General features: G+C 63.4%; 52 protein-coding genes (1 of these 52 running past the window's edge). 8 read left to right on the top strand and 44 right to left on the bottom strand.

The annotated features are described in order from the left end of the window. The 17 genes from DS839_RS19475 to DS839_RS19395 form a co-directional block, all read right to left on the bottom strand. On the bottom strand, positions 1–641 hold the start of the coding sequence (locus tag DS839_RS19475) for a glycerol-3-phosphate dehydrogenase (protein ID WP_119272134.1). The gene continues 865 nt to the left of window position 1, outside the view; only the first 641 of its 1,506 coding nucleotides appear in the window; the start codon lies at positions 639–641; its stop codon lies off the left edge, out of view. A gap of 4 nt (positions 642–645) precedes the next feature. Next, entirely contained in the window at positions 646–1,686 is a 1,041-nt protein-coding gene (locus DS839_RS19470) for a 2-hydroxyacid dehydrogenase (RefSeq protein ID WP_119272133.1), read from the bottom strand. Further along, positions 1,679–3,244 (bottom strand): FGGY family carbohydrate kinase, encoded by a 1,566-nt coding sequence (locus tag DS839_RS19465; RefSeq protein WP_119272132.1) that lies wholly within the window; start codon positions 3,242–3,244, stop codon positions 1,679–1,681. The genes DS839_RS19470 and DS839_RS19465 overlap by 8 nt, the downstream gene beginning before the upstream one ends. Next, complete coding sequence (locus tag DS839_RS19460) at positions 3,241–4,365, bottom strand: ABC transporter ATP-binding protein (protein ID WP_162918698.1); 1,125 nt, start codon at positions 4,363–4,365, stop codon at positions 3,241–3,243. The genes DS839_RS19465 and DS839_RS19460 overlap by 4 nt, the downstream gene beginning before the upstream one ends. Continuing rightward, positions 4,362–5,447, bottom strand: a complete 1,086-nt coding sequence (locus tag DS839_RS19455; protein ID WP_119272130.1) for an ABC transporter ATP-binding protein — start codon at positions 5,445–5,447, stop codon at positions 4,362–4,364. The genes DS839_RS19460 and DS839_RS19455 overlap by 4 nt, the downstream gene beginning before the upstream one ends. A gap of 2 nt (positions 5,448–5,449) precedes the next feature. Then, positions 5,450–6,307, bottom strand: coding sequence for a carbohydrate ABC transporter permease (locus DS839_RS19450; RefSeq protein WP_119272381.1), 858 nt, complete (start codon positions 6,305–6,307; stop codon positions 5,450–5,452). 4 nt (positions 6,308–6,311) lie between these two features. After that, on the bottom strand, positions 6,312–7,238 hold the full coding sequence (locus DS839_RS19445) for a carbohydrate ABC transporter permease (protein ID WP_162918669.1): 927 nt from the start codon (positions 7,236–7,238) through the stop codon (positions 6,312–6,314). 96 nt (positions 7,239–7,334) lie between these two features. Beyond that, the gene (locus DS839_RS19440; protein ID WP_119272129.1) at positions 7,335–8,774 is read right to left on the bottom strand and encodes an ABC transporter substrate-binding protein; all 1,440 of its coding nucleotides are present in this window, start codon (positions 8,772–8,774) and stop codon (positions 7,335–7,337) included. A gap of 30 nt (positions 8,775–8,804) precedes the next feature. Then, positions 8,805–9,827 carry a sugar-binding transcriptional regulator gene (locus tag DS839_RS19435; protein WP_119272128.1) on the bottom strand — a complete coding sequence of 341 codons (1,023 nt, stop codon included), beginning with the start codon at positions 9,825–9,827 and terminating at the stop codon, positions 8,805–8,807. Positions 9,828–9,946: 119 nt separating this feature from the next. Then, complete coding sequence (locus tag DS839_RS19430; protein WP_119272127.1) at positions 9,947–10,360, bottom strand: type II toxin-antitoxin system VapC family toxin; 414 nt, start codon at positions 10,358–10,360, stop codon at positions 9,947–9,949. Continuing rightward, complete coding sequence (locus tag DS839_RS19425) at positions 10,357–10,608, bottom strand: type II toxin-antitoxin system VapB family antitoxin (protein ID WP_119272126.1); 252 nt, start codon at positions 10,606–10,608, stop codon at positions 10,357–10,359. The genes DS839_RS19430 and DS839_RS19425 overlap by 4 nt, the downstream gene beginning before the upstream one ends. A 73-nt stretch (positions 10,609–10,681) precedes the next feature. Next, positions 10,682–11,419: an SDR family NAD(P)-dependent oxidoreductase gene (locus DS839_RS19420; protein WP_119272125.1), complete on the bottom strand. Its 738-nt coding sequence runs from the start codon at positions 11,417–11,419 to the stop codon at positions 10,682–10,684. Between the two features lie 33 nt (positions 11,420–11,452). Beyond that, positions 11,453–12,529: an ABC transporter ATP-binding protein gene (locus DS839_RS19415; protein WP_119272124.1), complete on the bottom strand. Its 1,077-nt coding sequence runs from the start codon at positions 12,527–12,529 to the stop codon at positions 11,453–11,455. Between the two features lie 10 nt (positions 12,530–12,539). Then, a complete protein-coding gene (locus tag DS839_RS19410) occupies positions 12,540–13,367 on the bottom strand; it encodes a carbohydrate ABC transporter permease (RefSeq protein WP_119272123.1) in 828 nt (275 codons plus the stop codon). A gap of 11 nt (positions 13,368–13,378) precedes the next feature. Continuing rightward, positions 13,379–14,272, bottom strand: a complete 894-nt coding sequence (locus DS839_RS19405; protein WP_368911783.1) for a carbohydrate ABC transporter permease — start codon at positions 14,270–14,272, stop codon at positions 13,379–13,381. A gap of 130 nt (positions 14,273–14,402) precedes the next feature. Beyond that, a complete protein-coding gene (locus DS839_RS19400) occupies positions 14,403–15,662 on the bottom strand; it encodes an ABC transporter substrate-binding protein (protein ID WP_119272122.1) in 1,260 nt (419 codons plus the stop codon). Positions 15,663–15,705: 43 nt separating this feature from the next. Further along, positions 15,706–16,602, bottom strand: a complete 897-nt coding sequence (locus DS839_RS19395) for an N-acetylmuramic acid 6-phosphate etherase (RefSeq protein WP_119272121.1) — start codon at positions 16,600–16,602, stop codon at positions 15,706–15,708. Between the two features lie 126 nt (positions 16,603–16,728). Between DS839_RS19395 and DS839_RS19390 the strand changes: the two genes are divergently transcribed. Genes DS839_RS19390 through DS839_RS19370 form a run of 5 tightly spaced genes read left to right on the top strand, consistent with a single transcriptional unit; the run spans position 16,729 to position 21,365 of the window. Then, positions 16,729–17,616: a glucosamine kinase nucleotide-binding domain-containing protein gene (locus DS839_RS19390; RefSeq protein WP_119272120.1), complete on the top strand. Its 888-nt coding sequence runs from the start codon at positions 16,729–16,731 to the stop codon at positions 17,614–17,616. Continuing rightward, positions 17,613–18,377 (top strand): GntR family transcriptional regulator, encoded by a 765-nt coding sequence (locus tag DS839_RS19385; RefSeq protein ID WP_119272119.1) that lies wholly within the window; start codon positions 17,613–17,615, stop codon positions 18,375–18,377. Before DS839_RS19390 ends, DS839_RS19385 begins: the two co-directional genes overlap by 4 nt. Then, a complete protein-coding gene (locus tag DS839_RS19380) occupies positions 18,374–19,375 on the top strand; it encodes an SIS domain-containing protein (RefSeq protein WP_119272118.1) in 1,002 nt (333 codons plus the stop codon). Before DS839_RS19385 ends, DS839_RS19380 begins: the two co-directional genes overlap by 4 nt. Continuing rightward, the gene (gene nagA / locus DS839_RS19375; RefSeq protein WP_119272117.1) at positions 19,372–20,517 is read left to right on the top strand and encodes an N-acetylglucosamine-6-phosphate deacetylase; all 1,146 of its coding nucleotides are present in this window, start codon (positions 19,372–19,374) and stop codon (positions 20,515–20,517) included. Before DS839_RS19380 ends, nagA begins: the two co-directional genes overlap by 4 nt. Then, complete coding sequence (locus DS839_RS19370; protein WP_162918668.1) at positions 20,514–21,365, top strand: protein phosphatase 2C domain-containing protein; 852 nt, start codon at positions 20,514–20,516, stop codon at positions 21,363–21,365. The genes nagA and DS839_RS19370 overlap by 4 nt, the downstream gene beginning before the upstream one ends. On the opposite strand, the gene DS839_RS19365 is transcribed toward DS839_RS19370, so the two are convergent. Further along, the gene (locus DS839_RS19365) at positions 21,355–22,689 is read right to left on the bottom strand and encodes a UDP-glucose dehydrogenase family protein (protein ID WP_119272115.1); all 1,335 of its coding nucleotides are present in this window, start codon (positions 22,687–22,689) and stop codon (positions 21,355–21,357) included. The two genes, DS839_RS19370 and DS839_RS19365, sit on opposite strands and share 11 nt — an antisense overlap. A 70-nt stretch (positions 22,690–22,759) precedes the next feature. Further along, positions 22,760–23,905: a DUF3095 domain-containing protein gene (locus DS839_RS19360; protein WP_119272114.1), complete on the bottom strand. Its 1,146-nt coding sequence runs from the start codon at positions 23,903–23,905 to the stop codon at positions 22,760–22,762. Positions 23,906–24,009: 104 nt separating this feature from the next. Here DS839_RS19360 and DS839_RS19355 point away from each other — a divergent pair, with 104 nt between their 5' ends. After that, on the top strand, positions 24,010–25,089 hold the full coding sequence (locus DS839_RS19355) for a glycosyltransferase family 4 protein (RefSeq protein WP_119272378.1): 1,080 nt from the start codon (positions 24,010–24,012) through the stop codon (positions 25,087–25,089). Continuing rightward, positions 25,086–25,829, top strand: a complete 744-nt coding sequence (locus tag DS839_RS19350; protein WP_119272113.1) for a polysaccharide deacetylase family protein — start codon at positions 25,086–25,088, stop codon at positions 25,827–25,829. The genes DS839_RS19355 and DS839_RS19350 overlap by 4 nt, the downstream gene beginning before the upstream one ends. Positions 25,830–25,833: 4 nt before the next feature. Here DS839_RS19350 and DS839_RS19345 read toward each other — a convergent pair whose 3' ends face one another. From DS839_RS19345 to DS839_RS19240, 22 genes are all read right to left on the bottom strand, one after another. Further along, positions 25,834–26,664 carry an MBL fold metallo-hydrolase gene (locus DS839_RS19345; protein ID WP_119272112.1) on the bottom strand — a complete coding sequence of 277 codons (831 nt, stop codon included), beginning with the start codon at positions 26,662–26,664 and terminating at the stop codon, positions 25,834–25,836. Between the two features lie 41 nt (positions 26,665–26,705). Next, entirely contained in the window at positions 26,706–28,403 is a 1,698-nt protein-coding gene (locus tag DS839_RS19340) for an adenylate/guanylate cyclase domain-containing protein (RefSeq protein ID WP_119272111.1), read from the bottom strand. Between the two features lie 27 nt (positions 28,404–28,430). Next, positions 28,431–28,895 carry a cyclic nucleotide-binding domain-containing protein gene (locus DS839_RS19335; RefSeq protein WP_119272110.1) on the bottom strand — a complete coding sequence of 155 codons (465 nt, stop codon included), beginning with the start codon at positions 28,893–28,895 and terminating at the stop codon, positions 28,431–28,433. 32 nt (positions 28,896–28,927) lie between these two features. Continuing rightward, the gene (locus tag DS839_RS19330) at positions 28,928–31,657 is read right to left on the bottom strand and encodes an ABC transporter transmembrane domain-containing protein (protein ID WP_119272109.1); all 2,730 of its coding nucleotides are present in this window, start codon (positions 31,655–31,657) and stop codon (positions 28,928–28,930) included. Between the two features lie 117 nt (positions 31,658–31,774). Then, positions 31,775–32,926, bottom strand: coding sequence for a glycosyltransferase family protein (locus DS839_RS19325; RefSeq protein ID WP_119272108.1), 1,152 nt, complete (start codon positions 32,924–32,926; stop codon positions 31,775–31,777). Then, the gene (locus tag DS839_RS19320) at positions 32,923–34,161 is read right to left on the bottom strand and encodes a glycosyltransferase family 4 protein (protein ID WP_368911743.1); all 1,239 of its coding nucleotides are present in this window, start codon (positions 34,159–34,161) and stop codon (positions 32,923–32,925) included. The genes DS839_RS19325 and DS839_RS19320 overlap by 4 nt, the downstream gene beginning before the upstream one ends. Beyond that, positions 34,158–35,369 carry a glycosyltransferase family protein gene (locus tag DS839_RS19315; protein ID WP_368911741.1) on the bottom strand — a complete coding sequence of 404 codons (1,212 nt, stop codon included), beginning with the start codon at positions 35,367–35,369 and terminating at the stop codon, positions 34,158–34,160. The genes DS839_RS19320 and DS839_RS19315 overlap by 4 nt, the downstream gene beginning before the upstream one ends. A gap of 103 nt (positions 35,370–35,472) precedes the next feature. Further along, a complete protein-coding gene (locus DS839_RS19310; protein ID WP_119272106.1) occupies positions 35,473–36,654 on the bottom strand; it encodes an ABC transporter permease in 1,182 nt (393 codons plus the stop codon). Continuing rightward, positions 36,651–37,649, bottom strand: a complete 999-nt coding sequence (locus tag DS839_RS19305; RefSeq protein WP_119272105.1) for an ABC transporter permease — start codon at positions 37,647–37,649, stop codon at positions 36,651–36,653. The genes DS839_RS19310 and DS839_RS19305 overlap by 4 nt, the downstream gene beginning before the upstream one ends. 2 nt (positions 37,650–37,651) lie before the next feature. Continuing rightward, a complete protein-coding gene (locus DS839_RS19300; protein ID WP_119272104.1) occupies positions 37,652–39,553 on the bottom strand; it encodes an ABC transporter substrate-binding protein in 1,902 nt (633 codons plus the stop codon). After that, positions 39,550–41,436, bottom strand: coding sequence for an ABC transporter ATP-binding protein (locus tag DS839_RS19295; RefSeq protein ID WP_119272103.1), 1,887 nt, complete (start codon positions 41,434–41,436; stop codon positions 39,550–39,552). The genes DS839_RS19300 and DS839_RS19295 overlap by 4 nt, the downstream gene beginning before the upstream one ends. 84 nt (positions 41,437–41,520) lie before the next feature. Beyond that, positions 41,521–42,495, bottom strand: a complete 975-nt coding sequence (locus DS839_RS19290; protein ID WP_119272102.1) for a polysaccharide lyase family 20 protein — start codon at positions 42,493–42,495, stop codon at positions 41,521–41,523. Beyond that, a complete protein-coding gene (locus DS839_RS19285; RefSeq protein ID WP_119272376.1) occupies positions 42,495–43,823 on the bottom strand; it encodes an adenylate/guanylate cyclase domain-containing protein in 1,329 nt (442 codons plus the stop codon). The genes DS839_RS19290 and DS839_RS19285 overlap by 1 nt, the downstream gene beginning before the upstream one ends. A 115-nt stretch (positions 43,824–43,938) precedes the next feature. Further along, positions 43,939–44,751: an FkbM family methyltransferase gene (locus DS839_RS19280; RefSeq protein ID WP_119272101.1), complete on the bottom strand. Its 813-nt coding sequence runs from the start codon at positions 44,749–44,751 to the stop codon at positions 43,939–43,941. Between the two features lie 89 nt (positions 44,752–44,840). Further along, positions 44,841–46,472 carry an acyl-CoA synthetase gene (locus DS839_RS19275; protein WP_119272100.1) on the bottom strand — a complete coding sequence of 544 codons (1,632 nt, stop codon included), beginning with the start codon at positions 46,470–46,472 and terminating at the stop codon, positions 44,841–44,843. Between the two features lie 42 nt (positions 46,473–46,514). Next, complete coding sequence (locus DS839_RS19270; protein ID WP_162918667.1) at positions 46,515–46,823, bottom strand: hypothetical protein; 309 nt, start codon at positions 46,821–46,823, stop codon at positions 46,515–46,517. Positions 46,824–46,993: 170 nt separating this feature from the next. Continuing rightward, positions 46,994–47,359 carry a hypothetical protein gene (locus DS839_RS19265; RefSeq protein WP_119272098.1) on the bottom strand — a complete coding sequence of 122 codons (366 nt, stop codon included), beginning with the start codon at positions 47,357–47,359 and terminating at the stop codon, positions 46,994–46,996. Between the two features lie 27 nt (positions 47,360–47,386). Then, positions 47,387–48,535: an OpgC family protein gene (locus DS839_RS19260; protein WP_119272097.1), complete on the bottom strand. Its 1,149-nt coding sequence runs from the start codon at positions 48,533–48,535 to the stop codon at positions 47,387–47,389. A gap of 140 nt (positions 48,536–48,675) precedes the next feature. Continuing rightward, a complete protein-coding gene (locus DS839_RS19255; RefSeq protein WP_119272096.1) occupies positions 48,676–49,563 on the bottom strand; it encodes a tetratricopeptide repeat protein in 888 nt (295 codons plus the stop codon). Further along, positions 49,560–50,129: a beta/alpha barrel domain-containing protein gene (locus tag DS839_RS19250; protein ID WP_162918666.1), complete on the bottom strand. Its 570-nt coding sequence runs from the start codon at positions 50,127–50,129 to the stop codon at positions 49,560–49,562. The genes DS839_RS19255 and DS839_RS19250 overlap by 4 nt, the downstream gene beginning before the upstream one ends. A gap of 93 nt (positions 50,130–50,222) precedes the next feature. Then, positions 50,223–50,591, bottom strand: coding sequence for a RidA family protein (locus DS839_RS19245; protein WP_119272094.1), 369 nt, complete (start codon positions 50,589–50,591; stop codon positions 50,223–50,225). A 20-nt stretch (positions 50,592–50,611) separates the two neighbouring features. Further along, a complete protein-coding gene (locus DS839_RS19240) occupies positions 50,612–51,844 on the bottom strand; it encodes an ABC transporter substrate-binding protein (protein WP_119272093.1) in 1,233 nt (410 codons plus the stop codon). A gap of 149 nt (positions 51,845–51,993) precedes the next feature. Here DS839_RS19240 and DS839_RS19235 point away from each other — a divergent pair, with 149 nt between their 5' ends. Beyond that, entirely contained in the window at positions 51,994–52,761 is a 768-nt protein-coding gene (locus DS839_RS19235) for an SDR family NAD(P)-dependent oxidoreductase (RefSeq protein ID WP_119272092.1), read from the top strand. A 213-nt stretch (positions 52,762–52,974) separates the two neighbouring features. Here DS839_RS19235 and DS839_RS19230 read toward each other — a convergent pair whose 3' ends face one another. From DS839_RS19230 to DS839_RS19220, 3 genes are read right to left on the bottom strand one after another with little or no spacing between them, the layout of a single operon-like run. Beyond that, positions 52,975–54,081 carry an alanine racemase gene (locus tag DS839_RS19230; RefSeq protein WP_119272091.1) on the bottom strand — a complete coding sequence of 369 codons (1,107 nt, stop codon included), beginning with the start codon at positions 54,079–54,081 and terminating at the stop codon, positions 52,975–52,977. 34 nt (positions 54,082–54,115) lie between these two features. Beyond that, positions 54,116–55,408 carry an L-rhamnose catabolism isomerase gene (gene rhaI / locus DS839_RS19225; protein ID WP_119272090.1) on the bottom strand — a complete coding sequence of 431 codons (1,293 nt, stop codon included), beginning with the start codon at positions 55,406–55,408 and terminating at the stop codon, positions 54,116–54,118. Between the two features lie 2 nt (positions 55,409–55,410). Beyond that, positions 55,411–57,498, bottom strand: coding sequence for a bifunctional rhamnulose-1-phosphate aldolase/short-chain dehydrogenase (locus DS839_RS19220; RefSeq protein WP_119272089.1), 2,088 nt, complete (start codon positions 57,496–57,498; stop codon positions 55,411–55,413). Between the last annotated feature and the right edge of the window lie 173 nt (positions 57,499–57,671).

Raw genomic sequence — 57,671 nt, 5'->3', positions numbered from 1 at the left:
ACCCAGGGGCCGGCCGCATTGACCACGACACGCGCCTCGACGCGCCGCGATCCTTCGGCGCCCTTCAAATCGACCTGCCACAGCCCGTTCTCGCGCCGCGCCGACACGGCCGCCATGCGGGTCAGGACCTCCGCCCCCCGGTCGCGGGCGTCGATGGCATTGAGGACGACGAGCCTTGCGTCATCGACCCAGCAATCGGAATATTCGAAGCCGGTCTTGAACTCCGGCCTGATGATGCGGCCTTCCGGACCCCGCGCGAGATCGACGCGCCGCGAGCCCGGCAGCAGCTCGCGCTTTCCCAGATGGTCGTAAAGAAAGAGCCCGAGCCTGATGAGCCAGGCGGGCCGCTGCTCGGGCGAATGCGGCAGCACGAGCCGCATCGGCCAGATGATATGGGGTGCCGCCCTGAGCAGCACCTCGCGCTCGGTCAGGGCCTCACGCACCAGGCGGAATTCGTAATATTCGAGATAGCGCAGGCCGCCATGGATATATTTGCCCGAGCGCGAGCTCGTCCCTTGCGCGAGGTCGTCCTTCTCGGCGAGCACGACCGAGAGGCCGCGGCCAGCGGCATCGCGGGCGATGCCGGCGCCATTGATGCCGCCGCCAATGACCAGGAGATCGACCGGGCCCCGCTTCGCCATGGCCTCAGCACCGGTTGACGGGCGGCTCACCCGCGAGATAGCGCCTGACCTCTTCCGCCGCGAGCCCTGCCGCATAGGTGACGGTCTTGACCGACGCGCCGGCGATATGCGGGGTGAGCGTCACGTTCTCGAGCTTGAGCAGCGGCCAGTCGGGCGGCACGGGCTCGATGGCAAAGGTCTCGAGCATGGCGCTCCTGATGCGCTTGTGGAATAGCGCTTCATAGAGCGCGTCATAATCGACCAAGGGTCCGCGCGCCGTGTTGATGAGGATGGCGGAGGACTTCATCTGCCCGAGGGTTTCGGCATTGATGAGCTTTTCCGTCTCCTTGGTCACGCGCGGATGCAAGGTGACGACATCGGACTCAGCCAGCAGCTTTTCGAGCGAGACCTGCTCCACGCCATCGGCAAGATCGGCGGCTGAGAGCTGGATATAGGGATCGGCCACCAGGATGCGGCAGCCGAAGACCTTGAGAAGGCGCACCACGCGCGTGCCGATCTCGCCATAGCCGATGACGCCGACCGTCATTTCGGAAAGCTCCTCGCCGGTGCGGTCGGCGCGGTAGAGGTCGCCGCGCCATAGGCCCTGGCGCAGAGCGTCGTGCCCCCTGGTAATGAGCCGCGTCTCGGCGAGGATGGCGCCGATGGTGAATTCGGCGACCGCCGAGGCGTTGCGGCCCGGCGTGTTGACGACCGTGACGCCGCGCTTCTTCGCCGCTTCCATGTCGATATTGACCGGGCCGCCGCGCGACACGGCAACGAATTTGAGCTTGGGGCACTGGTCCATGATCGATGCCGACAAGGGCGCCAGATGCGTCACCAGGATCTCGGCGCCGTCGATCAGGGCGACCGTCCCCTCTTCCGTACCCATATATTCCTTGAGGCCCGCCATGCCGGTCTTGGCATAGCCGTGCTCCATCGGCTCATCGGGCCAGGCGAGATCATGGGCGCTGATGTCGAGCTCAAGCCTAGGGCATTTCTCCCGGATCGCCTTCTCGAACATGTCGGACCGCATGAAATGGTCGCCAATGATCACCAATTTACGCATGAGCACCTTGCCTTGAAGCCTGGAGCGCGCGCCAGACGCCGCGCATCTGCTCCCGGGTCTCCTGATAGACCGGGAATGTCGTGTCGAAGAGTTGCGTCAGTCCCGCATCGGGCTTCGTCTCGGGCCCGAGCACCGGATCGACCCATATGCGGGCGCAATCGTCCATGCTGGGAAAGACCTTCTGCTGGACGGCGGCGATCATCGCAGCACCTGCGGCCCCGGCCTCCTCGCGCAATACGCTGCGCACCGGCGCCTTGAGGGCGCTGGCGAAGAGCAGCCGCAGCGCTTTGGAACGTGCCCCGCCGCCGGTGAGCCGGATGTCGCTGGGCAACGGCCCCATTGCCGTGTAGCAGTCCCGCGCGGCGAAGCTCAGGCCTTCGAACACGGCGCGCATGAGATCGGCATAGCCCATGCCGGCCTCGAGCCCGGTGAATTGCGCCCGTGCCGCCGCATCGAGGAACGGGCCGCGCTCGCCCGCTTGCGAGATATAAGGATGGTAGATGAGCTGCCCGCCCGGCCGCGCCAGGATCGTATCGTCGAGCCCGTCGAGCAGATCCTTGCGCGAGCGCTCGATGCCCTGGGCTTTGAGCACATCGCGCCCGACATCGAGAAGCCAGTCGATATTGAGAGTGGACGCCATGTTGGACTGCATCTGCGCCAGCATATTGGGCGCCGGGAAGGCCATGGTGTAGCCGGTGCGCTCGGGGTTGAGCTTCACCTTGGCGGCCGAGGGCGCGAGCCGCATATGCATGCCGGTCGAGCCCGCGATCGAGCAGCCGACCCGGCCCTCGCGGTCGAACAGGCCGCCGCCGAGCCCGGTGCAGACGACATCGACGAAGCCCAGAATGACGGGCGTGCCGGCGGCGAGGCCCGTGGCTGTAGCGGCCGCGAGGCTCAGCCCATGCGACTGCTCGGTGCCGTCGACGATCTCAGGCAAGAGCCGCTTGGCTTCCGGAGCGTCGAGCGCATCGAGAATATCGGGCGCATATTTGCGGGTTCGGTAGTCGCCAAAGGTGAAATTGGCTTCCGAGGGATCTGAGACGCGCTCGCCCGTGAGCTTGAAATAGAGCCAGTCCTTGCAGTGATGCGATGAGTGCGCGCGGGCGAGCACCTCCGGCGCATGGCGATTGAGCCAGGCGAGCTGGACATTCTGCTGACAGGCATTCACACCCGTGCCGGTGCGCTCATAATGCGCCGCGTAGGATGGGGAACGGGTGAATTCCTCGGCGATCGATGCGGCGCGCGAATCGAGCCACAGCCAGGCGGGCGCTACGGGCTCACCCTCCTTGTCGATCAGCCACATGCCGTCGCCCTGGCCGGTGACGGCAATGGCGATCACGCGATTATTGAGATTGTCGATCTTGTCAGCGAGCTCGCGTAGAGTTTGGGCAGCGTCTCTCCAGGTGCGCGCCATGTCCTGCTCGACCCCGCCATTCTTGAGCGTCGCATAGCTGTTGGCAATGGCGGTCACCGCAAGCTGCTCGCCCGCGGCCGAAAAGGCGACGGATTTGATCACCGACGTCCCGGCATCGATGCCGATGAGGATATCGGCCGTCATGCGAGCGCGGCCCCATGGGCGATCGCGGCACCATCGCCGGAGGTGAAGACATGGAGTTCCTGTGGCGCGATGCTGAGGAACACCTCGCTGCCGGGCGGGGCAGCGATCTGCTCATGCGAGACCGAGACGACGGTGCGCCCGGCGATCTCGGCGGCGATATGGGTCTGGTCGCCGAGCCACTGGCAGGTCACCACGCGGGCTTTCAGGCCCTGTCCGCCAATATGCACCGCATGCGGCCGCACGCCGAGCATGAGCGAAGGCTCCCGCTTCAGGCGCTGGCGCAGCGGGTCGGAAAAATCGGCCGCCTTGTAGACGAGGCTCTGGCCCTCGCCGCCTTCGATCGTGAAGGCGATCCTGTCGCCGTCATCCTTCATCCGGACCGGGAAGACATTCATCGGCGGCTCGCCGATGAAGGTGCCGACGAAGAGATTGGCGGGCCGGACCTTGAGCTCGGCGGGCGTCGCATATTGCTGCAGCACGCCGCCTTCCATGACGGCGATGCGGTCGGCCAGCGCATTGGCCTCGGTCTGGTCATGCGTCACCAGGATGGTCGTGCAATTGTGCTCGCGCAGATAATGCTTGATGCGCCCGCGCAGGACGGCGCGCAATTGCGGTTCGAGCTGCCCCATCGGCTCATCGAGGAGATAGAGCCCGGCCTTGCGCACCAGCGCGCGGCCGAGGCTGGCCCTCTGCTGCTGGCCGCCCGAGACCGAGCTTGGATATTTGTTGAGCACATCGCCGATTTCGAGGAGCTCGGCCATGTCCTTCACCCGCTTGCCGACATCTGGGGCTGCGAGCCTCTGGGCCTTGAGCGCAAAGGAAATATTCTCGGCGATGGTGAGCGGCGGATAGAGCGAATAGGTCTCGAAGGCCATGGCGACCTGGCGCTGCGCCGGGGGCAGCGCATGGATGAGCTTGCCGTCGAGCGCGATCGAGCCTCGCGTCACCGTCTCGAAACCGGCGATCATGCGTAAAGTGGAGGTCTTGCCGCAGCCGGAGGAGCCGAGGAGTGCGGTGATCTCGCCCGGCTTCACCGAAAAGCTCAGATCCTTGACCGCATGCACGGCGCCCGAGCCATAGATCTTGTCGACATTCTGAAGCACGAGTTCGGAGGACATCAGGCACTTCCTCCGGTCAGCGCTTCGCCTGTTTCGTGATCGAACAAGTGGGCTCCGTTCAGACTGAAGGTGACCTCGACCCGGGTCTCGGCCTTGGGGATCGCCGTCGACGAGGACGGCAGCGACGCCAGGAGCTCTGCTCCCGCCGCGGTTTGGAGCAGGAGCACGGTGCGCTCATTGAGCGGCGTCACCGCCATGACCTGCGCCTTGAGTCCCGTCCCGTTGCCTTGCCTGACGGTGATCGCTTCCGGCCTGACACCGAAAATGACCTTCCGGCCCGCCCAGGCTTCATAGGAAGGGTCGACCGCCAAGCGCTCGCCGGCGAGAGCGATGCTGCCGTCATCGCCGATCGTCGTCTCGGCGAGATTGATCGTCGGGTCGCCGAACAGACGCGCGACGCTCAACGTTGCCGGCTTGCGATAGATGTCCTCCGGCGTTGCCACCTGGACGAATTTGCCATCGGCGAGGACAGCGATGCGGTCGGCCAGCGCCATGGCTTCCTTGTAGTCCTGGGTGACATAGAGCACGGTCGATTTCGCCTGGCGCAGGAGCCGCGGCAGCTCGAGACGCATCTCGAAGCGCAATTTGGCATCGACATTGCGCAAGGGATCATCGAGCAGCAAGAGCTTGGGCGATGAGGCGAGCGCCCGCGCCAAGGCGGTGCGCTGCTTCTGGCCGTTCGACAATTCCCTTGGCGCATGCCCCAGTACATGGTCGATCTTCAGGAGCTTGGCGACGCGCGCGACGCCGTCCTTGACCTGGGGCTCGCCTTGCGCGCGCGCCCGCAAGGGACTTGCGATGTTCTCGAAGGCGTTGAGATGTGGGAACAGCGCGAAATTCTGGAACGCCATGCCGACATCGCGATGCTCGGGCGCCACATCCGCCATGTCCTGGTTGTCGATGCGGATCTTGCCCGATGACGGCTCCTCGACACCGGCGATGAGGCGGAGCAGCACCGTCTTGCCGGTGCCGGAGGGGCCGAAGATGACGACGATCTCGCCCGCATCGGCACTGAGCGAGATGTCGTCCAGGACCTTGTTGGTCTTGAAGGATTTGGAGACGGCGGTGAGTTCGAGATGCGGCATGATCAACCCTTCACCGCGCCGAGCGACAGGCCTTCGACCAGATAACGCTGCGCATAGAGGGCGAGCGCCAGCGTCGGCGCGATCGACAGCACGATGGCGGCGGCGATTTGGCCATATTGGATGCCGGATGCGGTGACGAAAGCAAGCGCCCCCACCGTCACCGGCTGCTTGTCGGCGGAAGCGAGGATGAGCGCGAAGATGAAATTGTTCCAGGCGAAGATGAAAGCGAGAAGACCGGCGGCGGCGATGCCGGGCATGGCGAGCGGCACGGCGATCTTGCGGAAGGTCTGCCACCAGCTGTTGCCGGCGATGCGGTAGGCATGTTCGATATCGGGGCTGATATCCTCGAAATAGCCGCGCACGATCCACAGGATGAGCGGCAGGCAGATGAGCTGATAGACCCAGATCAGGCCTATATAGGTGTTGGTGAGGCCGAGCTGCTTGAAATAGAGAGTGAGCGGCAGGAGCACGAGCAAGGGCGGCGCGAAGCGGAAGGACAAGAGCGTGAAGGCGATATCCTCGCCGAGGCGGAAGCGGAAGCGCGCGAAGGCATAGGCCGCCGGCACGCCGAGGATGAGCGCCAGCGCCACCGAGAGCGTCGAGAGCAGCACGCTGTTCCACAGGTTCTTCATGAAAGCGATGTCGAGATTGCCGGCCGTGGTCTTGAGCGTGCCGGTGATCAAGGCCGAGTAGTTGGAGAGCGTCGGCTCGAACACGATGCTGGGCGGGATGCGCAGGATCGTCTCGTTGGTCTGGAACGACATCAGTACGATCCAGAAGATCGGGAACAGGAAGAAGATCATCACCAGGGCGATGAGGATGCCGCGGACGACCCGTTCGAATGTGGAGGTGTGATCCATGGCTTCACGCTCCGCCATGCGCGCGTTCGCGCAGTTTGAGCCACTGCTTGATGAAGATATTGGAGAGCAGAAAGGTGATCGCCCACAGGATGATGAGCAGCGCCGCCGAGCGCCCGACATTCGTGTACTGGAAGAATTCGAGATAGGACTGGACCTGGAACACCATCAGCGTGTCGCCGGGCCCGCCTTGCGTCATCGAATAGATGATGTCGAACTGCTGGATGGAATCGAGGAGCCGGAACAGCGAGGCGGTGATGATGTAAGGGAGCAGCATCGGCAAGGTGATGCGGAAGAAGACGAAGCTCCTGGGCACGCCGTCGAGGGCTGCCGCTTCGAACGGCGCCTTGGGCAGCGAGCGCAGGCCGGCGAGCAGCAGGATCATGATGAAGGGCGTATAGACCCAGACATCGACGAGCGTCACGGTGAGGAGCGCGGTCGAGGGATCGGACGCCCATTTGAAATTGCTGAAGCCCAAAAGGCTCACGAAATAGCTGAGGATGCCGAAATTCGGGTTGGTCATCAGCTTCCACATCAGCGCCGCCAGCGCCGGCGCCGTCATCAGGGGAAGCAGCAGCAGGATCGAGGCCAGATTGTTGAAGCGGGTCGGCTTCTGCAGGAGGAGCGCAATGCCGAGGCCGAGCAGCAATTCGACGCCGACGGTGACCCCCGCATAGACGAGCGAGATCTTGACCGTGTTCCAGAAAGCGGCGTCGCTGAGGAAATTGATATAATTGTCGAACCAGATGAAGCCCTTGAGCTGCGGCAGATTGAGCCTGAAGCGCATCAGCGAATAATAGACGGCGGTGATGAAGGGTATGAGGATCCCGATGCAGACCAGGAGCGCCGGCAGGCTCAACAGATAGGGCAGCGCGCGGCGCAGGAACCGGCTCGAGGTCTTGGGTCTGGTCATGTGGTCGGCTGCCGCGGTCATGATGCTGGACCGTTCTCCATCCAACTATAGATCATCGTGAAGGGTTGCACAGCCCGGCCGGGAGGACGTGGCCGGGCTGTGCGGTTGAAGCAGCGTCTAGCCGAGACCGGCATCCTTCAGCTGCTTGTCGACATTGGCGGCGAGCTGGTCGAGGCCTTCATCGACCGGCACCTGCTTGGCCACCATCTTCTGGAGTGTCTCGGCCCACTGGGTGGTGAGGTCGAAGAACAAGGGCTGCGCCGTGAAGTAGATCTTGGCCCCCGGCGCCGACGTGTCGTGCTGGTTGAGATAGCCCGGATAGGACTTGTCGATGCGGCTTCTGAACTCCTCGTCCTTCCACACCGAGGCGCGGACCGGATTGACGAAGTCCATCTTGCGCGCGCCGAACAGGTCGTGCTCGACCGAGGACGCCCATTGCAGGAAGTACCAGGCGGCGTCCTTCTGGCCTGAGAAGTTCGACAGCGCCAGCGACCAGATCCACACATTGGGCGTGGGCGCGGAGGCCTTCGGATTGGCGGCGAAGGGCGCATAGCCGATATTGCCCTTCTCCTTGTTGTCGCCGCCATTCATGAAGTAGCCGAGAATGTCGGCATCGAAGATCATGGCGGAAGCGCCGGCGCCGAGATCGGTGCCGACCTGATACCAGGTATAGGTCGACCAGTTCTTCGGCCCCGATTCCTGGATCATCTGCACCCATTGCTTGTGGAAGGCTTTCGATTCGGCGGTGTTCATCGCCGCGGTGAGCTTGCCGTCGGCGACGGTGAAGTCCCGCTGGCCGAAATTCGAATAGCCCGACAGGAAGCCCGGATGGATCGTCGCCCAGGAGCGCGAGCCGCGCACGCCGACGCCATAGGGTCCGCCCAAGTCCTTGGTGAGCTTCGCCGAGGTGGCAACGAGCTCGTCGAGATTCTTCGGCGGCTGGACGCCCGCCTTCTCGAACATCTTCACATTGTAGGAGAGGTTGTTGAGCTCATAGCCCCAAGGGATGCACCACTGCTTGGCATCGGCCGAGCCAAGCTCGCCGCCCGGCACGCCGTTCCAGGCGGTCGACGCACGCAAGCCCGGCAGCACGTCGTCCCAATTGTAGTTGGGGTTCGTCTTCGCCGGGTCCTTGATATATTCGTTGAGATCGGCGATCCAGCCGGCGGGACCATAGGTCCAGGTCATATAGGCGCCGGTCATGAAGGCATCATATTCGCTCGAGCTCGAGGAGAGCGCTGCCGTCACCTTGTCGAAATAGACGTCCTCCGGGAAGACGTCATAGGTGACGTCCATGCCGGTCATGTCCTTGAAGGTCTGCAGATTGGCGATCATCGCATCGGCGTAAGGATGCTTGTTGAGCAGGAGTTTCAGCTTCGTGCCCTTATGGGCCATCCAGTCGAAATCCGCCGCCATGGCGCGCGATTGCGCGGCTGTCAGCAGCATGCCGCCGGCGGCGGCTGAAATTCCGAGCTTGGCCGAAGTGCTGAGCAATTCGCGCCGCGAGAGCTTGCCGGCGACGAAAGCGTCGAACAGCCCTTTTTCTTTCTCGTACATTCCCATTTTCCTCCGTTGGTTGGATAGTCGTCAGGCAGTTGCGGTCTTGGCGCCGTTCTTGTTGCCGGGTTCTGCGCCCGCTTCCTCCCCCGTCAATTGCCGGGCGGTCGATTCGTCGGTGATGAGGCCGGTCAGGAGACCGCTTCTCAGCACCGCGCGAATGGCTTTCATCTTGTTGCGGCCGCCGGCGATGGCGACCATCTCGCGCCCGCGCAACGTCTCGATATCGGGAGCGAGTGCGCGGTCGGAGAGATCGTTCGGCACGCGCCTGCCATTGTCGTCGAAGAACGAGCCCAGCACTTCGCCGAGCGCGCCGGCACGCGCCACCTCTTCGATCTCCTTGGGCGCGATCATGCCGGCGGAGGTGATGAAGCCCTGATTGTCGACCTCGCCGATGCCGACCAGATGCAGGCTCGCCTCGCGCGCCAGCGCCACGACGTCGGCGATGCCGAATTGCGACAGCAGCACGGCTTTGTCCTGGACGCTGTTGGCGAAGAACGGCACCGGGAGAAGATAGGCTTCCGAGCCCGTGCGCTCCGACAGGCGATGGATCACGTCATATGGATTGGCGGCGAAGCGTCGCGTGAGGCCGCCGAGCAGCGAGACGAATTTGACCTGCGGTGCGGGCGAGCTGGGCAGGAAATCGATCGCCGCGGCAAGGGTGCGGCCATGGCCGACGCCAATGGTCTTGTGCAGCGCGCGGTCGATGACGTTGCGCAAATAGCGCGCCCCCGCCATGCCGAGCGTGCGCAAGGGCAAGGCGCCTTCATCGATATTGGGCACGACCTCGCAATGACCGAGGCCGAATTGTTTTTTGAGCTGTTCTTCGAGCCCGACGCAGCCGGCGATCGGCCCTTCGACAAAGACGCGGATGAGGCCGTCACGGCTGGCGCGCGCGATGAGCCGATGCGCCTTCGTGTTGGGGATATGGAGCTTCTCGGCGATCTCGCCCTGGGTCTGGCCGCCGGCAAAATAGAGCCAGGCGGCGCGCGCCGCGAGGGTCGATTCCTCATCGAGAGTGAGATTTGACCGTGGCTGGTCCAACGCTCCCATCCGTTTGCAATTTTTTTCGTTGGCTGCAATATTTTTCAATCTCGGACACGAGTCAATGAAATTCGTCGCTGCAGCGCATCAAGCGCATGACGAGAGAAGGCGTGAGAATTAGAGAATACTTAGAAATCCCAAGGAGATATGAGATCTAGACTCGTTGTCTCAAAGTCCGTCAAATTGCGGGTCGCGAGACGCCCACCGTTCACGCGAGCGATTGCGGCAATCATACCGTCGGGTGCAGACATGGGGCGTCCTTGCCTTGTCGCGGTGCCCATGATTTCCCCGTAGGCTAGCGCCGCATCCTCCGTCAGTCCGAAGATGCGAGATGCGAAGCGATGCCGCCATTCGGATAAACTTCGCTCCAGCCTAAGTGCACGCTGATCGGGTCGTATTTTCTGAATACCAAACGCGATCTCAGCGATCGTCACGGTGGGAAGCGCGAGTTCGCCATCATGGCGAGCAAGCCAGGCTATAACGGCTTCATTCGGCTGCTTCCTTAGGGTCTCGGAAACGACATTCGTGTCGAGGAAGATCAAAGGTCTATGCCCGAATGTTTCTTCCGGTTTTCCTTGATCACGGCCTCAAGGTCGATGTCGTCAGCGTCGCTCTCGGCAGCAAGACGAGCATAAAAAGATGCGGCCGGCTCCCGACCGGCCTCACGAATCTCATAAGCTTCCAGAGCCCGCTCGACGATATCCGCGATCGAGCGGTTCTCCCGACGAGCCAGTCGGTGAGCGAGATCGCGCGCTCTGGCGCTACGGACGGAAAGTTGGGGTTCTGCCATCTGGGCCTCCTATCCAGATCCAATATAAGCGATGAGAGATCTGCCATCAAGATGGCAGACGCTGGCATGATGGCTAGGCCGGAGGCTGGCAGCGTGTATAGAGCCCGGTCTTGAAATCGAAGATCACGCCGTTTTGGTCGAAACCGGGGCTGAGCATGGTGAGGATCGCGGGCGCCAGCGCCTCGGGCAAAGGCACGCTATCGGGATCTTCGTCTGGCCAGGCCTCGACCCGCAATTCGGTGCGGATCGGTCCCGGGCTGATCAGATTGGCCCTCACCGCCGTGTCCGCGATCTCATGCGCATAGACGCCGACCAGGGCTTCGAGCGCCGCCTTGCTCACCGCATAAGGCGACCAGCCGGCATGGCGCTTCCAGGCCACGCCCGAGGTGACGAACAGGGCGCGCCCGCCAGGGCTCGCCTTGAGCAGCGGATCGAGCCGGTGCAGCAGCCGGAAATTGCCGGTGAGGTTGATGGTGAGCGCCGCTTCGAATTCGGCCGGCGGGAGATCGCCCACCGCCCGCTTGGGCCCCAGGATGCCGGCATTGCCGAAAAGTCCGTCGAGGCGATCGAAACGGTTCCGAATCGATTCGCAAAGACGGTCGATATCGCCGGCCGAGCCCATTTCGCATGCCGCCAGAGTGGCTTCGCCGCCCAATGATTTCGCTTCCGAATCGAATCCGCGAAGCGCTTCGAGGCTGCGCGCGGTCGCTATGACATGGGCGCCGGCGCGGGCCAGGGCCTGGAAGGCGGCCCGGCCGATGCCGCGCGAAGCGCCGGTCACCAGGATGATGCGGCCTTTGTGATCAGACAAGGAAGCCTCGCTCTTTTCCTGCGCGGGCCTGCGTCAGCCGATGCGCTGCCCCGCTTCATCGAAGAGATGTGTATGGCCGAGCGTGGCGGTGAGCGTCACGGCCTGGCCCGGCTCGCCGGTCGCACCGCCCCTCACCTCGGCGATGATCGGCTTGCCCGATCCGGTCGAGACATGCGCATAGCCGGTCTCGCCCAGCCTTTCAACGATGTCGATGCGGCCTTCGAGCTTGAGATCGCCCGTGCCGCCGACCGCGAGATGCTCGGGGCGCACGCCCAAAGTCACCTTACGGCCTTTCCCGACGCCATTGCCGGTAAAGCTGACGCTGGTCGCGTCGGCGAGCCTGACCGAATAGCCCTTCTCCGTCACATCGCCGACCTCGCCCTCGATGAAATTCATCGCCGGCGAGCCGATGAAGCCCGCAACGAACATATTGGCCGGCTTGTAATAGAGATCGAGCGGCTTGCCCGCCTGCTCGATCCGGCCCTTGTTCATGACCACGATCTTGTCGGCGAGCGTCATGGCCTCGACCTGGTCATGCGTCACATAGACGATGGTCGCCTTCAGCATCTTGTGCAGCTTGGCGATCTCGATGCGGGTATTGACCCTGAGCGCCGCATCGAGATTGGACAGCGGCTCGTCGAACAGGAAGACCTTGGGCTCGCGTACGATGGCGCGGCCGATGGCGACGCGCTGGCGCTGGCCGCCCGACAATTCGCGCGGCCGCCTCTTCATCAGCGCCTCGAGTTTGAGGATGCGCGCCGCCTCGCCGACCCGCCGGTCGATCTCCGCCTTGGGGGTGCCGGCAAATTTGAGCCCGAAGGCCATGTTGCCATAGACGTCCATATGTGGATAGAGCGCATAGGACTGGAACACCATGGCGATCTCGCGCGCCGCGGGTGCTAGATCATTGACCTTTTTATCGCCGATCCTGATCTCGCCGCCCGACACCGTCTCGAGCCCGGCGATGGTGCGCAGAAGCGTCGACTTCCCGCATCCCGACGGCCCGACCAGCACCACGAAGCTGCCGTCTGCGATGGTGAGGTCGATGTCCTTCAGCACCTCGACGCTGCCGAAGGATTTGTTGAGATTGTCGATCTTGACTTCCGCCATGGAGGCCTCGTTACTTGACCGCGCCCGACGTCAGGCCGCGAATGAGCTGACGCGAGAAGAGCGCGTAGAGGATGAGCACCGGGATGATCGCCACCGACAGCGCCGCCAGCACCGCGTTCCAGTCGGTGACATACTGGCCGATGAACTGCTGGATGCCGAGCGTGATCGTCTGCTTGCCGCCGCCCGGCGACAGCAGCAGCGGGAACCACAGATCGTTCCAGATCGGGATCATGGTGAAGACGGCGACCGTCGCCATCGCCGGGCGGATGAGCGGCAGGATGATGCGGAAGAAGATGGTGTATTCGCTGACCCCGTCGCAGCGCGCCGCCTCGCGCAGATCCTTGGGGATCTGGGCGATGAATTCCGACAAGATGAAGATGGCGAGCGGCAGGCTCTGCGCCGTATAGACGAGGATCAGCGCGGTGCGCGTGTTGACCAGGTTCATGTCGGCGACGAGCTTGAGGATCGACACGCTGCCGAGCCTGATCGGCACCATGATTCCGATAGCGAGATAGATGCCGAGCAGCGTGCTCCAGCGGAAGCGGTATTCGGTGAGCGCCCAGGCCGCCATCGCGCCGATGATGAGCGTGATGAAGATGGTGGTGACGGTGACCGAGATGCTGTTGAAGTAATAGAGCGGCACGGCCGAATCGGCGAACACCTTCTGATAGCCGATCAGCGAGAAGCTTTCCGGCCCCGGCAGCGCCAAGGGCGAGCCGAAGATCGCCTTGCGCGACTTGAACGAGTTGTAGAGCACCAGCAGGATCGGGAAGATCGCCAGCAGCGTATAGGCGCCGAGCACCAGATGGACGGCAACGGGACCGAGTTTGCGCCGCATCTTCCCCTCCTTCAGAAGCTGTAGCGCTGGATGCGCCGCTGGATGACGAAGAGATAGATCATCACGCCGACCAGGATGATGATGAACATGAGGGTCGCCACCGCCGAGCCCATGGCGGGATCGCCGACCTGGAGCTGGTAGCCGAAGAAGGTGCGATAGAACAGCGTGCCCATGATGTCGGAAGCAAAATTGGGCCCGGCGAGCGCGCCTTTTACCGCATAGATGAGGTCGAAGGCGTTGAAGTTGCCGACGAAGGTCAGGATCGAGACGAGGCCGATGGTGGGCAGGATCAAGGGCAGCTTCACATAGAAGAAGGTGCGGATCTGGTTGAGCCCGTCGACGGTCGCGGCATCGGTCAGATCGTCGGGGATGGCGAGCAGCGCCGTGTAGATCAGGATCATCGGCATGCCGATGAACTGCCATACCGAGATGAGCGACAAGGTGACGAGCGCGCTCTCTTCCTGGCCAAGCCAGGGCGCGAACAGCGCTCCGAGACCGAAGAAGCCGAGGAAGCCTTTCGAGATGCCCCACAGCGGCGACAGGATGAGCTGCCAGATGAAGCCGATGATGACCACCGACAGCATGGTCGGCATGAAGATGAGGGTGCGATAGCCGGTGCGGAAGGGAAGCTTCGGCAAGCTCAGGAGTGCCGCCAGCGCGATGCCGATCGGATTCTGCACCAGCATATGAATGAGAAAGAAGATGCAGTTGTTGAGAAGCGCGTTCCAGAACGGCTTCGACCACAGAGGATCGAACAGCAGCGTGCGGAAATTGTCGAGGCCGATGAAGCTCTTCACCCCGCCTTGGCCCGCATCGAAGGTCGACAGCACGATCGTCGCGATCAAGGGATAGATGGAGAAGAGCGTATAGATCGCGACCGCGGGACCTAAGAAGAACAGCAGCATCAGGGCATAGGAAGCCCGCGATGTGCCGATCACATCGCTGCCGCGCGATCCTGCTCCTTCTGCCATGCCCTCAAACCCCATGAAAAAGGCGCCGCGCCTCATGAAGCGCGGCGCCCCCGGTCATTCTGCTCTATTTCTGATGCGGCGCATACCACTTCGCCAGCCCGTCCTCGAGCTGCTTGGCGGCGTCCTCGGGCGAGAGCTTGCCGTTCAGCACCTGAGCCGAGACGTTCCACATCTCGTTTTCGAGATTGGGCGTGCCGCGCGACAGGATCTGGTAGGAATTGCGGATCGTCGGCTTGCACTCGCCCCGCCAGTTGACGAATTCCTGCGCCACGTCGTCCTTGATCGTGACCTTCGCATTGGAGAGCGGATAGAAGCCCGGCAGCTCATTGGCGAAGATATTGGCGAATTCGTCCGAGGCGACCCATTCGAGGAACACCTTGGCGTCGGCCTGGTTGGCCGACTTGGCATTGATGCCGATGCCGATATCCGTGTGGTCGGAGATGTAGCATTCGCTCGCCCCCTTGGGCAGCGGCGGCTTGAATGCCCCGAACGGGAAATCCGCCTGGGCGCGGAAGGTGGCGATGTCCCACGAGCCCGCCGGATAGATCGCCGCCTTGCCGAGGGTGAACAGGTTCTGGCTGTCGGGATATTTCTGCGCCTGATAGCCGTCACCCATATAGGGCGCCCATTTGGCGAGCGTTCTGAAGGTCTCGACATATTCGGGATCGGTGAGCTTCGCCTCGCCCTTGATCAGCTTCTGGCGGCCTTCCTCGCCCTTCCAGTAATTGGGCCCGATATTCTGGAAGCCCATGGTGGCGGCTTCCCACTGGTCGGCGGTGCCGAGATCGATCGGCACATAGGTGCCGTCGGCCTTGATCTTGTCGAGAACGGCGAAGAACTCTTCCTCGGTCTTGGGCACCGAAAGCCCGAGCTTCTCGAAGGCTTCCTTGTTGTAGATGAAGCCGTGGATGACCGAGCCCATGGGCAGGCAGAAGGTCGTCTTGCCGTCATCGGTCTGCCAGGCGCTCTTGGCGACATCCGAGAAGCCGTCCATGCCCTTGAGGTCGTTGAGGGAGACGAGATGGCCCTTGGTGAAGAGATCGAGCGAGGCATCGAAAGGCCGGCAGGTGATGATGTCGCCCGCCGTGCCGCCTTCGAGCTTGGCATTGAGGCTGGCATTGTATTCGGCTGGCGGCGAGGGCGAGAAGGTCACCTGGATGTCCGGGTGCTTCGCATTGAAGGCCGGGATGATCTTGTCCTTCCAGATCGTCGCATCGTCATTGCGCCAGCTCTCGATGGTGAGCGAGCCGGCGAGCGTTGCGCTCGCCATGCCGGCGAGCGCGGTCGCGGCCAAAAACAGCCTCTTCAAACCAGATGTCATCATGGTATTCTCCTTCCTCTTCTCCCTGTGCCGCGGGTGAGCGGCGTTACCTAAATCCCGCCAGATGTTCGAGCGCGAGCCGCAGATTTCCGTTTGTCTTGGCGAGCAGCGCCTCCGCGGCGGCGACGTCCTTGGCGCCGGCGCAGATGAGCGCCGCCGGCGCCACATGGCCGTCGGTCTCGGCCAGCGCCTTGCCGGCGGCGGCTTCATCGACCTTGGCGATGTCGGCGACCATGCGCTCGGCGCGCTTGCGCAATTTCGCATTGTCGGCCTGGAGCCGGATCATCCAGCCGTCATAGATCGCCCCGAGCTTGATATGGGCGAGCGTCGAGATGAGCCCCAGCGCGCATTTCTGCGCCGTGCCGGCGCCCATGCGCGTCGAGCCGACGATGACCTCCGGCCCGGTCGCGAGCAGGATCGCATGATCGGCGACCGCGAGCAGCGGGGTCTTGGGATTGTTGGCGATGGCGATGACAGTGGCCTTCGCCGCCTTGGCGGCGCGGGCGGCGATGAGCGTGAAGGGCGTCGCTCCCGAGGCGGAGAGCGCGATCACGGTATCGGCAGGTGTGAGCGCGAGCGCGGCGATGCCGGCGAGCGCCGCCTCGGTGTCGTCCTCGGCCTTCGCATCGATGTCGAAGAGCGAGGCCTCGCCGCCCGCGATCACGAAAGCGATGCGCGATCTTTCGAGCCCGAAGGTCGAGGGCAGTTCGGCGCCGTCCTGGACCGCGATATTGATGGAGCTGCCGGCACCGGCATAGACGATGCGTCCGCCTTGGGCGAGGCCCTGGGCCAGGGCTTCAGCCGCCTTGGCCACGGCCGGCAGCGCCTCTTTGACGGAAGCGACGGCCCGCGCCTGGCCCTCGGCCAGAAGGCTCAGAATCTGCGCATCGTCCCATTGATCAAGGCCGCGCGACGACCCGCTGACGCTCTCCGTGAAACTCATTCCGCCCACAACCTGAATGTTTATTTTATGGAGGCGGACAATACCAAAATACTACCATATGTCCAATAAAATCTTCGCACTTCCCATAAGGTATTATTTTGGTATTCTACATCCACGGAGAATCGCGTGACGGACAGGCTTTTTTTAGGGATAGACGGCGGCGGCACCAAATGCCGCGCCCGCATCAGGACGGAAGATGGCGCGCTCGTCAGCGAAGCCATCGGCGGGCTTGCCAATATCTATTCGGATTTCGACGGGGCGCTACGCACCATCCTGGCCACGGCGCGCGAGGCTTTGCGCAAGGCGGGGCTCGCCGAAACCGGGACGGAGCGCCTTTATGTCGGCTTGGGGCTGGCGGGGGTCGTCACCGAGGAGGCGGCCGAGCGCGTTAGACGCGCCGGCCTCCCCTTCGCCGCCTTCAGCGTCGATGTCGATGCCTATGTCGCCTGCCTCGGCGCTCATGACGGTCGCGACGGCGGCATCGTCATCGCAGGCACAGGCTCGGCCGCACTCGCGCTTGTCCGCGGCAAGCGCCATTGGCTCGGCGGCTGGGGCTTTCCTTTGGGCGATGACGGCTCGGGCGCCATATTGGGCCGCGCCGCCTTGCGCCGCGCGGCACTTGCTTTTGACGGCATGATCGAGAATTCGCCTTTGCTCGATGAGCTTCTCGCCGAATTCGGCCGCGACCGGCAGGGCTTTGGCGATTGGGCGCTGACCGCCTTGCCGCGCGATTATGCGCGCTTCTCGCCGCGCATCTTCGCCGCCGCAGCCGCCGGCGACCGGCACGGCATCGAGCTCGTCGAGCAGGCGGCCTTGGGCGTCGCCCGGATGGTCGAAGCGCTCATCGCCAGGGGCGCCCCCTCGATCGCGCTCATTGGTGGCCTGGCGCGGCCGGTGACGCCCTATCTCCCCGAAAAACTGCGCAAAGCTCTGATCGAGCCGCACAAGGATCCGCTCGATGGCGCCATCATGATGGCGCGCCGCGCCGCGGGCCTCAAGGATTGGAGCTCATGAGCCATCTCGATCCGATCTTCGATCGCGCCCGCATCGCCGACGAGAGCCCGGCGCCGCTCTATCACAAGCTCAAGAAGCTCGTGACCGAGGCGATCGCGCAAGGGCGCCTCACCAATGACGAAGCGATCCCGGCTGAGCGCGACCTCGCCCGCATGCTCGGCATCTCGCGCGTCACCGTGCGCAAGGCCTTCGCCGATCTCGTCGCCGAAGGCGTGCTGGTGCAGCGCCAGGGCTCGGGCACGTTCGTGGCGCCCAAGTCCCAGCGTATCGAGCAGCCTCTGTCGCGGCTCACCAGCTTCACCGAGGACATGCGCTTGCGCGGCATCAAGACCGATGCCGACTGGCTCGACCGCTCGACCGGGCTGCCGACGCCGGAGGAATCGCTTGTGCTGGCACTGTCGCCGGGCGAAAAGGTCACGCGTTTTCACCGCTTGCGCCGCGCCGACGGCAAGCCGCTCGCCATCGAGCGCGCCACGATCCCGCATCGTTTCCTGCCCGATCCCGATTTCGCCGGCACCTCGCTCTATGCGGCACTCGAGGCCCGCGGGCTGCGTCCCATCCGGGCGCTGCAGCGTCTTCATGCCGTGGCCTTGACCGCGAGCGAGGGCGAGCTGCTCGATCTGCCGGAGGGCAGCCCGGCTTTGTTCATCCAGCGTGTGTCCTATTTGGCCGATGGCCGCATCGTGGAATTCACCCGCTCCCATTATCGCGGCGACTCCTATGATTTCGTCGCCGAGCTTCATCTTACAGCAGGATCATGACCGAGTTCGAAACCCATATGGCGCGTGAGATCGCCGAAGCGCCTGAAGCCGTCGCCCGCATGCTCGCCACCAATGCCAAGGCGCTCACCGAGCTCGGCCGCCTCTATCGCGAGAGGAAGCCGAGCCATATCGTCACTTGCGCCAGGGGCTCGTCCGATTGCGCCGCCTCCTATTTCAAATATCTGGTCGAGATCACGCTGGGCCTCCCCTGCTGCTCGGTCGGCGCGTCCGTCGTCTCGGTCTATGGCGCCAGGCTCGCTTTGCGCGACACGCTGCTGCTCACCATCTCGCAATCGGGCAAGAGTCCCGACATCATCGCTTTCCAGGCCGAGGCGAAGCGGGCCGGCATCCCGACCCTTGCCGTCACCAACACGGAAGATTCGCCCCTGGCGCGCGAAGCCGATCTCTGCCTGCCGCTCTGCGCCGGAATCGAGCAGAGCGTCGCCGCGACCAAGAGCTTCATCACCTCGGCCGCCATGGCGGCGGGGCTCACCGCCGCCGCCGCGGGCGACGCCCGGTTTTCCGACGCCTTGCAGGCACTGCCGGACGATCTCGCCAAGGCGCTCGCCTTGCGCTGGAGCGACGCCGAGGACATGCTCACCGAATCGCACTCCTCCTTCGTGCTCGGCCGCGGCCCGTCCTTGCCTATGGCGCAAGAGGCGACCTTGAAGCTCAAGGAGACCGGAGGCCTCCATGCCGAAGCCTATTCCGCCGCCGAAGTGCTGCACGGCCCCATGGAGCTGGTGACCGAAGGCTTTCCGGTGCTCGTCTTTTCGCCCAAGGACCAGGCCTTGGCCACGACGCGAGAGACGGCGAGACGTCTGAGCGATGCCGGCGCCCATGTGATCACGCCCGATTATGCCGCGACACGGCATCCCCTCCTCGACCCCATTTCGCTGATCCAGACCTTTTACGGCAGTGCCGAACGCATCGCGCGGCGGCGCGGACGCAATCCCGACAGGCCGCGGCTGCTCAAGAAGGTGACAGAGACAAGATGACACGCTTCGCTCTGACCGGCGCCCGCCTCTTCGACGGCGTAAGCTTCCACCACGACAAGGCGGCGGTCATCGCCGGTGGCCGGATCGAGGAGATCGTGCCCCAGGCCCGGCTCGATCGCGGCATCGCCGTCACCGATCTCAAGGGCGGCGTGCTGGCGCCGGGCTTCATCGACGCGCAAGTGAATGGCGGCGGCGGCGCGCTCCTCAACGACAAGCCGTCGCTCGCCGTCATCCGCCGCATGGCGGAGGCCTTCCGCGCCTTCGGCACGACCAACATGCTGCCGACCGTCATCACCGACAGTCCGGAGATCACGCGGCAAGCGGCCGATGCCGTCAAGGCGGCGCGCCGGCAGGGCGTTCCCGGCATCCTCGGCATCCATATCGAGGGCCCGTTTCTCGATCCGCGCCGCGCTGGCGCCCATCCGCCTCAGCACATCCGTCCCATCACGCCCGAGGACGTCGCTTGGCTCAAAAGCCTCGATTGCGGCATCGTGCTTTTGACCGTCGCCCCCTCGCATGTGTCGCCTGATACCATCCGCGCGCTCAGCCAAGCGGGCATCATCGTCTCGCTCGGCCATTCCGAGGCGACCGCGAGGGAGGCGCAAGCAGCGCTGGCCGCCGGCGCTCGCGGCTTCACCCATCTCTTCAATGCGATGAGCCAGTTGCAGAATCGCGAGCCCGGCATGGTGGGCGCGGCCTTGACCGATGCTGAAAGCTATTGCGGCATCATTGCCGATGGCCATCATGTCCATCCGCTCGCCTTGCAAGTGACGCTCAAGACCAAAAAGAAAGGCCGCTTGTTCCTGGTCACTGATGCGATGCCGCCCGCGGCCGGGGGACCGCCGCGTTTCGAACTGCAGGGCCGCGAGGTGATCGCGCGCAATGGCCGGCTCGAGCTCGATGCCGGGACACTTGCGGGCTCCATCCTCACCATGGACGAGGCGGTGCGGTTTTGCGTCACGGTGCTGGGCGTCGATCTCACCGAGGCTCTGCGCATGGCCTCGCTCTATCCCGCCGAATTCCTCAAGGTAGATCGAGAATTGGGTCGCTTGGGCCCGGGCTTCCGCGCTAATCTCGTCCATCTGACGGATGAGCTTTCCGTCACCCGCACATGGATCGACGGAGAAGCTTCTCCCCAATGAGACTGAAACTTGCCGGCCGCATCAGCCAGGGCAGCGGCCGGGTGAACGAGGATGCCGTCGGCTTCATCGGCGAGCCTGACGACGTTGAGGCCGCCTGGGCGCTTGATGGCGTGACCGGCATCAATGACGTAAGCCTCGGTCTTGCCGGCAGCGATGCGCAGTGGTTCGTCACGCGTATCGATGCGCATTTGCGCAAACTCCTGCCCGGGGCGCTGGACGTCAAGACGGTCATGTCGGATCTCGTCGACCGGTTGATCGCCGATCAGGCCGAGGCGCTCCGCCGCAGCAAGATGCCCGACGCCTATGACCCGCCCGCCGCCTGCATCGCCGCTTTATGCCGCATCGGGTCGGGGTGGCACGCCGTGCGGCTCGGCGATTGCCGGCTGCTGGCGGATGATCGCAACGGCTTTCGCCGCATCGTCGATTTCGCCAATGATGATTTCGATCACTGGATCACGGCCGAGGCGCAGCGCCTGCGCTCCTCCGGCATGTCGGACATCAAGCAGATTTCGCAGAAATTGCAGCCCGAGCTCTTCGCCAATCGAAGGCGCCGCAACCGCCCCGGCGGCTACGGCGTGATCGAGGCCGATCGCGCCTGCCTCGCTTTCGTCGAGCATATGCCGCTCACCGATCCCACTTCAGCCCTCATGGCGAGCGATGGTTTCTTTCGCCTGGTCGATCACTATGATGCGGCATCGGAGCAGGAGCTTTTGGCGCGGGCTCAGTGTGGCGAAGTCGCCGATCTTTACGCCAGGCTGCGCGAGATCGAGGCCAGCGATCCGACTTGCGAAAAATTTCCGCGCTTCAAGCCGGCGGACGATGCCAGCGCGATAGCTCTCAGCGCGTAGCGGTTATCAGCGGCCGCAAACTGTGCCGGCCGAGACTGTGATAGATGAAGGGCGTCTTGGCGATGTCGGCGATGGAATAGAGGTTGCGCAGGTCGATCATCACCGGCTCGCGCATGCCGCGCGCCAGCCTGACGAGATCGAGGCCGCGGAATTCGTTCCATTCGGTGAGCAGGATGACGGCATCCGCATCCTTGGCGGCTTCATAGGCGGTCTTGGCCCATTGGATGCCGGCAAAGGCGCTGTTGCCGTCGTTGCGCACGACCGGATCATAGGCGACGACCGTGGCCTCAGCCGCGGCGAGCGCCGGGACGAGGTCGAGGGCCGGCGCATCGCGCAGGTCATCCGTTTCCGCCTTGAAGGCGAGACCCAATATCGCAATGCGCTTGCCCGCGACCCTCCCGCCCAAGGCCGTGCTGACGCGCGTAAAGAGCTGCGCTTTCCGCCTGTCATTGGCGCCGACCACCGCCTCGATGAGGCTGAAGGGGGCACCTGCTTCCCGGGCGGTCGCGGCCAGGGCGCGCGTGTCCTTGGGAAAGCACGAGCCGCCGAAGCCCGGTCCCGGCTGCAGATAGTGATGGCCGATGCGCTTGTCGTGGCCGATGCCCTTGGCGACCACGGCGATATCGCCGCCGACCTTCTCGACGAGATCGGCGAGCTGATTGATGAAGGCGAGCCGCATCGCGAGATAGCCATTGGCGGCATATTTGATGAGCTCGGCCGATTCGAAATCCGTGAAGATGAGCGGCGCCCCGGTCATGGTGATCGGCTGGTAGATCTTGCGCAAGGTCTCCTGGGCGCGTTTCGACTCGCTGCCGATAACGATGCGGTCGGGATGCAGGAAATCCTCGACCGCCGAGCCTTCGCGCAGGAATTCCGGATTGGCGGCGACGTCGAATTCGGCATCGGGCCTCGCCGCCCTGATCTGCTCCTTGAGCTTGCGCGCCGTGCCGACGGGCACGGTGGATTTGGTGATGATGACGGAATAGCCGTCGAGCGCTTGCGCGATCTGGCTCGCCGCCTGGTGCACGTAAGCGAGATCGGCGGCATCGTCGCCGCGCCGCGTCGGCGTCGAGACGGCGATGAACACCGCCTCGGCCTGGGCGACCGCCGATTTGAGATCGGTGGTGAAATGGAGGCGTCCGGCCTGGCTGTTGGAACGAACGAGATGATCAAGGCCCGCCTCATGAATGGGCATCCGCCCGGCATTGAGCTCATCGACGCGCTTGGCGTTCTGGTCGACGCAGAACACATCGAAGCCGAATTCGGCAAGGCAGGCGCCGGAGACCAGTCCGACATAGCCGGCGCCGATGACAGCAATCTTCATGTGACTCCTACCCGCCCCTTTTGTTGAGGATTGTCAATGCCCTAGACGACTGAGCGGCATGGCGCAAGCGTCACGCGGCAAGCATTGCCTTCATATTGGCGGCCGCCATGGCATAGCCGCCCGCGGCCCCGTCGATGAAATGGAAATGGTCGCGTGCGAAGGGATTGGGAACGAAGCAGGTCATCAGCGCCGAGTTCTGGCGATGCAGGCCATAGCGGCAGAGCCCTTCCTGGCCCGCCTGCTTGAGGCGCTCTTCCAGCCGGGCGACGCGCTCGGGGCCGATGTCGACGGTGAGCTTGAGCCCATCGTCGAATTTGCGGAAATCGGTGTTCTGGGCGACGTCGTTCTTATAGACCGCGGCATCGAACCGGCCGACTTTCAGATTGTTGTTGAAGACCACCCAGCCCGCAAGACTTTCGGCCAGGATATAGAGCTTGCGCGCCAGGAGGGAGCCCCGCCGCGAGGCCAGCGCCTCGTAATTGAGGCCCTTGGGCGGAAAGCCGAATTTGCGCGGCACCGGCAAGCCGGCCTGTGGCTCGCCGCTGACGATGCCGATGATGTCGTCGACCAGCTTGGAAAATTCCGCGCCGCGGCCTTGGCCCTTGGGCGTGACGATGATCGAGACGATCTCGCCGTTCTTCGCGGCGATCGGATCCCAGCGGCAGGACAGTCCGGTGAGATCGGGACGCGACTTGGGCGGTGCTGCGGGCACCGCATAGTTGCCGGCCTTCATCTGGCTCTCGGCCCAATTGGCGCCGCCGCCCGCAAACATGGCGTAGGTGACATGGGGGCTCGCCTGGAAGCGGGCGACCTTCACATCATGCCCCTGCTGGCGGATATCGCTCATCGGCACAATTGCGGCCCTGAGATCGAGGCCGAGGTCCTCCTTCACCCAGACCTGCGTCTGAGCCAGCGCCTCGCGTGTCTTGGCAACGGCGCTCGGCGGTATCGCCAAGAGCGCGCCGTCGCCGCCGAAGACGAAGGGAATGCGGCCATGGCCCAGCGCATTGAGCACGGCCGAGATCACGCTGACCCCGGCCATGTTGACGGCCTTGTATTCGCCGCGCTCGATGGCGCGCGTCGAGCTCACGATGTCGGCGGTCGCCAGCGACCAGTCGGCCGGCAAGGGCTGGTAGTTGCGCTCATCGGCGACGCCGGAAAATTCCTTGAATGTCGGCAGGGTGTCGAAGAATTCCAACCTGGTTCCGTCGCTCATGCCGTGACGCTAGCATGGCGAGACTAGCTTGGCGATAAAGCCCCCGTGAACACGCTCGCACCCTGCGATTGACGACGAAGCGGAAGGCCGCCATAGGCAAAAAGGTGAAGATCGCATTCTACGCACCGCTCAAGGCGCCCGATCATCCGGTTCCCTCCGGCGACCGGCAGATGGCACGCCTGCTCATGCAAGCCTTGGCCCAAGGCGGCTTCGATGTGACGCTCGCCAGCCGCTTGCGCGCGTTCCGGGCCGAGCCCGGGCCTCTCGATGACTTGAAACGCAAAGCCGACGCCGAGAAGACAAGGCTCAAGCAGGAATGGGCCGGCTCAGGCAAGCCCGATCTCTGGTTCACTTATCATCTCTACTACAAGGCCCCCGATCTCATCGGTCCCGATCTCGCCCGCGAATTTGAGATTCCCTATGTCACGGCGGAAGCGTCCTATGCCAAGAGGCGCGACCTCGAGGGCTGGGCCGAGGCCCAGGCGCTGATCCGCGCTGCCGTCAGCCTGGCGCGCGTCAATCTGTGCTTCACCGATCGCGATCGCCCGGGATTGGAAAGCATTGCACCTGAGGCGCGCTTTGCGTCGCTCGCGCCCTTCATCGACACCACCGCCTATGAAAACATCGCGGCATCCTCACCCGGGCAAAGGCTGGTGACGGTGGCGATGATGCGCAAGGGCGACAAATTCGCGAGCTTCGCCATGCTCGCCAAGGCGCTTTTGCTTCTCATCGACCTGCCCTGGCATTTGACGGTGATCGGCGACGGCCCGCTGCGCGCCGAAACGATCGCTTTGTTCGACGGCATTCCCAAGGACCGCATCGATTGGCGGGGCGAGCTCGGCACCGATGCCGTACGGTCGGCCCTCGCGGAGGGCGCCCTTTATGTATGGCCAGGCTGCGGCGAAGCCTATGGCATGGCTTATCTTGAAGCCGAGGCCGCAGGCCTCGCCGTCGTGGCGCAGGCGACCGCCGGCGTCCCGGCCGTGGTCCATCACGAAAAGACCGGCCTGTTGACCAGGGAAGGCGATGTCGCGGCCTATGCCGCGGCGATCCGCGCGCTGCTTCTGGACGATGCCCGGCGCGCGGCCTATGGCAAAGCGGCGCGCGATTTCGTCTTCGAGGAACGCTCTCTCAGACTCGCCGCGGTAAAGCTCGGCCTGATCCTCAGGGGCATCGTATCATGACTCTCTGGCAACCGGTCGAAAGCGAGCTCGCGCGCTGGCGCGATCTGGGCCTGACACCCGAGCTGTGGCTGCGCGATGACGACGCGGCCGAGCCGACGCCCAAGCTCGACCGGCTGATCGCGCTTGCGGAAGACTACGGGATACCTGTTGCTTTGGCGATCGTCCCGGCGCGGTCGGGGCCTGCGCTTGCGCGCCGCCTCGAGACGGCGCCGCACATCCATCCCGTCATCCACGGCTGGTCGCATGCCAATCACGCCCCACAGCTCGAGAAGAAGCAGGAGCTGGGTCCGCATCGGCCACGAGCGACAGTGCTGAACGATCTCTCGGCGGCCTTCGCACGGTTGTCCGAGCTTCATGGCGAGCGTCTCGTGTCCATGCTGGTGCCGCCCTGGAACCGCATCGATCCGGGCCTCCTCGACGACCTGCCGGCGCTGGGCTTTCGCGCGCTGTCAGCCTTCGGCCACAAGCTGCGCCCACGCCCGGGTCTTGCCGTCGTCAATACCCATATCGACATCATCGATTCGCATGCGGGCAATGCCTGCCGCGATCATGCCTGGCTTGTCTCAGCCCTCGCCGAGGAACTGACGGCGGCCCGCGCCGCGGGCGGCCGGCCGGTCGGCATATTGAGCCATCATCTGGTGAGCGATGATGAGGCCTTCCGGTTCCTGCGCGATCTTTTCACGGCAGCTCCGCCGGGGATCGCAAGCTGGCGCACAGCGCGAGACCTTCTCGCCGCCTGAGGGATCAAAGCTCGACCACTTGTCCCTGGCGCGCGACGAAGGCGCCGGGGAATTCCGCTTTCGCATCTTCCCCGATCTTGTCGAGCTCGTCGTCCTCGCGCAACGGCGAGTGATGGAAGATGGCGAGCTTCTTGGCGTTGGCCGCGCGGCACAGCCGCACCCCTTCTTCCCAGCTCGAATGGCCAAAGCCGCGATAGCGCGGCATCTCCTTCTCGCAGAAGGCCGCGTCATAGATGACGAGGTCGGCGTGATCGATGAGCTTCAGCACATTCTGGTCGAGCTTGCCCGGCACATGCTCGGTGTCGGTGATGTAGCATGCGCATTTGCCCTGGAATTCGACGCGATAGCCGACCGCGCCATTGGGATGGTTGAGGCTGCCGGTATGGATGACGATGCCGTCATGGGGCTTGAGCACGTCGCCCGGCCTGAAATCCCTGTAGTCGATGTCGGCGATGAAGATCTCCGGCGCGATCGGGAAATAGGGCGCCTTCATGATGCCGGCAATCATCTCGTGCGTCGTCATGACGCCGGCAAGATGTCCGGACCAGATGCGGACCTTCATGCTGCTGCGATAGAGCGGCATGAAGAACGGAATGCCGAATATATGGTCCCAATGACAATGCGAGAAGAACATGTCGAGGCGCTTAAGGCCCTCCTCCTCGATCTGGAGGCCGGCGCGCTTGAGGCCGGAGCCCGCATCGAACAGCAGGAGATGCTCGCCGCAGCGCATCGCGACGCAGGAGGAATCGCCGCCATAGCGGGAAAAGCCCGGCCCCGAGACCGGAATGCTGCCCCGTGCACCCCAGAACTTCACAGTGAAATCACGCTTAACCATCAATGACTTGTATCCCTCGCTCAGGTCTATGGTAGCAGGTCTTACGCGCTATGCGACTCCAAAGCGGGAAGCTCCGTCGCCCGCTTTACCATAACGACCTCGATCGGCTCCGCCCGTCCCCGGATGTCGAGCCGCCGCGTCTCGAGCCGGGTAGCATCGGCTTGGGCCCTGTCCAGAACCGCTTTAGAAATGATGGCCTGCATATTGAGCTCCTTGCACGCCCCTTCCAGCCGGCTTGCGGTATTGACCGTATCGCCCAGGGCGGTGACGGCGCCGGCGGCACCCGATCGCCCCGCCGCCCCGATGCGGCCGAGGATGGCCGAGCCGGAATGGAGGCCTATTCCCATTTCGAGCCGGCCGCGCAGCTCCTCGTGGAGGCTTTGATTGAGGGCATCGAGCACACCGCCCATGGCGCGGGCCGCCTGCAACGCCTCGATCGCGCCGGTCTTCGCCGTCTTGTCCATGCCGAAGATCGCCATGATGCCGTCACCCATGAACTTGTCGACATAGCCGCCGGTGTCGGTGATGACCTCGCTCATCCGGCCGAGATACTGGTTGAGCAAGAAGACGACATCATAGGAGAGCCGCTGCTCCGACAGCTTGGTGAAACCCCGCAAGTCGCAGAACATGACGGTGACCTCCTGCTCGACGCCCCAGAAATATTTATCGGCGAGCCCGCCCAGCGCATCGGCCGTCACCGCCGGCAGCAAGGTCGTGATGGTGATGTCGTTCACCGGACGGAATTGGCAGGCGAGCCGGACATTGGCGGGAGCGCCGACACGCTGCAGCACCCGGCGCTCGTTGACATTGGGCGGCGGCTGATCGGCATCGCCTTCGATGACGCGCACCCGGCAAGTCGAGCAGCGCGCCCGGCCGCCGCACACCGATGCATGCGGAATATTGTGGATGCGGCTGATCTCGAGGACCGAGAGGCCGCGCATCGCCGACACTTTTTGCCCGCCGGTATAGGAGATGGTGATCCGGCTGCGATAGTGGTCGAGGACGCCAAGGCCGATACGCGCGGCCACGATCAAAGCGAGAAGGCCCAGATAACCATAGACCTCATAGCTGATGAGGTGCTTGAGGAATTCCGCTTGCTCAGGCGTCAGTGGATTGTCGAAATCCGTCTCATAGCGAATGGCGCGCGCCGCCGACGTGAAGCCGGCATAGCCCAAGGCCGGCACCAGCACGGCGAGCGCGACCCAGAGCCATTTGAAGTTCTTGTACCAGGCCTTGAACTGCAGCCAGTGATGCAGCCCGATGCAGCCATGCACCCAGACGAGGATGATGAGCGCCGCCTGCGGCCAGGCTTCGCCCGGCCACATGATCCACAGCGCGTAAGTGTAGTTGTCGTCGACGCCGGCATAAATATGGGCGCCCCTGAGAGCGGTGGCGTGGCGCAGGAGCAGCACCGGGATGAGCAGGCCGAACGCCAGTTGCACCCATTCATGCGGCGCTATCCTGAGGCCGCGCCGGCTGATGAAGATGGCGATGCCCAGCACGAAATGCACGATGAGGGAGATGAGGAGGATGGCCGTGCCGAGCGGGCTGCGGGTGACGGCGATGCGCCACTGCCGCACCACTTCCATGGCGTCGGTCGACACCAGGCCGACCGCGTGATTGAGGAGATGCGTCAGGGCAAAGGCGAAGAGCACGAGACCGGTCAGAAGCCGCACCTGACGCAAGCTCATGCGCCCGAGGGCTGGCGCGGACGGCAGGGCGACGTCGGGCTGAGTCATGCCGACCTCTGCAGGATCCCGCAGATCCTAATTCGCCTTCCGCCTGAGATTGCTGCGCGCCTCGCTGAGCTCGGCCGTCGTATGGCTCAGGCGATCGGCCAGCACGCGCATGATCTCGACCGCCATTTCCGGAAACTCGGCCAGCAATCTGAGGAAATGATCCTTGCGGATGCGCAGCGTCTCGAGCGGCGCATTGGCCCTGACCGTCGCGGTGCGGGCGACGTCGCAGAGTATGGCGATCTCGCCGACGATCGAATTGGGCTCGAGCGTCGCCACCTTGATCTCGCCCGACTGCGAGTTGACCAGCACGTCGGCGGAGCCCGCCAGCACCACATAGGCGGCATCGCCCGGGTCGCCCTGCTTGAACAGCGTCTGTCCGGCATCGAAGCTGACCCTGTCCGACGTGAAGGCCAGAAGCTTGAGCTTGGCAGGAGCCACGCCGGCGAAGAGCGGCACACGCCGCAACAGCTCGACTTCATCCCTGAGCTGCATGGCTCAATTCTCCCTTTTCCATCTCACCCATATTACGACGCCAAAAGCCCCGCGAAAACGCCCTTTCGCGCCATCAGATGGTCATAATTCCCGTCCTCTACGGCAGCCCCGCGGTCGAGTACCACGACCCGGTCGAACAGGCGTGCGAGGTTCGGATTGCTCAAGACCCAGATGACGGCGGGCTTGCGGCCGTCGCGATGCGCCTCGCCGATGACCGAGCGCACCAGTTGCTCCTGGGTGCGCTGCTCGACCGACGACATCGCCTTGTTGAGAATGATGTAATCGCCGCGCTTGAGCAGCGCCCGCGCGACATGCAGCTTCTGGCGCTGCACCGTGGTGAGGCGCCGGCCGCCGACGCCGACATTGAATTCGAGGCCGATCTTCACCACGTCCTGACTGAGCTTGAGATCGTCGAGCACCGCGCGCACGGTGCTGCGGATGCGCTCGGCGGCATCGGCATGGCGATGTCCGATGCGGCCGAACAGCACATTGTCGAGGATGCTGGCGGACTTGTTGTAGCCTTCCGCATCATAGAGCTCGATCGCCCCTTTGAGGCTGTCGGGCAGGTTGTCGTAGAATGCCATGCGCGCCTCGACGATGCGATCCATCATGTCCTGGTCGAGGAGACCAAAGCGGTAGCGCGGCTCGACATAGGAGAAGGTTAGCTTCATGATGCGCTGGCGATCCGCTTCCGGGACCTGGGCGAAGGGCCTGTCCTGCAGGCGCTGCAGCAGCGCCTGGTAATCCGGGATCTCGTCCGCCGTCATGAAGATGAGCTGCTGGAAGAACGGATGATCGGGCGGCAGGTCGCGGAACAGCTCGACGGCGTTGCGGGCGATCTCGAGACCCATGCGGTAGAGCGCTTCGTCGAGTTGAGATTTCGCCAGGATCGACCGGAAATAGGCATTGGAGGCGAGGTTGGCGTTCGAAAGCTCCGGTCCGACCGGCGTGCCGAACAGCAGGTTCTCGGCGACCGTCGCTTCCGTATTGTAGAGCGCCAGATCGAACGAGACGACGAGGCCGGAAAGCCCTTCCTCCTGGAGCCTCGCCTGCAGCGCCTTGCGCGCCTCGACGATATGTTTGGGAATCGCCGGATGCAGTTCCTCGTCGACCGAGGCCCTGAGGCCCAGATCGAACACGTCGTCCGAGAAGGAGACGGCGTCGAGAACCTGCTCGATAGCCGCGAACAATTCATCGGGTCCGTTGACGCCGATCGTCTCGTAATCGATCCAGTCGCTGCGCAGGTCGTGATCGGGATTTCCGGCGCGCCCCGCTTCATCCTTCTCCCATTCGCGCTGGCTCGCCATCGCCCCTTCATAGGTCCGCTCGCTGACCGGATAGTGCTTCAGCACATAGACGATGTTGTCGTGGATGGTGCCCTGGAAGAGATGGGCATCGCCCGAGGCATAGGCGATGCGGCGGCCCGTCAGCGCCTCCGGCAGCGCGAGCAGGTCCGATCCGTTGACGGTGATGCGGCCGTTCTCCGGCCACACCAGGCGGGCGATCGCATCGGCCAGCGCCTCGCTGCCGCCGCCGGCCGTGCCGATGACCGCGACGCTTTCTCCCGGCCTGATGTCGAGGGTGATGTTTTCCAAAAGCCTGGCGCCGCTGTCGTCGCTGGCCGAGAAATTGGCGATGGAAATCGCCGTGGTGATCGGCACCACCGGTCCGGGGGTCAGCGCCTCCACCTGCGGATCGATGAGCTGGTCGACATGGAATTGCTCATAGACCTGGGCGTATTTGACCTGCACGTCGAGGCGCTGCTGGTCCCAGTCAATCAGGTCCTTGATCGGGCTCGGCAGATCCTTGTAAGCCGAGATCACCGCGACGAGCTGGCCGATATCGAGCTGACCCTTGAGCGCCAGATAGCCGCCGATCGCATAGAACAGGAACGGCGTGACCTGTGCCAGGAAGTTGTTCAGGAACTTGACGAAGAACTTCCACTGATAGAGGTCGTAGCGGATCTTGAAGATGCGGCCGAGCCGGTCGGCAATATCGGCGCGCTCGTAATTGGACGTGTCATGGACATGGACCGAGGAGATGCCGTCGACGATCTCGCCGACGCGTCCCGCGAGCTGGCGCGCGGTAAGCTGGCGTTCCTTGCCGAGCTTGATGAGCCGGCGGCGCATTTTTGGGATGATGAGACCCTGGATGCCGACCATGAAGGCGGCAAGGATGCCGAGCCAGAAATTCTGCAGCATGATGAAGAACAGCGCGGTTGCCGCCTGCAGGCCGAGGAAGGCCGGCTGCACGAAGGCATCGCCGATGAAGCCGCCCAGGGGCTCGACCTCGTCCTTCACCATGGTGGCGACTTCCGATGCCTTTACCCGCTTGAACACATTGGGCGGAAAACGCAGGACGCGATCGACGAGCTGGAACCTGAGCCGTCTCAGCATGCGCTCGCCGAGCCGGCCCTTATAGGTGTTGATATAGAGCTTGAAGAGGCCGTTGATGATGACGAGGACGAGAAAGGCGGCCGACAGCGCCATCAGCATCTGGAAGCGGTCGAACTTGAAGCCCTCGAACAGGATGACGGGCTCGGCCTTGCTGATCCAGTCCGGCAGGTCGATGGCGAATTTCAGGAAGGTCTGCTGCGCGCCCGGCGTGTTGAAGCCATCGCCCTGGATGGGTCCGTTGACGATCTGCTTGGGCAGGTCGAGCGACATGTAATAGGTCGGCATCGACAGGAAGATGATGAACAATATCCACAGCTGCTGCCGGCTCGTATGTTTCCAGATATATTTGGCGAGATTCTTATCCATGCGGCACAGGTTGCTCGCAAGGCGGGGTCGGACGGGCTGAGGAGAGATGGTTCATGACGGCTGGCTTCAGCATACAAAATCGCCTGTTTTCCCGCTACTGGCAAAACACCATTTGGATCAATGCTTAAGACGACCTTGCCGGCTTTCCGAGACGGCCGCGAAACGATCCCTGATGAGCCGCGCGGTCTGCCGGGCCCCGTCGAGATCGATGGCCTGCGCGGCGGGCTCCGGCGCATCCTGCATCGCCTCGGCGAGGCTTTCCGCGGTGAGGCGGTCTTCCCGCACCACCCTCGCAATACCGAGTTTTTCGAGCCTTTCCGCCCTGTCGCTCTGCTCGCTCTCGCCCCCTTCGGCAAAGGGGATGAGGACGGCCGGGCAACGGGCGCGCAATATATCGCAGACCGTATTGTAGCCGGCTTGCGAGACGGAAAGCCCGGCATTGGCGAGAAGGCCCGGAAAGTCCGGCCTGAAAGTCTCGAGTGTGACCCCCTGGGGCAGCCGTGTGGCATGAGCCGCCTGCTCGGACTGGGGATAATTGGGGCCGGTGATGATGCACCAGCGCGGCCACCGGGCCATGAGCCGGGGCGCCGCCTCGGCCGCCGCCTGGATGAGCTTGCGCCCGGCGCTGCCGCCCCCGGCCGAGACCACGACATCGAAATGGTCCCTTGAGGTCTGGGCCTCGCCCGCGACCAGCCCGGTATAGACGATGCGCTCGGCGATCCGCCGGGCCAGCGGAAACGTCTCCTCGAGCCGCGCGAAGCCTGGATCGCCATGGACCAGAACGAGGTCGAAGAACTCCTCGACGGTGCGAACCGTCTCCTCTGCCCGCTCAGGCTTCCGGTTTTCCTGCAGGATGTCGCGCACCGAGCTCGCGATGATCGGCGGATGCTGTTGCGCCTTCGCGGCCTCGAGCAAGGGGATGAGCTCGAAGCGCATCTGCCGCCGGCCGAAGGGGAAGGCCTCGATGATGAGGACGTCGGGCTGCGTTGCCGCCAATGTCGCCAGCAGGCGATCGCGGCGCATGGCTTTGAACTCGTCGCTCAGAGGCCGGTCCTCGGCATCGACGAGTTCGGAGAAGGATGTGTCGCGTGATCGGATCGGCGGCAATTGGACGAGCTTGACCTGGGCTTTGGCGAAGCCTGAGACCGGCGTGCCGCCGCTCACCAGCGTGACGTCGATCCCGTCTTCGCTCAAGGCGGCGGCGATGCGGCTGACCCGCGCCAGATGGCCGATGCCGAGAAGATGCTGGACATAGACGAGGGCCTTCATGAATGTCCCCTCGCCGCTTGGAACAGATCGGCAAGCTGGCGGATGCTGGCTTTATGATCGAAGGCCGCGCGCACGCGTTTCTCCGCCGCATCGCCGAGCCGCCGCCGGAGCTCCGGGCTTTGAATCGCCCGCGCCAGGGCGGTGCTCAGGCTTTTCGGATCGTCCGGTGGAACGAGAAGGCCGTTGACGTCGTCGCTCAACAGCTCGGGCACGCCGGAAATCGTGGTCGAAATCGCGGCGAGCCTCTGGCTCGCCGCCTCGACCAGGACATTCGGCAGCCCATCGCGATCGCCGTCGCTCGCGATGCGGCAGGGCAGGACGAAGAGGTCGCTGGCGCGGTACCGGGCCAGGACATCCGCTTGCGCCCGCGACCCGAGCCAGTCTATGCGCGAGGTGAGCCCCAGCGCCTCGGCTTCGGCCTTGAGCCGGTTGGCCAGCTCGCCGCCGCCAATATGGACGAAGCGCCAGGCGAGATCTTTCGGCAACAGCGCCAGCGCCTCGAGAAGCACGGAATAGCCTTTCTTCGCGACCGCACGCCCGACGCTCAGGAGGATCACCGGGTCTTGGGCGTCGGATCCGTCGCGCGCCGGCCGTTCGCCTTCGAACTTGCCGAAGCGCTGAAGATCGAGCCCGTGATAGCTCAGATGGATCCGTGCCGGATCGTGGCTGAGACTCTGGAGCTTGTCGAAACCGGCCTTGGTGCAGGTCGCGACGAAACGCGCCGCGGCGAGCTTCTCTTCGAGCTCCCAGTCGGGCGACGTCCAGATGTCCTTGGCATGGGCGGAGCAGCTCCACCCGAGCCCCAAGAGGATGCTGGCATAGAGGGTGACGGCGGCCGGCGTGTGGATGAAATGCGCATGCAGCCAGTCGGCATCCGGCGGGAATTCCGCGGCGAGCACCAGCGCCTGGCCGAAACGGCGCCAGCGGTTGCGCGTCCGGTCGCGCTTGAGGTCGATGAGAAAGGCCTTGCGCATCGATCGATAATGCGGGAAGCGGCGCGCCTTCCACCACGAGCGCAGGACCCGCCAGGGCTCGTCATGGAGATATTCCGGCAGATAGGCGACCCTGGCCTCGATCTCGTCATGGACCGGATGGCGTTTCTCCTCGGTCGGATGGCGCATCGAAATGAGAGTGAGATCGAGGCCCGCAAGCTCGAGCCCGCGCAGCTCCTGGGCGATGAACGTCTCGGACAGGCGCGGATAGCCTTTGAGGACGATGACGATCTTCTTCGTCAAGTGCCGCCTTCGATGACGGAAAGGCGTTTTTGCGAACCGGGCTCCAGCCATTCGCCGACCAAATCGGTGATGTTCTCGAGTCCGTCGAGCTTGAGCTTGGATGTCACCTTCGAGGGCGGCGCGCGATCCGGCAGGCGATGGAGCGCCTTGGCCATCAGCGCCGGATCTTCCGCTTCCGGCGGCAGCAGCATGTCAATGACGCCGAGATCGGCGGCGCGGCGCGCGCGGATGAGTTGCTCCTCGCGCGGCGTGACGCGCGGTACGATCAGCGCCGGCTTGTCGAAGGACACGATCTCGCAGAAAGTGTTGTAGCCGCCCATGCCGACGACGGCGCGCGCCTCGGCGATCAGGTTTTCCATGCGGTTGTCGAATTCGATGATCTGCACATGCGGGATGGAGGACCCCTTCTTCAGGAGCTTGCGCCGCTTGCGCGCCGGCATGAACGGCCCGAGCACGACGAACAACTGGTGCTTCAGCGTCTGGTCGTGACGATAGGCGTCGAAGATATTGTGGATGAGATCGGCGCCGTCGCCGCCGCCGCCGGTTGTCGCCAGTATGTAATTGCCCTCGACATGGCGGACCGACACGTCGCTGTGCGGCAGGTGGCGCTGCAGGAAACCGACATAATTCATCCGTGAACGGATCGCTTGCGGCACGTCGAAATCGGTCAGCGGGTCATAGAAATCGGCCGGCCCATAGACCCAGATCGAATCATAGAACGTGCCGATCTTGCGCAACACGTCGTTCTTCGCCCATTCCGCCTTGAGCAGATGTGGCGCATCCATGACCTCGCGCAGGCCGAGGACGAGGGTGGTGCCGTGCGTCTTGAGATAGGACAGCGTCTCCTCGAGCTCGCCGCGCAGGCCCATCGGCTCCTTGTCGACGATAAACATGTCGGGCTGGAACGACTCCGCCGTGTGGCGGATGATCGCCTGGCGCATTTGCAGCGTCTCATGCAGGTCGGTATGGCGGTCGATGGATGTGTATTCGCCGTTATGCAGCTTGATGATCGAGGGGATCTTCACGAAGTCGACACGCACGCGATAGTCGAAGGCGCCGGCGATGGTCGAGCCCGAGATGATGAGGACGCTCAAGCCGCGATAATTCTCTACGAGGGAGTGCGCGATCGTCCGGCATCGCCTGAGATGGCCGAGGCCGAACGTATCGTGGCTGTACATGAGAATGCGCGCGTGTTCCAGCCGCCGCATCGTCAGTCCCCTCTCGTTGCTTTTCCGCCCGGCCCGTCGTTGCGGCGGACTGTGCCACAGGCCTCGAACCCGGCCAAACGCGCCATCTCGGGAAGGTTTATGCTCACTTGTACGGATCGGCTGCGTCGCGCAATCCGTCTCCTAGGAAATTGAAGGCCAGGATGACCACGATCACCGGCACCACCGGCAGCATCAACCAGGGATAAAGCGCCACGACATTGATATTGGTGGCCTCCTGCAGCAGCACCCCCCAGCTGGTGATGGGGGGCCTCAAGCCCAGGCCGAGGAAGCTCAATGCGGTTTCGCCTAAGATCATGCCGGGGATGGATATAGTTGCCGAGGCGATCAAATGCGACATGAATCCGGGCACCAGATGTCGCCCTATGATGCGGCCGCCGCGCGCGCCCATGAGTTGTGCCGCAAGGACATAGTCTTCCTCGCGCAACGCCAGCAGCTTCGAGCGCACCGCCCGCGCGAGGCCGGTCCAGTCGAGAAGACCCAGGATGAAGGTGATGCCGAAATAGACCAGCAACGGCGACCAGGTGACCGGCATGATCGCCGCGAGCGCCAGCCACAAGGGGATGCTGGGCAGGGATTGCAGGACTTCGATGATACGCTGCGTCAAGAAATCGATGATGCCGCCGCGATAGCCGGCGATGCCGCCGATGACGATGCCGAGGATGAAGCTAACGGCGACGCCGAGAAGGCCGATGGTGAGGGAGATGCGCGCGCCATAGATGATGCGCGAAAGCATGTCGCGCCCCAGCCGGTCGGTGCCGAGCAGGAACAGCTGTCCGTCCTTCGCCGGGCAGACGAGATGGAGGTCACCCGGGATCAGACCCCAGAACTTGTAGGCATCGCCGCGGCAGAAGAAGCGGAGCCTCTGAACGTCTTTGGTGTTGTCGGTATATTCGCGCTTCAGGTTGTCCATGTTGAGCCGCATGGTGCGGCCATAGACGAAGGGGCCGACGAACTGGCCGTCATGGAACAGCCTGAGCGTCTGCGGCGGCGCATAGATATTGTCCATGTTGCGGGTGGCGAGATTGTAGGGCGCCAGGAACTCGGCGATCACGATCATCGCATAGAGAAGGACAAGGATGACGCCTGAGATGAGGGCGACCCGGTGGCGCTTGAATTTCCACCACATGAGCTTCCATTGCGAAGCCATATGGATGCGCTTCTGCTGTTCGCTCATCACCTCGCTCTGGGCGGGGTCGAAGGGCGCCGTCGAAACATAGTGTTTGAGCGGCTGGCCCGACGGTGGCAGCGGGGTGGCGTCGTTCATTTCGTGCTTCCGCCTTGCAGCCTGATGCGCGGGTCGAGCACCGCAAGCGCCAGGTCCGAGATGAGGACGCCGATCACGGTCAGGAAGGCGAGGAACATCAGGAACGAGCCTGCGAGATACATGTCCTGGCTCTTCAGCGCCCGGATCAGCAACGGGCCGGTGGTTTCGAGCGACAGCACGATCGCGGTGATCTCGGCGCCCGATATGATGGCCGGCAGGATCGAGCCGATGTCGGCGATGAAGAAGTTCAGCGCCATGCGCAGCGGATATTTGACCAGGGCCCGGAACGGATGCAGGCCCTTGGCGCGCGCCGTCACCACATATTGCTTCTGCAGTTCATCGAGCAGATTGGCCCTGAGGCGGCGGATCATGCCGGCGGTTCCGGCGGTGCCGATGATGATCACCGGTATCCACAAGTGGGCGAGGATGGACTTGAGCTTGTTCCAGCTCATCGGCTCGGCCATGTATTGCGGGTCCATCAGGTGGCCGATCGAGGTGCCGAACCACACATTGGCGAGATACATGAAGACCAGCGCCATCATGAAATTGGGGATGGCGATGCCGAGGAGGCCCAGAAAGGTGAGCCCGTAATCGCCCCAGCTATATTGATGGGTCGCCGAATAGATGCCGATCGGAAAGGCGATGAGCCAGGTGAAGACGATGGTGATGAACGAGACCATGATCGTCAGCCATAGCCGGTCGCCCACCACATCCGTGACCGGGAGCTGATATTCGAAGGAATAGCCGAAATCGCCGCTGAGCATGCCGGCGACCCAGTGGAAATAGCGGATGATCGGCGGCTTGTCGAAGCCGTATTCCTTGCGCAGCGCCTCGATCTGCTCGGCATTGACGCTCTCGCCTTGGGCCTGGAGCTCGGCCACGTAGCTTTCGAAATAATCGCCGGGGGGCAATTCGATGATGGTGAAGACGAGCGCCGAAATGATCGCCAGCGTCGGCAGCATCATGAAGATGCGCCAGAGGATGTAGCGCAACATCCTTAGGACCCTCCCTTGTCGAGCCAGAAGGTATCCATGCCGTAGATGCCGAAATAGCCGGTCGGGTCGAAGCTGTAGATGACCTTGTCGGGCACGTTGTGCAGCTTGGTCGAGGCGACGATGGGCTGCAGCGTCGAATTCACGATGCCGATGGTGAAGACCTGCTCGGTATAGAGCTTGAGCATTTGATGCCAGATGAGCGAGCGCATTTCGCTGTCGGACGTCTGGCGCCACTGCCGGTAGAGCTCATCGAGCTCCTTGGCTTCCTTGAGATCGACTTGCGAGCCCTTCTCGCCGCCCGATTCGACGAAGATGCCCCATTGCGACCATTGCATCTGCTCGTGGCTGGTCGGCGCCAGCGCCTTGGGATTCATGTCGGCGGTCGGAATGCCGTTGTCCAGCCCGGACGCCATGGCCATCATCACCTTGCCGCCGATGATGCGGCTGCGGAGCACGTCGGTCTGCGAGGTGCGCGGCAGGAGCTTGATGCCGATCTTGCTCCAGTGGTCGGTGATGAGCTCGAGCACGTCCGTCTCGACCAGGTCCTCGCCCGCCGTCTCGATGATGATCTCGGCGCGTCTGCCGTCGGGCAAGAGCCTGATGCCGTCGCTGTCGCGCTGGGTGAGTCCCATTTCGTCGAGCAGGATATTGGCCGCCGTCGGATCGAAATTGGTGTAGGCCTTGGCATATTCCTCGCGATAGAGCGGGCTTGCCGGCAGCACCGTATCGGCCGAGGGCTTGCCCAGCCCGAAGAACACCGCGAGATTGATCTCGCGCCGGTCGATGGCCAGCGACAGCGCGCGGCGGAAGCGCACATCCTGCAGGATCTTGCGCCATTCGGCGTCCTCATAGTTGAGGTTGGGGAACAGCGCGATGCGCGAGCCTCGGCCACTCTCCCACAATTTGACGCGGATCGGATGCGAGAGCTCCGCCTCCTTGAGGAACGTATAGTCGCCGAAGCTGATGAAATTGCCCTGGAGATCGGCTTCCCCGGCACCGGCCTTGGCCGGAATGAGCGAGGATGAGCTCACATTGAGGACGAAGCGGTCGATATAGGGGAGCTGGCGCCCCTCTTTGTCGACGCGGTGGAAATAGGGATTGCGCTCGAAGACGAACTGCTCGGCCGGCGGCTTGGTGGTGTTGCGCCATGGATCGAGCATCGGCAGGTCGGGATTTTCCGGGCGATATTGCCGCGCCTTGTTGATGTGAAGGCCGGTCCATTTCTTCTCTTTGTTGGCCTTCATCAGTTCCTTGAGCTTGGCCTCGTCCTGGTATTTCTTGTGGAACTGCTTGAGGTAATGCGCCGGCATGACCATGCTCAGCGGCTGCGGTGCCGCGATCTGCGGCAGGAAGTCGGGATTGGGCGCGTCCCAGCTGTAGCGCACCGTCAGATCATCGACGATCTCGAATTTCGGCGGCTTGCCGTTGACCAGGAGATAGGGCGAGATGATCCCCTTGGTCAGATCCTCGTCGAGTTGCACGTCTTCGAGCGCATAGCGGAAATCTTCCGGCGTCAGGGGTGCCCCGTCCGACCATTTGTGGCCGGGCCTGAGATGGAAGGTGAAGATGCGGCCGTCCTGCACCTCGTAGGATTCGAGCACGTCCGGCTGCAGTTGCAGCTTTTCGTCATAGCGCACGAGCCGCGTATAGCCCGAAACCGTCATCAGGCTGATATTGCGCTGGCCGCCGATGAGCATGCGCACCGTCCCGCCATGCTCGCCCGGCGTCTTGCCCGTCGCCGAGAGGTCGACGACGAGCGGATGCTGCGGCAGGCGCTGCTCGACCGGCGGCAGTTCGCCCTTGCTCACCTTTTCCTTGAGCGATTCCGTCTCGATGAAGCCGGCCTCGGCTGTGCTCGTCCAGAGAAGGAAGGCCAGGAAGCCTAGAAGAAGACGCATGCTCATCGTCTGAGCTCCTCGATCTCGGCGCCGCGCTGCGCCAATATCCAGTGCGAGCTGCCGAGGTCGCGATAATCGAGACCGTCGCCCTCGTCGCGGAACACCTTGGCCCAGGCGCTGTCGTCCGACGCGCCGCCGAGCTTGAGTGTCTTGAAATCGAGCGGCCGGCCGAGATCGGGATAGGGCACGGCGGCGAGAAGCGCGCGCGTATAGGGATGCACCGGGTTGCGGAACAGGGTTTCGCGCGGCGCGATCTCGACGATGCGGCCGCGGCACATGACGGCGATGCGGTCGGCCATGTAATCGACGACCGCCAGATTGTGCGAGATGAACAGATAGGTGAGGCCGAGCTCCTTCTGCAGGTCCTTGAGCAGATTGAGGATCTGCGCCTGCACCGAGACGTCGAGCGCCGAGACCGGCTCGTCGCAGATGAGGAGATCGGGCCCGAGCGCCAGCGAGCGGGCGATGCCGATGCGCTGGCGCTGGCCGCCGGAAAAGCTGTGCGGATAGCGCGACAGGAAGCGCGGGTCGAGGCCAACCGCCTGCATCAGCGTCTCGACGATCTCCTTGCGCTCGGCCGGTGTGCCATAGCGGTGGATTTCCAGGGGCTCGCTCAGGATGTTCTGCACCGTCATGCGCGGGCTCAGCGAGCTGAACGGATCCTGGAACACCATCTGGATGCGCCTTCTCAGCCTTTGCAGCGCCTCGCCTTCGGTCTTGAGAACATCGATCTGGCCGTCGGCGCAGTCGAAGGTGATGCTGCCTTCATCGGGGGTGAGGGCCCGCATGATGATCTTGCTGACGGTGGTCTTGCCGCAGCCCGATTCGCCGACCAGGCCGAAGCATTCGCCATGCTTGATGTCGAAGCTCACATTGTCGACGGCGCGGATTTCCTTGACATCGCTCTTGCCGAACCAGCCGGACTGGCGGGTCGAGAAGGATTTGCTGAGATTGCGCACATTGAGGAGGATGCCGCCCGACTTGCGCTGGCGCTTGCCGTTGGCGCCGAGCAGCGCGCCGGCCTTGACCGGCACTTCGCGCAACGCCTTCAGCCGCTCGCCGGGCTTCATGTCGAAATGCGGCACCGCTTTGAGCAGCGCCTTGAGATAGGGATGCGCCGGGTGGTTGAAGATGTCGGAGACGCTGCCCGCTTCCATGATCTCGCCGCGATAGATGACGACGACCTCATCGGCGATATTGGCGACGATGCCGAGATCATGGGTGATGATTAGCACCGCCATGTTGAGCTTCTGCTGCAACTCCTTGAGGAGCTGCAGGATCTGCGCCTGGATGGTGACGTCGAGCGCCGTCGTCGGCTCATCGGCGATGAGCAGCGCCGGCCGGCAGATCAGCGCCATCGCGATCATGGCGCGCTGGCGCAGGCCTCCCGACAATTCGAACGGATACATGCCATAGGCGCGCTTCGGATCGGGGAAGCCGACCAGCTTCAGCATTTCCTCGGTGCGCTCGCGGACTTCCTTCTCCGAGGCCTGGAAGTGGATGCGATACGCCTCGCCCACCTGGTCGCCGATCGTATGCAAGGGCGACAGCGACGTCATCGGCTCCTGAAAGATCATCGAGATGCGGCCGCCGCGGATGTGGCGGTACTTGTCGCCGTCGACATCGAGGCTGGCGAGGTCGGTGGTCTTGTTCTTGACCGGATCGGCGAACAGGATCTTGCCGTGCTTGATTCGGCCGGGTTTCGGCAGGATGCCCATGATCGCCTGGGCGATGACCGATTTGCCGGAGCCTGATTCGCCGACAAGCGCCGTCACTTTCCCGGGCAGAACCCGGAAACTCGCCCCTTTGACCGCATCGAAATCCCAGGCATGCAGCGCGAAGGCGATACCCAGATCCTCAATGCGGAGAATGTCACCCACCGCCGTCATTGCGGTCCGGACTTACACCTAGCGGACATTGCCACCAAAAACCTTCCCCAAACTTGGGGACGGAGCCTAGCCGCTTTTCGGTCCTTAGGGAAAGGGGCAAATCTCGGACTTGATAACATCCGCACAACGGGGGCTGCGGCGGAAGTCGTCATAATAGAGCGCCCAGACGCCGGGGCCGCCGGCCCGGTACGGCCCGAACTTGAAATATTGCTTCTCGCCCAAGCCCTTGTCGTTGTGGCCGATGCGCCCCTTGACGGTGACGACCCATTTGCCATTGGCAAAAAGTTCAATATGGCCGGTGCCCTCGGGGCCGGGCTTCGAATAGATGGCAAAATCGATCCAGCCGCTGTCCGGCGTCGGCAAGGGGTTGCCGCGGTCGATCACCGTGATCTTGTCGGTGCAGGCGGTGAATTCATCGCCATTCTGCGGCCCGAAATGCTTGTCGAAGGCGACGAGCGCCCGGGTCTGGTTGGTGTCGGGCCTGAGCCAGACCGCCGTTTCACCCTTGCCGCATAGAGCCCGCTTGCCCTTCGTGACTTCCTTGCCCGGCACCAGATTGGTTTCGACCGTGACGAAGAGCCGGCCCTCATTGTAGCGGAAGGCCAGGAACGGGCTGAAGTCGCCGTCCGCGCCGGCACCGATCTCGCGCTTCCATTGCGCGATCAAATAGCGGTGATCGTCCTGCGGCAGCGGTTCTTCGAATTTGACCGCGAAGCCGAACCACATGCCTTTCTCATAGGGCGCCCTGAGCTTGGGGCGCTCCCAGACCTCGGCTCGTTCGCTGCACAAGGGCTCGCTCGCCGGGCACAGCGGCTTTACCGACAACCGCAAGGCGCCCTTGCCGCTCTTCACCACCTTGTCCTGGAACTCGACGGTTCCGGCACTCTGCTCGTAATTCTTCTTGTAATAGAGGCCGCCCTCGGGGGCGAACTCCTTGCCGTCGAAGCCGTCGGTGAGCTTGTTCTCATAAGGGAGCGTCTCGCTGGCGGAAGCCGCCGGGATGCCTGCCGCGAGAAGCCCGGCCAGGAGACAGCAGCGGACGGCGGTTCTCAGCACCATCAGCTCGCCTTGCGCCGGTTCATGAGATATTTGTCGCGATGCAGCAGGATGAGTTGTTCGGCATCGGTGAGCTCGCGCGCCTTGCTGGCCGGCACATATTCGGTGACCGTGCCCTTGCCGCCCTCGATCGGCGAATGGATCTTCATGTCGTAGTCGGTGCCGCGCAAGGTCTCCGTCCCCAGCATTTTCCAGTTTCCGCCGCTATAAAGGGCAAATTCGTCGCTGGCAATGATCGGCGTCTTATATTTCTTCGACAGGTTCTCGAGGCGCTGGACCTCGTTCACGGCTTGGCCGAAGGCCGAGAAGGTGAGCCGGTCCCTCAGGCCCACATTGCCGAACATGACATTGCCGACATGGAGGCCGATGCCATAGCCGACCTCGGGCAGGCTGTCGGCCCGCCGCTGGTCGTTGAGCTGTGTCATGCGCGCCACCGCACTATGGGCAGCGGCGAGCGCCTGACGGCAGGCGATCTCGGAAGGACCGCGATGCCGGGCGCATGGGATGACGGCGAGGAATCCGTCGCCGAGGAAGCTCAGTATTTCCGCACCACCTTCGCTGAACGGCGTCGCGATCGCGTCGAAGAACTGGTTGAGCGTGTCGATGAACACCTGGCGTCCGGCCTGCTCGGCGATCGCGGTCGAGCCTCTCATATCGGTCATGATGAGGGCGGCGCGGATGGTCTCGCCGTCGCCGCGCTGCACCTGTCCCGACAGCACCCGCTTGCCAGCACCCGTGCCGAGATAGGTGGTGAGCATGTTGCCGGCGAGCTGGCTGAGCACCGCGACGCGTGTCGCGACCGCAAGCCGGCTCTGGATCCTGAGCAATGCCGCGATGTCGCTCTCATTGAAGCCGCCCGGCCGGTCGGTCGACCACGAGCCCAGTATGCCTTGCGTCCACTCCTCGTCGAAGCCCGAGACGAAAGCGAGATAGTCGGTGATGCCTTCCTTCTTGAGATCCTCGAAGATGGGAAATTCCGGCTGCGTGTCGACATCGATGCGCCGGCGCAGATTCTCGATGCCCTGGCTCAGCAAGTGGAAATAGGGCGACTTGAGGAAGAGGTCGTTCTTCTCTTCGCCGGGCTCGACATGGCGATAGCCCTCGACCTTGAGGCCTTCGCCGGGCCGCCAGGTGAAGCCCATGGCGCGATAGAGCGGATGCAGCATCGAGAGCGAGATATGGATGCGCTTCAGTGGAATGCCGGTCGCCGCCAGTCTCTCGCAACAGCCGCGCACCACCGTCTCGAGATCGGTGTTCCTGAGCGATGCTTGTTTCAGCCAGTCCGACACTTTGTCGATGAGGATCTCGGAAGTGTCGTATGCGGCCGTCATGCAGGGCTCCATGTGGAGCGCCTCCCGCCAGGGTTGCCGGAGGGGAAAAAGCGCTCTCGATGTAACTATAGGGCCTTCTTGGTCTTTCGGATCGGCGCGATCCGGAAGGGAAGGCTCACCGGGCAGCTAATGTGTGGTGCTCGCGGCCGGATTGCAACGGGGGTTTCCGGTTAAGGAAAAGGACGTCGGCTCCCTTGGGGCAGGACCTGAAGGCGACGCCCCGGGCCAGATAGGTGGTGAGCCCCGGGAAGATCCCGACAGTGGCCGCCCGCTCGAGCCCTCGGTAGAGCCGCGCCAGGCGCAAGGTGGCGAGGAGCGTCTTGCCGCGACGTAAGATCGAAAAACCGCCCAGGCTTTTCTCATAGAGGGCAGGATGAAGGGCGAGCTGGACGCCTTTGACCGCGTCCGTATCGAGCACCTTGAGCTCCTCGGCGATCTTATATTCGTAGCCCTCGATGTCGATCTTGACGAAGACCGGACCGGGCCCGGCCTTGCTCAAAAGCTCGGCCATCGAGCAGCCTTCGACCGTGACCGTCGGACAGCCCTCGCCGATGGCGAGCGCGCTTGTTTCAGAGCTGCCAAAACCCTCGACCGCATTGAGGGTGAGGCAGGTCTTGGGCGAGAGCGCGCATTCGCTCAAGCTCACATTGGGGTAGAGCGGCAGCAGGGCCTTCAGGATACCGCGGCATTTGGGATCGGGCTCGACCACGATGACGCGTTTCGCCCGCTTGGCCGCCCAGAACGGCGTGACGCCGATCCAACCGCCGATATCGATATAGGTGACATCGGGGCCGAGCTGGTCGCTCAGTGCACGGAAGGTCCTGGGTTCCCAGACACCGCTTTCGAGCTTGCCGTAGAACTTCCGGTATTCCGGCAGGTCGGCGAGCGTGACCGTCTCGCCGTGATAGGTGATGTCGAAGACCTTCATAGGGCGCTATGTGCGCCAATTGTGCCCATTCTTCAATGTACATGACGTAAAGGTGAGGAGCGTCCGGCGCATGGAGCATCCATGGAATTCTAAACGTCTTTGGCCATCTCCCGCAGCTTGAATTTCTGGATCTTGCCGGTCGATGTTTTCGGCAATTCGGCGAAGACCACATGCTTCGGCACCTTGAAGCGAGCGAGGCCCTGGCGGCACCATTCCACCATCTCCTCCGCCGTCGCCTTAGCGCCAGGCTTGAGCTCGATGAAGGCGCAAGGAGTCTCGCCCCATTTCTCATCCGCCTTGGCGACGACGGCGGCCGCCTGCACCTTGGGGTTCTTGTAGAGCACCTCCTCGACCTCGATCGATGAGATGTTCTCGCCGCCCGAGATGATGATGTCCTTGGAGCGGTCCTTGAGCTGGATATAGCCGTCCTGATGCAGCACCGCGAGGTCGCCCGAATGGAACCAGCCGCCCTTGAACGCCTCTTCGCTCGCCTCCCGGTTCTTGAGATAGCCCTTCATCACGATATTGCCGCGGAACATCACCTCGCCCAGCGTCTCGCCGTCGGCCGGCACGCGCTCCATCGTTTCGGGATTCATCACGGTGAGCGTCTCCAGCGGGATGTAGTTGACGCCCTGGCGCGCCTTCTTGGCGGCGCGCGCCGCAGGCTCGAGCGCGTCCCATGCCAGATGCCAGTCATTCACCACCGCCGGGCCATAGGTCTCGGTCAGGCCATAGACATGGGTGACGTTGAAGCCCGCTTCCGCCATGCGCTTGAGCACGATCTCGGGCGGCGGGGCCGCCGCGGTGGTGAACTCGACCACCCACGGAAGCTTCGTCTTCTCTTCATCCGGCGCGTTGAGGATGGTCGCCATAACGATGGGCGCACCGCACAGATGCGTGACCTTATGCTCGGCGAGCGCCTGCCAGATCGCCTTAGCCCTGACCGCCCGCAAGGTGACATGCGTGCCGCCCATGACCGAGAGCGACCAGGGATAGCCCCAGCCGTTGCAGTGGAACATCGGCAGCGTCCACAGATAGACCGGATGCTTGCCCATCTCCTGGGTGAGCACATTGCCGATCGCGATCAGATAGGCGCCGCGGTGATGGCACACCACGCCTTTCGGATTGCCGGTGGTACCCGATGTGTAATTGAGCGAGATCGCGTCCCATTCGTCCTCAGGCATGTGCCAGGGGAAATCGGGATCGCCCTCGGCGATGAAGCTCTCATAGTCGATCGCGCCGAGGCGGTCGCCGCCCTGAACGAACTCCTTGTCGACATAATCGACGACGATCGGCTTCGGGCCCTTCAGCAGCGCCAGCGCATCCCTCACCAGGCCGGAGAATTCCGTGTCGACCAGGATGAGCTTCGTCTCGGCATGGATCAGCGAGAAGGCGATGACCTGGGCATCGAGCCTGGTATTGAGCGTGTTGAGGACACAGCCCGCCATCGCCACGCCGTAATGGGCTTCGAGCATCGGGGGCGTATTGGCGAGGACCGCCGACACGGTCTCGCCGCGCTTGATACCCGCCTTGGCCAGCGCCGAGGCGAGCCTGCGGCAGCGCGCATAGAATTCGGCATAAGTGACGCGCTGGCGGCCATGGATGATGGCGATGTGTTGGGGATAGACGGCGCCGGCGCGGGCGAGGAAGGACAAGGGCGTCAGCGGCTGATAATTGGCCGGGGTCTTCGGCAGATCGCGATCGAAAATGGACGTGCTCATGGCGCACGTCTTATTATATCCGCTGTCGCGACGGAAGGCGTCCTAGAACCCTGTCTCCGGTTTACGGAACTCGCGCTCCCAGTTTTCACCGCTGGCGGCGAGGCAGGATATGCCTTTGGGCGAGGTGACGAGGATCGTCCAGCTCCGCGCCTCGGAGACGAAGACCTCGAGCAGCATGCCGTCGGGCGTGAGGCCGTTGGCTTCGGGTGCCTCCTTGAAGCGCTGGGTGAGCTCATTGACGATGTCGTCATGCGCGGCGCAAGCGAACTGCGCCGCGGCGACCGTCGGGAAAAGCAGGAGAAGAGCGGCAGCTAGTCCGCTCAACCTTAGCCGTCTGAAATAGCGAGCCATGTGAGCCACTCTGTTGTGAGCGCCTCCTGCCCCGCAAAAAGTCTGGAATGGGCGAAACCAGGCGCCCGGTTGGGAAGGTCTCGATCGGGCCCTTTTCGGCTCGGTCGGGGGATTTCATCGTTCCCGCATATAATGTGGTGAGGGCATGTTTCCCCGACAAGGTCTAGGGATTAGCCGGCCGGCCAAGCTTCAAATAATTTTTGGGCACAAAAAACCCAAGCGAAGCCAAGCATCGTCACGAAGGTTGGATACCCAAACCATAGAGCTGTCCGCGAATGCATTGGGCTGCTTGCAAGATGACTGCCCCAGGCAATAGCCGCGCGCGGCTTCCGGGTCCAATCCCACCCCGATCGGGCATAATCCCTCAGATCGAGCACAAAAAAGATGAGAAGCTTGAAAAAGGTGAAGCCAAAAAACAATAGCCCTATCACCAACAGGATCGTCTCGGCCTTTTCGCCGGCTTTAGGGTCGAAGACCTGAGCCAGGCCAGCCCCGACCAGGAACAGAAGCAATAGCCACCCCAACAGCCTGTTCATCTTGCTGCCGCATCGCGTTGCAACCCATTATGTGGCAGCCGTCTGCGGTACCTGCAAGGGCTTGGGCGGCGCGGGCTTGCGGCCGTCGAGGAAGACCGCCAGAAGCCCCATCACGGCGAGGCCCGTGGCGACGATGAGCGTGTCATGGGCGAAGCTGCCGCCCCATTCGTGGTGGATGACGGCGCCGGTCATCGACAGCAGCGAGCCGACGCAGAACACCGGCAGCGAATGCCGCCCCATGGCGGTGAGGAAGCTCGTTTTCGGGATCTGGTGCATGAGGCGCCCGAGCGGCGACATCATCACCACATAGCCGAGCGCCAGCACATGCAGGAGGCGCGGCCAGGCGACAAAACCCTTGTCGAAGCTCCAGATCGTCGCCGGCAGATAGTTGCCGATGCCGGAGAAATTGATCAGCCAGTCGAACGGCACCCACCAGTAGGCGAGCACGACATAGAGGGCGGCGAGGCCATAGAGCCAAGGCGAGAACGGCATGGGCTTCGCCTCGCGCTGGCGCTGGCCGAGGATGAAGCCGATGACGAACAGCAACTGCCAGGCGAACGGATTGAAGAACCAGCCGCCGGGCATCGGATAGTTCGGCAGGTCGAACGCGAAGATGCCGGTGAGGAGCCACAGAGTGACCGATACGGCGAGGAGCAGCGAAAGGCTCAGGCGCCCCAGCACCATCATGATAGGCAGCATCAGGAGCAGCGCCATGTACATCGGCAGGATGTTGAAATAGCCGAGCTGGTGGCCGAGACTGACGAGGCCGATGAAGCCCTTCACCGGATCGTCCATCAGCGGCTTGATGTCCATATAGACGATCGTGTCGTCGAGATAGCCCGGGTTCATGAAATAGAGCGCGGCGAAGCAGAACAGCGCGATGCCGATGACCGACGTCACCACATGGCTGACATAGAGCACGCCGGCGCGCCGCCAGGCCTTGGCCGTCGCGTCCCAGAATTCGCCGCGCTCGAAACGCGAGAAATAGGCATAGGCCGAGGCGAAGCCGGCAAGCAGGACAAAGATCTCGGCGGCATCGGAGAAGCCGAAATTCTTCGGCGTCAGCTTTTCGTAGAAATTGCCCGGGACATGATTGATGAAGATGATGGCGAGCGCCAGCCCGCGCAGGAAGTCCACGCGATGATCACGGCGAGAGGGCGTCTGGGCTGCGGTCATGGTGCGTGCTTGGGCGAACGGGGTGGCGAGATCAAGGCATCGTTTGCGGCATTAAGTAGCAAGATTACAGAAGGTTAACGCTTCCCGACGATGGATGTTCCGGATGGATGACCATCGTGTCCTGCATGCCGCGCCAGGCTTCAGCTATTGGGCTTGAAGCTCTGGGCGCGCGTCCGGCCTTCCTCTTGCGTCGCCGGCGGCAAACGGGCGATGAAATCGTCGAGCCAGGCATCGCTGCGCCCGCCCTGGCGCGCGAGAAAGTGCCATTTTACCGCTTCGACCGGATCGACGCCGAAGATGCGACCCGTCGCATAGAGCCGCGCCACGCGGTTCTGCGCCACCGGATTGCCGCGCTTGGCCGAAACGAGGAGCCACTCGGCGCCGACCTTCTCGTCCTTCTTCACGCCGTCGCCGCGAAACACCATGATGCCGTAATCGAGCGCCGCGTCGCGATGGCCTTTCATCGCCGCCTTGGCGAACCATTCGCCGGCCTTGATCTTGCTCTGCTCGACGCCTTTGCCTTCGGCATAGAGGACACCGAGATTGTATTGCGAATCGGCATAGTCCTGGGCCGCCGCCTTGCCGAACCAGTCTGCAGCCTCGGGCCAGTCGGGGGGCGTCTCGCCGGCGGCGAGCAGGCCCAGCCGATGCTCGGCCTCGGGCTTGCCGTGGCCGGCGGCCTTGGTGAGCCAATAGCGTCCGCGATCCGCATCGGCCTCGCCGAGCGCGCCGTCGAGATAGATCTCGGCCAGCGAATACTGGGCGCCGACGTCGTTCTTCTCGCCGGCTCGCGCATACCAGTCGACGGCCTTGTTGAGATCGGCGTCGACGCCGAGGCCTTTCTGGTAGAAGAGGCCGAGCATCGCCATGGCCCGCGCATCGCCCTTTTTGGCCGCCGCTTCGGCGATTTCGCGGGCCCCCTTATAGTCCTTGTCCTCATAAAGAAGAACGGCCTCCTCATAGGAGGCCTGCGCCAGGGCTGGAGCGGCGAGGAGAAGGATGAAGAGCAAAGCGAGGATGCGTTTCATGGGGCTTGTCCCGAAATCGCCCGCATCAGCTCGGTGACGATCCGCCGGGCTTCCTCGGGCGATGTCCAGATCGAATCCGGCGGGCGGATGAAATCCGGCTGTTGCGTCAATAATTGGGCGATGCCGTCAGGCCCCACCGGATCGGCGGCGATGCACGGCACCTCGAACAGGCTCGTCCACCATTGGATGATCGGCTCCTCATGCGGCTTCATCCGGGCCTGGTGGAAAGCGACATAGTCGGCGCCGGCCTCGGCGAGGTCCATGGCCACATGGCGCGAGATGCCGACGAGCGCGCCGATGATCTTGTCGGCGCCGAGCAGCTTGCGGGCATGATCGTAATCGGCGCGCGTGCCGACCTCGATGCCGTCGCAGGCGCGCGCATGTTTCTCATCGGCGCTGAGCAGCGCCACACTGTGCTTGGCGGCGGAGGGCAGCAGCGCTGGCACGAGGTCGCCCGGCGCCAGCGCGCTCGCGACATCGCCCGCCGCACAGATCGCGGTGAAGCAGCGGACCGCATGCTCAGCCGTCGTCTCCGGCACAACGAGGTGAAGGCGGGGCGGCGCCATGGCTGATCGGACCTCCATGCTCCTGTTCAACGGAGACGACGTTAGCGCATCCCTCGGAAAACTACATGGCCGGGCTCTGCCCCGGCCATCCATTTATTTCTTGGGCGAATAGGCGATCGCCTCGATCTCGACCTTGATGGGGATCATGAGACGGCTTTCGGCGGTCGAGCGTGCCGGCGGCTCCTTGGGAAAATAGGACGCATAGACCTGGTTGAAGGCGCCGAAATCGCGCGCATCCTCGAGCCAGACCGTGGTTTTGACGACCTCCTCCATCGTGGCGCCGGCCAGCGCCAGCGCCGCTTTGACATTGTCGAGCACCTGGCGGGTCTGCTCCTTGACGCCGCCCTGAACGATATTGCCTTGCGCATCGACCGGGACCTGGCCCGAGACATAGACCAGATCGCCGGCCCTGACCGCGGGCGACAGTGGCACATGCGATGCGCCGAAAACCTGTTTCTTCATGGTTGCCTTTCTCCGTTGCGCTATTTGAGCAGGATGCGGTTGATCTCTTCGGCGACCGCCTTCAGGATCTGATCGGCATCGCCGCCGAGATAGACCTTCTGCAGCGCTTCGATGGTCCGCTGCGCCACGATCTCCCAGCCGGCAATCAGCGGCGTGAAGCGCGCCAGAGGCAGGAGCTCGACGAAGATCTTGAGCTCGGCGTCGTTCGCATAATGCTCGAGCCCGGTCTCTTCCTTGGTGACCGGCAGGAAGCCTTCATCTTGCGTGAAGCGGGCGCGCAAGGGCGCGGTGAAGAGATAATCGAGGAATTTCCAGGCCTCTTCCTTGCTCTTGGAATTCTTGAACATGACGGCGAGGTCGGTCTCGCCATAGGTGCCGCGCGCGCCCGTGGGTCCGGCCGGTATGGTGGCGACGCCGTAATTGAAGCCGCGCCCGGCTTCCTTGATCTCTTTCGCCAGGAGCGGGGCGGCGATCACCATGCCGAGCTTGCCTTCCTTGAACAGGTTCTCGACACCCTCGCGCGGGAAAGCGGTGACGGCGGGCTGAGTGGCGCCCTTGTCGATCAGCTCCTTATAGAATTTCGCCGCCGCGATGGCCCCGTCGCTGGCGAGGCCCGACCGACCATTCTCGTCGATGACCTCCACCCCTTGTCCCCACATCACATAATAATAGGAGATGTCCGCCTCGACACCCTTGCCGGGCAGGCCGTAGCCATAGATCCCGCCCCCCAGGGCCGAAACCTTCTCCGCCGCGGCTTTGAGCTCGTCCCATGTCTTGGGCGGTTCGGCGATGCCGGCCTTCCCGAACAGGTCCTTGTTGTAATAGAGCGCGCTCACCGACGCGGTGAAGGGCAGGCCCTGGATCTTGCCGTCCATCATCCCGGCCTGGATGAAGCTGTCGATGAAGCGGCCCTTGAGCTCGTCGCCGATGAAGCCGTCGAGCGGTTCGATCGCCTGCAGCTTCACGAAATCGACGAGCCAGCGCTGGCCGATGATCGCGAGATCGGGGTTGGTCCCCTCGCCGAGGCCCGTGGTGAGCCTGCGCCGCAAATCTTCCCGCGGCACCATCTCGATCTGGATGTCGGTATCGGGATTGGCGGCCTCGAAATCGCGTTCCACCTCGGCGAAGAAGGGACCCGTCCTGGCGCTATATTGCGGGACGATGATCCTGACGCTGCCGGCCAAAGCGGCACCGGTGAGGACGACGAGGCAGAGCCCGGCCGCACAGGCGGTTCGCCAGAACCGGCATTTCATATTTCCTCCCGGTCAGAATATTGCTTTGCTAGATGCCCATGTCGGGCGGAAGGAACTTTCTCCCGATCCGGTCTCGTTAAATACTGGTAATAACGAGAGAAAACAAGCAGAACTGGCTGTATCGGGTAACGCAACACGGACGAGGCGTCATGACGGGATTGAAGGGCAAGCGGGTTGTCATCACCGGGGCCGGCGGCGGCATAGGGGCCTCCCTGGTGAAGGCCTTTGCCGATCAAGGCGCCGTCGTCATCGGCTGCGACAAGGCGGCCAATACGGATGAGCCGATCGCCCCCGATCATCTGGAGGTTTTTGACCTCCTGGCGCCCCGTTCGATCGGAAAGGCGGCGGAAAACATCTTGGGGCAATTCGGCGCGCCCGACTGCCTCATCAACAATGCCGGCTGGACCCGCGCCGAGCTCATGCAGGATGTGACGCCGGAGGTGATCGAGCGTGAATTGCAGCTGAATCTTTCAGGCGTCATGCAGTTCACCCAGGCGCTTCTGCCGGCGATGGTCGAGCGCAAGCGCGGCAGCATCGTCTTCGTGAGCTCGGTTAATGCCGTGCTGCATTTCGGCAATCCGGTCTATGCCGCGGCCAAGGCCGGCATCGAGGCCTATTCGCGCGCCATCGCCGTCGAATGTGGCGAGCACGGCATAAGGTCGAATGTCGTCTCGCCGGGCTCGACCCGCACCCATGCCTGGGATCATCGCCTCGAGGCCGAGCCGCATCTCTTGCCGCGCGTCACCAGGCTCTATGCGCTGAAGCGGATGGTGACGCCCGAAGAAGTGGCGAATGCCGTCGTCTTCCTCGCCTCGCCTCTGTCGAGCGGCATAACCGGCGCGACCTTGCCCGTCGATGCCGGCGCCACCGCGGGCTTCATCCCTTTCATCGACACAGTGCTGAAGGGTGTGTCGTGAGGCGAGCGAGCCGTCCGCAATTTTCCCCCTCGCCCGTTGCGAAGCAATGGGAGAGGGTGCCCGAAGGGCGGGTGAGGGCTCTTTGTTTCAGCGAGGAATAATCGTCGAGATCAGACTGCATTTCGCGAAAGAGCCCTCATCCGGCCTTCGGCCACCTTCTCCCACGCGTACCGCGCGGGAGAAGGGAAATGATGGAGAGGAAGCGAGGGTATTCTACTGAACCAACCCGCGGGCGTCGACCTTGACCGCGCCCAGCACGTCATTGCCTCTGACGAAGATGACACGATCGTAGAGGTTAGTGACGGGGCAGACATGGTTGGGCGTGATCCGCACCAGCTCGCCCACTTCGGGCTTCCGGGCGAGGCCGGAAATATCGAGAAAGCCGTGCTCCTCGCTCATATTGTAGATCGGCGCCTTGGCGAGCGCGGTGACCACGCCATAGCCCTGGAGGCCGAGGAGATCGCTGGTGAGCGCCTTGCTGCCGGCATCGATGAGGGCGCGCTCGTCGGTCGGCCGGCTCACCACGGTCGCCAGCACCTTGAGCGCGCAATCCTCATAGGCGCAGGTGCCGCGCTCGGCGTGCGAGCGGTCGAAATAGATGTAAGTGCCGGCGCGATATTCGGTGGCGACGCCAAGCCCGTCGTCGCTCCACATATCGGGCGTGCCGCCGGTCGAGACGACCTTGGTCTCGAGGCCGGCTTTCTTCGCGAGATCGCGCGCTTCGCTCAAGAAAGCCTCCGTCGCCTGGCGCGTGCCCGCTGCCGGATAGGTCATGAGCCCGCCATAGACGACGCCCGGGGTCCGGTCGATCACGCTGGCGAGGCGGGCGGCCTCCTCAGGTGTCTGCACGCCATTGCGCTGGCTCCCGGTATCGCATTCGACCAGCACGGCGATATCGCGCGAGGCCGCCACACCGGCGGATCCGAGACCCTTCACCACCGCTTCGTTGTCGGCGACGACGGAGATATCCGTGCGCCTGGCGAGATCGGCGAGGCGCTTCAACTTGGACGCGCCGACGACATTGAAGGTGAGCAGCAGATCGCGGATGCCGGCATCGGCCATGACTTCGGCCTCGCCGAGCTTTTGCACGGTGATGCCTTTGGCGCCGAGCGCCAGCTGGTATTTGGCGAGCGCCACCAGCTTGTGGGTCTTGATATGCGGCCGATTGGCGATGCCGATCTTGTCGCAGTGCTCCTGCCAGCGCTTGAGATTGCGCTCCGCCACATCGATGTCGATGACGGGAACCGGCGTTTCCAGATCCTCGATCCGTTTGGGCGCCGGCTCGAAGCGGAAATAGCTGGTGATGTCTCTGCTGCTCATTAATGTGCCCTCAACCGAATTGCCCGGGCTTTTATCACACGATACCGGCCTGAGCTATTCCCGCGGCCGGGCGCTCCTCAGCCTTATGCGCGCGATAGCCTGACGCGCGGTAGGTCCGGATAGGGCTTGTCGCACCGCCCTTGCGCCGCCGGGCCTCGGCGAGGATCGGCGAGACGTCGGTGGTGAAAGCCTGCTTGACGAGGAGATGGCCGAGAAGCACGTCGCTTTCCTCTTGCGCAGCGGTCAGTGCCGCCCGGTCGATGAGCGAGGCCTGGACATAGGCTCTCAGGATTTCGGTCGCCGACTGCATCAGGCTTTCGATCGGATCGGTGACATTGTGCGACTGGTCGATCATATAGGCCGGGTTGAAGCCGGGCGCCTGGCGCAACTCGGCGTCGACCAGCTCATTGAACACCAGGAACAGGCGGAAGGGATCGACCGAGCCCGAATCGAGATCGTCATCGCCATATTTCGAGTCGTTGAAATGGAAGCCGGCGAGCTTCTGCGCCCGGATGAGACGGGCGACGATCTGCTCGATATTGGTGTTGGGCGCGTGATGACCGAGATCGACCAGGCATTTCGCTTTCGGACCGAGCTCGCTCGCCGCCATGAAGCTCGAGCCCCAGTCGGAGATCACGGTCGCATAGAAGGCGGGCTCATAGAGCTTGTGCTCGAGGAAGACCGACCAGTCCTTGGGCAAAGCGTCATAGATCGTCTTGAGCGAGGCCATATAACGGTCGAAGGCGGCATCGAGGTTCGACTGGCCGGGGAAATTGGACCCGTCGGCGATCCACACCGTGAGCGCGGTCGAGCCGAGCTTGCGGCCGATCTCGATGCATTCGAGATTGTGCTCGACCGCCTGCTCGCGCGTCGCCCGGTCGGCATGGGTCAGCGAGCCGAATTTATAGGAGAGCGTCTGGCCCCTGGCGTCCTGGAAGGTGTTGGAGTTCACCGCATCGAAGGAGAGCTCATGCGAGGCCGCCTGCTGGCGAAGCGCGCTATAGTCCGAGACCCTGTCCCAGGGGATATGCGGCGAGACCGTGGGCGTCGTTCGGGTGAGCCCGTGGATGACGCCGCAATCATCGATCTTGTCGAAGATGTTGCGGGGCTCCCCCGGCCCTGGAAAACGCGCGAAACGCGTGCCGCCGGTGCCCACACCCCAGGTCGGCACCGCGACCGCATAATCCATCGCGCGCCGCGTCATCTTCTCGATGTCGATTTGGCGCCGCTCGAGCTGGCGGCCGAGCGCCGCATAGTCCTCGGCCAGCGCCTTCTCGTCCTTGCGGTTCGCGTCGGCGATGAAATCCCGGGAAATGGCAAAGGTCATGGCTATCTCGTAAAACTCGTCGCATTGCCGGCATCGACATTGAGGAAATTGCCGGTCGACTTGGCCGAAAGGTCGGAGGCGAAGAAGAAGGCGGCTTCGGCGATATCCTCAGGATAGACCGAGCGCTGCAGCAAAGAGCGCTTGCGGTAGAATTCCTCGAGCTCCTCTTCCTTGATCTTGTTGGACTGGGCCCGCTGCTGGCGCCATTCGCCCTGCCAGATCTTGGAGCCGCGCAGCACCGCGTCGGGATTGACGACATTGACCCTGATGCCGAGCGGCGCGCCTTCGAGCGCCATGCAGCGCGCCAGATGCACTTCCGCGGCCTTGGCGGTGCAATAGGCCGAGGCGCCCGCCGAGGCGGCAATGGCGTTCTTCGAGCCGATGAACACCATCGACCCGCCAAGACCCTGCTTCTTCATGAGGCGATAGCCCTCGCGCGCCACCAGGAAGTAACCGGTGCCGAGGATCGCCATGTTCTTGTTCCACAGATCGAGCGTCGTGTCCTCGACGGGTGCCGCCGAGGAGATGCCGGCATTGTTGACGACGATATCGACGCCGCCGAAGCGCAAGACCGCCTCGCCCATCGCGGCGATCACCGCCTCTTCCTGCGTGACGTCGAGCGTAGCACCATGCACCTGGTCCTTGCCGAAGCGCGCGGCGAAGGCATCTACCGTCGCCTTGAGCGCCGATTTGTCGATATCGGCGAGGACGACGCAGGCGCCGTCGGCGGCGAGCCGGTGCGCGATCGCCTGGCCGATGCCGCCGGCGCCGCCGGTCACGAAGGCGATGCGGCCGGCGAGGCTTTTCGGCTTCGGCATGCGCTGCAATTTCGCCTCTTCGAGCAGCCAGTATTCGATGTTGAAGGCCTCCTGCTCCGGCAGGCCGACATACTGCGACACGCCGGAGGCGCCCCGCATGACATTGATGGCATTGACGTAGAATTCCGATGCGATGCGCGCCGTCGCCTTGTCCTTGGCGAAGGACAGCATGCCGACGCCCGGTACCAGATAGATGACCGCATTGGCATCGCGCATCTTGGGCGAGTTGGGATGCTTCGAGCGCTCGTAATAGGCGGCGTAATCCTGACGATAGGCCGCGAGCGTGCCGTCGAGCCCGGCGATGACCTCATCGAGATTGTCCGTCTTGGGGTCGAAGGGCAGCACCAAAGGCCTGATCTTGGTGCGCAGGAAATGATCGGGGCAAGACGTGCCGAGCGGCGCCAATGCGTCGAGTGCCACGCTGTTGACGAAGTCGAGCACTTCCGGCGCATCGGTGAAATGGCCGATCTTGCGCTCGTCGCTCGAGATGCGGCCGCGGATTTCCGGCATCAGGCGTTTCGCCGCCTCGGCACGCGCCGGCGCATCGAGGCTTTCGAACCGGGCGCCCTGGAAGGCGGGCTTCCGGCGGTGCTCCTCCAGCCAAAGCGCCGCCTTGTTGATGATGCGCAAGGTCGTCTGGTAGGACTCCTTGGCCGTCTTGCCCCAGGTGAAGAGGCCATGGGCGCCGAGCACGACGCCGACGAAATGCGGGTTCGTCTCGGCCATCTCGCCGAGCTTGAGGCCGAGATCGAAGCCCGGCCGCTGCCAGGGCAGATAGCCCATCTCGTTGCCGAAGATTTCCTGTGTGAGCCTTTCCGAATCCTTTGCCGCGGCGATGGCGATCACCGCATCGGCATGCATGTGATCGACATGGATCGCGGGCACGAAGCCGTGCAAGGGCGTGTCGATCGAAGCCGCGCGCGGGTTGAGATTGAAGGTGCAATGCGGCAGGTAGTCGACCATCTCGTCCTCATGGGCGATGCCGCGATAGAGGCCCTTCAGCGCCTCGAGCTTGTCGAGATAAAGGGTCGAGAAGCCGTCGAGCTTCATCGAGCCGAGGTCGCCGCCCGATCCTTTCACCCACAGCACCGTCTCTTCCTTGCGGGTCAAGGGATCGGTCATCTTCACCTTGGCCGAGGTATTGCCGCCGCCGAAATTGGTGATGCGCAGATCACTGCCGAGCAGGTTCGAGCGATAGAGCAGCAGTCCCGGCTCGCTGAGCGAGGCTGCAACCTTGTCGTCCCACAGATCGGGAATGGCGGTAGTCGTCATGGATCACTGACCTTTCATCATTGATACCCTCGCCCGGCTCTCTCCATCTTCCCCCTTCTCCCGCGCGGCACGCGTGGGAGAAGATTCAATGGGGCGGACGACGAGGGTAAGATGCCCATCGTTGTCCACACATCTGATGGAGCGTGACCCCCATGCAAAGTGATATGAGCAAA

Source organism: Taklimakanibacter deserti (genome assembly GCA_003574785.1).
This window is presented reverse-complemented; position numbering and strand designations above follow the sequence as displayed.

Coding starts and splice junctions, on each gene's coding strand:
- DS839_RS19470 (WP_119272133.1), bottom strand. CDS start 1,686: ATGCGTAAATTGGTGATCATTGGCGACCATTTCATGCGGTCCGACATG.
- DS839_RS19220 (WP_119272089.1), bottom strand. CDS start 57,498: ATGACGACTACCGCCATTCCCGATCTGTGGGACGACAAGGTTGCAGCC.
- DS839_RS19450 (WP_119272381.1), bottom strand. CDS start 6,307: ATGGATCACACCTCCACATTCGAACGGGTCGTCCGCGGCATCCTCATC.
- DS839_RS19305 (WP_119272105.1), bottom strand. CDS start 37,649: ATGTTGCGCTACATCCTCTGGCGCATCTTCATGATGCTGCCGACGCTG.
- DS839_RS19235 (WP_119272092.1), top strand. CDS start 51,994: ATGACGGGATTGAAGGGCAAGCGGGTTGTCATCACCGGGGCCGGCGGC.
- DS839_RS19260 (WP_119272097.1), bottom strand. CDS start 48,535: ATGACCGCAGCCCAGACGCCCTCTCGCCGTGATCATCGCGTGGACTTC.
- DS839_RS19270 (WP_162918667.1), bottom strand. CDS start 46,823: ATGGCTCGCTATTTCAGACGGCTAAGGTTGAGCGGACTAGCTGCCGCT.
- rhaI (WP_119272090.1), bottom strand. CDS start 55,408: ATGACCTTTGCCATTTCCCGGGATTTCATCGCCGACGCGAACCGCAAG.
- DS839_RS19335 (WP_119272110.1), bottom strand. CDS start 28,895: ATGCAGCTCAGGGATGAAGTCGAGCTGTTGCGGCGTGTGCCGCTCTTC.
- DS839_RS19345 (WP_119272112.1), bottom strand. CDS start 26,664: ATGGTTAAGCGTGATTTCACTGTGAAGTTCTGGGGTGCACGGGGCAGC.
- DS839_RS19370 (WP_162918668.1), top strand. CDS start 20,514: ATGAGACTGAAACTTGCCGGCCGCATCAGCCAGGGCAGCGGCCGGGTG.
- DS839_RS19365 (WP_119272115.1), bottom strand. CDS start 22,689: ATGAAGATTGCTGTCATCGGCGCCGGCTATGTCGGACTGGTCTCCGGC.
- DS839_RS19300 (WP_119272104.1), bottom strand. CDS start 39,553: ATGAGCATGCGTCTTCTTCTAGGCTTCCTGGCCTTCCTTCTCTGGACG.
- DS839_RS19400 (WP_119272122.1), bottom strand. CDS start 15,662: ATGATGACATCTGGTTTGAAGAGGCTGTTTTTGGCCGCGACCGCGCTC.
- DS839_RS19285 (WP_119272376.1), bottom strand. CDS start 43,823: ATGACGGCCGCATACGACACTTCCGAGATCCTCATCGACAAAGTGTCG.
- DS839_RS19240 (WP_119272093.1), bottom strand. CDS start 51,844: ATGAAATGCCGGTTCTGGCGAACCGCCTGTGCGGCCGGGCTCTGCCTC.
- DS839_RS19350 (WP_119272113.1), top strand. CDS start 25,086: ATGACTCTCTGGCAACCGGTCGAAAGCGAGCTCGCGCGCTGGCGCGAT.
- DS839_RS19455 (WP_119272130.1), bottom strand. CDS start 5,447: ATGCCGCATCTCGAACTCACCGCCGTCTCCAAATCCTTCAAGACCAAC.
- DS839_RS19280 (WP_119272101.1), bottom strand. CDS start 44,751: ATGAAGGTCTTCGACATCACCTATCACGGCGAGACGGTCACGCTCGCC.
- DS839_RS19315 (WP_368911741.1), bottom strand. CDS start 35,369: ATGCGGCGGCTGGAACACGCGCGCATTCTCATGTACAGCCACGATACG.
- DS839_RS19275 (WP_119272100.1), bottom strand. CDS start 46,472: ATGAGCACGTCCATTTTCGATCGCGATCTGCCGAAGACCCCGGCCAAT.
- DS839_RS19425 (WP_119272126.1), bottom strand. CDS start 10,608: ATGGCAGAACCCCAACTTTCCGTCCGTAGCGCCAGAGCGCGCGATCTC.
- nagA (WP_119272117.1), top strand. CDS start 19,372: ATGACACGCTTCGCTCTGACCGGCGCCCGCCTCTTCGACGGCGTAAGC.
- DS839_RS19405 (WP_368911783.1), bottom strand. CDS start 14,272: ATGCTGCTGTTCTTCTTAGGTCCCGCGGTCGCGATCTATACGCTCTTC.
- DS839_RS19385 (WP_119272119.1), top strand. CDS start 17,613: ATGAGCCATCTCGATCCGATCTTCGATCGCGCCCGCATCGCCGACGAG.
- DS839_RS19310 (WP_119272106.1), bottom strand. CDS start 36,654: ATGAACGACGCCACCCCGCTGCCACCGTCGGGCCAGCCGCTCAAACAC.
- DS839_RS19445 (WP_162918669.1), bottom strand. CDS start 7,238: ATGACCGCGGCAGCCGACCACATGACCAGACCCAAGACCTCGAGCCGG.
- DS839_RS19395 (WP_119272121.1), bottom strand. CDS start 16,602: ATGAGTTTCACGGAGAGCGTCAGCGGGTCGTCGCGCGGCCTTGATCAA.
- DS839_RS19265 (WP_119272098.1), bottom strand. CDS start 47,359: ATGAACAGGCTGTTGGGGTGGCTATTGCTTCTGTTCCTGGTCGGGGCT.
- DS839_RS19230 (WP_119272091.1), bottom strand. CDS start 54,081: ATGAGCAGCAGAGACATCACCAGCTATTTCCGCTTCGAGCCGGCGCCC.
- DS839_RS19290 (WP_119272102.1), bottom strand. CDS start 42,495: ATGGTGCTGAGAACCGCCGTCCGCTGCTGTCTCCTGGCCGGGCTTCTC.
- DS839_RS19325 (WP_119272108.1), bottom strand. CDS start 32,926: ATGAAGGCCCTCGTCTATGTCCAGCATCTTCTCGGCATCGGCCATCTG.
- DS839_RS19255 (WP_119272096.1), bottom strand. CDS start 49,563: ATGAAACGCATCCTCGCTTTGCTCTTCATCCTTCTCCTCGCCGCTCCA.
- DS839_RS19330 (WP_119272109.1), bottom strand. CDS start 31,657: ATGGATAAGAATCTCGCCAAATATATCTGGAAACATACGAGCCGGCAG.
- DS839_RS19440 (WP_119272129.1), bottom strand. CDS start 8,774: ATGTACGAGAAAGAAAAAGGGCTGTTCGACGCTTTCGTCGCCGGCAAG.
- DS839_RS19295 (WP_119272103.1), bottom strand. CDS start 41,436: ATGACGGCGGTGGGTGACATTCTCCGCATTGAGGATCTGGGTATCGCC.
- DS839_RS19465 (WP_119272132.1), bottom strand. CDS start 3,244: ATGACGGCCGATATCCTCATCGGCATCGATGCCGGGACGTCGGTGATC.
- DS839_RS19340 (WP_119272111.1), bottom strand. CDS start 28,403: ATGACTCAGCCCGACGTCGCCCTGCCGTCCGCGCCAGCCCTCGGGCGC.
- DS839_RS19410 (WP_119272123.1), bottom strand. CDS start 13,367: ATGCGGCGCAAACTCGGTCCCGTTGCCGTCCATCTGGTGCTCGGCGCC.
- DS839_RS19415 (WP_119272124.1), bottom strand. CDS start 12,529: ATGGCGGAAGTCAAGATCGACAATCTCAACAAATCCTTCGGCAGCGTC.
- DS839_RS19435 (WP_119272128.1), bottom strand. CDS start 9,827: ATGGGAGCGTTGGACCAGCCACGGTCAAATCTCACTCTCGATGAGGAA.
- DS839_RS19360 (WP_119272114.1), bottom strand. CDS start 23,905: ATGAGCGACGGAACCAGGTTGGAATTCTTCGACACCCTGCCGACATTC.
- DS839_RS19250 (WP_162918666.1), bottom strand. CDS start 50,129: ATGGCGCCGCCCCGCCTTCACCTCGTTGTGCCGGAGACGACGGCTGAG.
- DS839_RS19245 (WP_119272094.1), bottom strand. CDS start 50,591: ATGAAGAAACAGGTTTTCGGCGCATCGCATGTGCCACTGTCGCCCGCG.
- DS839_RS19380 (WP_119272118.1), top strand. CDS start 18,374: ATGACCGAGTTCGAAACCCATATGGCGCGTGAGATCGCCGAAGCGCCT.